At 45.4% G+C, this 55,009-nt stretch carries 66 protein-coding genes, 14 tRNA genes and 4 rRNA genes (2 of these 84 running past the window's edge); 76 read left to right on the top strand and 8 right to left on the bottom strand.

The window, feature by feature from the left end:
- The 25 genes from rplE to MKY19_RS27310 all read left to right on the top strand — a co-directional run.
- Positions 1-264, top strand: partial view of a 50S ribosomal protein L5 gene (gene rplE, locus MKY19_RS27430; RefSeq protein WP_042131222.1) — the 3' portion only. It extends 279 nt beyond the left edge of the window; 264 of the gene's 543 nt are visible here — the last part of the coding sequence; its start codon lies beyond the left edge, outside the window; the stop codon is at positions 262-264.
- A gap of 49 nt (positions 265-313) precedes the next feature.
- Positions 314-499, top strand: a complete 186-nt coding sequence (locus tag MKY19_RS27425) for a type Z 30S ribosomal protein S14 (RefSeq protein WP_013312154.1) — start codon at positions 314-316, stop codon at positions 497-499.
- A 32-nt stretch (positions 500-531) separates the two neighbouring features.
- Positions 532-930 (top strand): 30S ribosomal protein S8, encoded by a 399-nt coding sequence (rpsH, locus tag MKY19_RS27420; RefSeq protein ID WP_036680560.1) that lies wholly within the window; start codon positions 532-534, stop codon positions 928-930.
- A 30-nt stretch (positions 931-960) separates the two neighbouring features.
- Complete coding sequence (gene rplF / locus MKY19_RS27415; protein WP_042192166.1) at positions 961-1,503, top strand: 50S ribosomal protein L6; 543 nt, start codon at positions 961-963, stop codon at positions 1,501-1,503.
- A gap of 84 nt (positions 1,504-1,587) precedes the next feature.
- Positions 1,588-1,956 (top strand): 50S ribosomal protein L18, encoded by a 369-nt coding sequence (gene rplR / locus MKY19_RS27410; RefSeq protein WP_042131220.1) that lies wholly within the window; start codon positions 1,588-1,590, stop codon positions 1,954-1,956.
- 27 nt (positions 1,957-1,983) lie between these two features.
- The gene (gene rpsE / locus MKY19_RS27405) at positions 1,984-2,481 is read left to right on the top strand and encodes a 30S ribosomal protein S5 (protein WP_036652980.1); all 498 of its coding nucleotides are present in this window, start codon (positions 1,984-1,986) and stop codon (positions 2,479-2,481) included.
- Between the two features lie 14 nt (positions 2,482-2,495).
- Entirely contained in the window at positions 2,496-2,681 is a 186-nt protein-coding gene (gene rpmD, locus MKY19_RS27400; protein WP_036680567.1) for a 50S ribosomal protein L30, read from the top strand.
- 40 nt (positions 2,682-2,721) lie between these two features.
- Entirely contained in the window at positions 2,722-3,162 is a 441-nt protein-coding gene (rplO, locus tag MKY19_RS27395; RefSeq protein WP_036680569.1) for a 50S ribosomal protein L15, read from the top strand.
- A complete protein-coding gene (secY, locus tag MKY19_RS27390; RefSeq protein WP_042131218.1) occupies positions 3,162-4,460 on the top strand; it encodes a preprotein translocase subunit SecY in 1,299 nt (432 codons plus the stop codon). Before rplO ends, secY begins: the two co-directional genes overlap by 1 nt.
- Positions 4,461-4,556: 96 nt before the next feature.
- Entirely contained in the window at positions 4,557-5,201 is a 645-nt protein-coding gene (locus MKY19_RS27385; protein WP_042131217.1) for an adenylate kinase, read from the top strand.
- A 4-nt stretch (positions 5,202-5,205) separates the two neighbouring features.
- Positions 5,206-5,958: a type I methionyl aminopeptidase gene (gene map / locus MKY19_RS27380; RefSeq protein WP_042192159.1), complete on the top strand. Its 753-nt coding sequence runs from the start codon at positions 5,206-5,208 to the stop codon at positions 5,956-5,958.
- An 11-nt stretch (positions 5,959-5,969) separates the two neighbouring features.
- Positions 5,970-6,278: a KOW domain-containing RNA-binding protein gene (locus MKY19_RS27375; RefSeq protein WP_339243631.1), complete on the top strand. Its 309-nt coding sequence runs from the start codon at positions 5,970-5,972 to the stop codon at positions 6,276-6,278.
- A gap of 2 nt (positions 6,279-6,280) precedes the next feature.
- The gene (gene infA, locus MKY19_RS27370) at positions 6,281-6,496 is read left to right on the top strand and encodes a translation initiation factor IF-1 (RefSeq protein WP_036652996.1); all 216 of its coding nucleotides are present in this window, start codon (positions 6,281-6,283) and stop codon (positions 6,494-6,496) included.
- Between the two features lie 53 nt (positions 6,497-6,549).
- On the top strand, positions 6,550-6,663 hold the full coding sequence (gene rpmJ / locus MKY19_RS27365; RefSeq protein WP_003322638.1) for a 50S ribosomal protein L36: 114 nt from the start codon (positions 6,550-6,552) through the stop codon (positions 6,661-6,663).
- A gap of 19 nt (positions 6,664-6,682) precedes the next feature.
- Positions 6,683-7,051 carry a 30S ribosomal protein S13 gene (gene rpsM, locus MKY19_RS27360; RefSeq protein WP_036680583.1) on the top strand — a complete coding sequence of 123 codons (369 nt, stop codon included), beginning with the start codon at positions 6,683-6,685 and terminating at the stop codon, positions 7,049-7,051.
- Positions 7,052-7,070: 19 nt separating this feature from the next.
- Entirely contained in the window at positions 7,071-7,466 is a 396-nt protein-coding gene (gene rpsK, locus MKY19_RS27355) for a 30S ribosomal protein S11 (RefSeq protein ID WP_019908251.1), read from the top strand.
- A gap of 130 nt (positions 7,467-7,596) precedes the next feature.
- Entirely contained in the window at positions 7,597-8,541 is a 945-nt protein-coding gene (locus tag MKY19_RS27350) for a DNA-directed RNA polymerase subunit alpha (protein WP_036680585.1), read from the top strand.
- Between the two features lie 33 nt (positions 8,542-8,574).
- Positions 8,575-8,940: a 50S ribosomal protein L17 gene (rplQ, locus tag MKY19_RS27345; protein WP_019908254.1), complete on the top strand. Its 366-nt coding sequence runs from the start codon at positions 8,575-8,577 to the stop codon at positions 8,938-8,940.
- Between the two features lie 300 nt (positions 8,941-9,240).
- Positions 9,241-10,038: a tRNA pseudouridine(38-40) synthase TruA gene (truA, locus tag MKY19_RS27340; protein ID WP_339798887.1), complete on the top strand. Its 798-nt coding sequence runs from the start codon at positions 9,241-9,243 to the stop codon at positions 10,036-10,038.
- 313 nt (positions 10,039-10,351) lie between these two features.
- On the top strand, positions 10,352-10,789 hold the full coding sequence (gene rplM / locus MKY19_RS27335; RefSeq protein ID WP_036680589.1) for a 50S ribosomal protein L13: 438 nt from the start codon (positions 10,352-10,354) through the stop codon (positions 10,787-10,789).
- Between the two features lie 20 nt (positions 10,790-10,809).
- The gene (rpsI, locus tag MKY19_RS27330) at positions 10,810-11,202 is read left to right on the top strand and encodes a 30S ribosomal protein S9 (protein ID WP_025706574.1); all 393 of its coding nucleotides are present in this window, start codon (positions 10,810-10,812) and stop codon (positions 11,200-11,202) included.
- A 235-nt stretch (positions 11,203-11,437) separates the two neighbouring features.
- A complete protein-coding gene (locus MKY19_RS27325; RefSeq protein WP_339798883.1) occupies positions 11,438-12,130 on the top strand; it encodes a phosphoadenylyl-sulfate reductase in 693 nt (230 codons plus the stop codon).
- Positions 12,131-12,167: 37 nt separating this feature from the next.
- The gene (sat, locus tag MKY19_RS27320) at positions 12,168-13,337 is read left to right on the top strand and encodes a sulfate adenylyltransferase (RefSeq protein WP_339798880.1); all 1,170 of its coding nucleotides are present in this window, start codon (positions 12,168-12,170) and stop codon (positions 13,335-13,337) included.
- A gap of 78 nt (positions 13,338-13,415) precedes the next feature.
- Positions 13,416-14,156, top strand: coding sequence for an N-acetylmuramoyl-L-alanine amidase CwlD (gene cwlD, locus MKY19_RS27315; protein WP_076286844.1), 741 nt, complete (start codon positions 13,416-13,418; stop codon positions 14,154-14,156).
- Positions 14,157-14,245: 89 nt separating this feature from the next.
- Positions 14,246-15,346 (top strand): Mrp/NBP35 family ATP-binding protein, encoded by a 1,101-nt coding sequence (locus tag MKY19_RS27310; protein WP_339267410.1) that lies wholly within the window; start codon positions 14,246-14,248, stop codon positions 15,344-15,346.
- Positions 15,347-15,402: 56 nt separating this feature from the next.
- On the opposite strand, the gene gerD is transcribed toward MKY19_RS27310, so the two are convergent.
- Entirely contained in the window at positions 15,403-16,074 is a 672-nt protein-coding gene (gene gerD / locus MKY19_RS27305; RefSeq protein WP_042192146.1) for a spore germination lipoprotein GerD, read from the bottom strand.
- Between the two features lie 129 nt (positions 16,075-16,203).
- Between gerD and MKY19_RS27300 the strand changes: the two genes are divergently transcribed.
- A complete protein-coding gene (locus MKY19_RS27300; protein ID WP_042132517.1) occupies positions 16,204-16,794 on the top strand; it encodes a KinB-signaling pathway activation protein in 591 nt (196 codons plus the stop codon).
- 215 nt (positions 16,795-17,009) lie between these two features.
- A complete protein-coding gene (locus MKY19_RS27295) occupies positions 17,010-17,831 on the top strand; it encodes a PPK2 family polyphosphate kinase (RefSeq protein ID WP_339798877.1) in 822 nt (273 codons plus the stop codon).
- 50 nt (positions 17,832-17,881) lie between these two features.
- Here MKY19_RS27295 and pdaB read toward each other — a convergent pair whose 3' ends face one another.
- Positions 17,882-18,685 carry a polysaccharide deacetylase family sporulation protein PdaB gene (gene pdaB / locus MKY19_RS27290; protein ID WP_042192142.1) on the bottom strand — a complete coding sequence of 268 codons (804 nt, stop codon included), beginning with the start codon at positions 18,683-18,685 and terminating at the stop codon, positions 17,882-17,884.
- A gap of 108 nt (positions 18,686-18,793) precedes the next feature.
- Here pdaB and MKY19_RS27285 point away from each other — a divergent pair, with 108 nt between their 5' ends.
- The 20 genes from MKY19_RS27285 (at position 18,794) to MKY19_RS27190 (ending at position 26,614) form a co-directional block, all read left to right on the top strand.
- On the top strand, positions 18,794-19,405 hold the full coding sequence (locus MKY19_RS27285; RefSeq protein WP_339798872.1) for a stage II sporulation protein M: 612 nt from the start codon (positions 18,794-18,796) through the stop codon (positions 19,403-19,405).
- A gap of 252 nt (positions 19,406-19,657) precedes the next feature.
- A complete protein-coding gene (locus MKY19_RS27280; protein ID WP_036680631.1) occupies positions 19,658-19,888 on the top strand; it encodes a hypothetical protein in 231 nt (76 codons plus the stop codon).
- 357 nt (positions 19,889-20,245) lie between these two features.
- Positions 20,246-21,803, top strand: a 16S ribosomal RNA gene (locus MKY19_RS27275).
- Positions 21,804-21,927: 124 nt separating this feature from the next.
- Positions 21,928-22,044: ribosomal RNA gene (gene rrf / locus MKY19_RS27270) — 5S ribosomal RNA — on the top strand.
- Between the two features lie 36 nt (positions 22,045-22,080).
- Positions 22,081-22,157, top strand: a tRNA-Ile gene (locus tag MKY19_RS27265).
- Between the two features lie 20 nt (positions 22,158-22,177).
- Positions 22,178-22,253, top strand: a tRNA-Ala gene (locus MKY19_RS27260).
- A gap of 140 nt (positions 22,254-22,393) precedes the next feature.
- Positions 22,394-25,322 (top strand): 23S ribosomal RNA (locus MKY19_RS27255).
- A 75-nt stretch (positions 25,323-25,397) separates the two neighbouring features.
- A 5S ribosomal RNA gene (gene rrf / locus MKY19_RS27250) occupies positions 25,398-25,514 on the top strand.
- The 16S, 23S and 5S rRNA genes sit together here with 14 tRNA genes alongside, the layout of an rRNA operon.
- 6 nt (positions 25,515-25,520) lie before the next feature.
- A tRNA-Asn gene (locus tag MKY19_RS27245) sits at positions 25,521-25,596 on the top strand.
- Between the two features lies 1 nt (position 25,597).
- A tRNA-Thr gene (locus MKY19_RS27240) sits at positions 25,598-25,673 on the top strand.
- An 11-nt stretch (positions 25,674-25,684) separates the two neighbouring features.
- Positions 25,685-25,759: transfer RNA gene (locus tag MKY19_RS27235), tRNA-Glu, on the top strand.
- 40 nt (positions 25,760-25,799) lie between these two features.
- Positions 25,800-25,875 (top strand) — tRNA-Val (locus tag MKY19_RS27230).
- Between the two features lie 43 nt (positions 25,876-25,918).
- Positions 25,919-25,993 (top strand) — tRNA-Gln (locus tag MKY19_RS27225).
- A gap of 5 nt (positions 25,994-25,998) precedes the next feature.
- A tRNA-Lys gene (locus MKY19_RS27220) sits at positions 25,999-26,071 on the top strand.
- Between the two features lie 15 nt (positions 26,072-26,086).
- A tRNA-Leu gene (locus tag MKY19_RS27215) sits at positions 26,087-26,170 on the top strand.
- Between the two features lie 6 nt (positions 26,171-26,176).
- Positions 26,177-26,251, top strand: a tRNA-Gly gene (locus MKY19_RS27210).
- An 8-nt stretch (positions 26,252-26,259) separates the two neighbouring features.
- Positions 26,260-26,336 (top strand) — tRNA-Arg (locus MKY19_RS27205).
- Between the two features lie 31 nt (positions 26,337-26,367).
- Positions 26,368-26,441: transfer RNA gene (locus MKY19_RS27200), tRNA-Pro, on the top strand.
- Positions 26,442-26,452: 11 nt separating this feature from the next.
- Positions 26,453-26,526, top strand: a tRNA-Gly gene (locus MKY19_RS27195).
- Between the two features lie 14 nt (positions 26,527-26,540).
- A tRNA-Pro gene (locus MKY19_RS27190) sits at positions 26,541-26,614 on the top strand.
- A 101-nt stretch (positions 26,615-26,715) separates the two neighbouring features.
- Here MKY19_RS27190 and MKY19_RS27185 read toward each other — a convergent pair.
- Entirely contained in the window at positions 26,716-27,129 is a 414-nt protein-coding gene (locus tag MKY19_RS27185; protein WP_042194594.1) for an ImmA/IrrE family metallo-endopeptidase, read from the bottom strand.
- 31 nt (positions 27,130-27,160) lie between these two features.
- The gene (locus MKY19_RS27180) at positions 27,161-27,589 is read right to left on the bottom strand and encodes a transcriptional regulator (RefSeq protein WP_042192135.1); all 429 of its coding nucleotides are present in this window, start codon (positions 27,587-27,589) and stop codon (positions 27,161-27,163) included.
- Between the two features lie 284 nt (positions 27,590-27,873).
- On the opposite strand from MKY19_RS27180, the gene MKY19_RS27175 reads away from it, so the two are divergent.
- The 25 genes from MKY19_RS27175 to MKY19_RS27055 all read left to right on the top strand — a co-directional run bounded on the left by MKY19_RS27175 (position 27,874) and on the right by MKY19_RS27055 (position 43,953).
- Complete coding sequence (locus tag MKY19_RS27175) at positions 27,874-28,371, top strand: ArpU family phage packaging/lysis transcriptional regulator (RefSeq protein ID WP_143764102.1); 498 nt, start codon at positions 27,874-27,876, stop codon at positions 28,369-28,371.
- Between the two features lie 423 nt (positions 28,372-28,794).
- The gene (locus MKY19_RS27170) at positions 28,795-29,208 is read left to right on the top strand and encodes a DUF6838 family protein (protein ID WP_339798867.1); all 414 of its coding nucleotides are present in this window, start codon (positions 28,795-28,797) and stop codon (positions 29,206-29,208) included.
- A complete protein-coding gene (locus tag MKY19_RS27165) occupies positions 29,205-29,384 on the top strand; it encodes a hypothetical protein (protein ID WP_076285581.1) in 180 nt (59 codons plus the stop codon). The genes MKY19_RS27170 and MKY19_RS27165 overlap by 4 nt, the downstream gene beginning before the upstream one ends.
- Positions 29,384-30,706 carry a phage tail sheath family protein gene (locus tag MKY19_RS27160; RefSeq protein WP_339798863.1) on the top strand — a complete coding sequence of 441 codons (1,323 nt, stop codon included), beginning with the start codon at positions 29,384-29,386 and terminating at the stop codon, positions 30,704-30,706. Before MKY19_RS27165 ends, MKY19_RS27160 begins: the two co-directional genes overlap by 1 nt.
- A gap of 1 nt (position 30,707) precedes the next feature.
- On the top strand, positions 30,708-31,178 hold the full coding sequence (locus MKY19_RS27155; protein ID WP_076285579.1) for a phage tail tube protein: 471 nt from the start codon (positions 30,708-30,710) through the stop codon (positions 31,176-31,178).
- A 113-nt stretch (positions 31,179-31,291) separates the two neighbouring features.
- Complete coding sequence (locus MKY19_RS27150; protein ID WP_042131197.1) at positions 31,292-31,714, top strand: phage portal protein; 423 nt, start codon at positions 31,292-31,294, stop codon at positions 31,712-31,714.
- A 26-nt stretch (positions 31,715-31,740) separates the two neighbouring features.
- Entirely contained in the window at positions 31,741-31,893 is a 153-nt protein-coding gene (locus MKY19_RS27145; RefSeq protein WP_179085817.1) for a hypothetical protein, read from the top strand.
- Between the two features lie 11 nt (positions 31,894-31,904).
- Positions 31,905-33,929 carry a hypothetical protein gene (locus MKY19_RS27140; protein ID WP_339798859.1) on the top strand — a complete coding sequence of 675 codons (2,025 nt, stop codon included), beginning with the start codon at positions 31,905-31,907 and terminating at the stop codon, positions 33,927-33,929.
- 1 nt (position 33,930) lies between these two features.
- Positions 33,931-34,683, top strand: coding sequence for a LysM peptidoglycan-binding domain-containing protein (locus MKY19_RS27135; RefSeq protein WP_339798856.1), 753 nt, complete (start codon positions 33,931-33,933; stop codon positions 34,681-34,683).
- Between the two features lie 9 nt (positions 34,684-34,692).
- Complete coding sequence (locus MKY19_RS27130) at positions 34,693-35,655, top strand: hypothetical protein (protein ID WP_339798853.1); 963 nt, start codon at positions 34,693-34,695, stop codon at positions 35,653-35,655.
- 5 nt (positions 35,656-35,660) lie between these two features.
- On the top strand, positions 35,661-35,957 hold the full coding sequence (locus MKY19_RS27125; protein WP_076301021.1) for a DUF2577 domain-containing protein: 297 nt from the start codon (positions 35,661-35,663) through the stop codon (positions 35,955-35,957).
- Positions 35,954-36,385 carry a DUF2634 domain-containing protein gene (locus tag MKY19_RS27120; RefSeq protein WP_339798850.1) on the top strand — a complete coding sequence of 144 codons (432 nt, stop codon included), beginning with the start codon at positions 35,954-35,956 and terminating at the stop codon, positions 36,383-36,385. Before MKY19_RS27125 ends, MKY19_RS27120 begins: the two co-directional genes overlap by 4 nt.
- On the top strand, positions 36,378-37,436 hold the full coding sequence (locus MKY19_RS27115) for a baseplate J/gp47 family protein (RefSeq protein WP_339798847.1): 1,059 nt from the start codon (positions 36,378-36,380) through the stop codon (positions 37,434-37,436). Before MKY19_RS27120 ends, MKY19_RS27115 begins: the two co-directional genes overlap by 8 nt.
- 1 nt (position 37,437) lies before the next feature.
- Positions 37,438-37,851: a phosphoglucomutase gene (locus MKY19_RS27110; RefSeq protein ID WP_339798844.1), complete on the top strand. Its 414-nt coding sequence runs from the start codon at positions 37,438-37,440 to the stop codon at positions 37,849-37,851.
- A gap of 1 nt (position 37,852) precedes the next feature.
- Positions 37,853-38,875: a DUF2793 domain-containing protein gene (locus MKY19_RS27105; RefSeq protein WP_339798841.1), complete on the top strand. Its 1,023-nt coding sequence runs from the start codon at positions 37,853-37,855 to the stop codon at positions 38,873-38,875.
- 11 nt (positions 38,876-38,886) lie between these two features.
- Positions 38,887-39,222: a hypothetical protein gene (locus MKY19_RS27100; protein WP_076300996.1), complete on the top strand. Its 336-nt coding sequence runs from the start codon at positions 38,887-38,889 to the stop codon at positions 39,220-39,222.
- Positions 39,223-39,225: 3 nt separating this feature from the next.
- Positions 39,226-39,837: a putative phage tail protein gene (locus MKY19_RS27095; protein WP_339798837.1), complete on the top strand. Its 612-nt coding sequence runs from the start codon at positions 39,226-39,228 to the stop codon at positions 39,835-39,837.
- A gap of 11 nt (positions 39,838-39,848) precedes the next feature.
- On the top strand, positions 39,849-41,333 hold the full coding sequence (locus MKY19_RS27090; protein ID WP_339798834.1) for a hypothetical protein: 1,485 nt from the start codon (positions 39,849-39,851) through the stop codon (positions 41,331-41,333).
- A gap of 14 nt (positions 41,334-41,347) precedes the next feature.
- On the top strand, positions 41,348-41,791 hold the full coding sequence (locus tag MKY19_RS27085) for an XkdW family protein (protein WP_339267383.1): 444 nt from the start codon (positions 41,348-41,350) through the stop codon (positions 41,789-41,791).
- A gap of 23 nt (positions 41,792-41,814) precedes the next feature.
- Positions 41,815-42,033: a hypothetical protein gene (locus MKY19_RS27080; RefSeq protein WP_339798830.1), complete on the top strand. Its 219-nt coding sequence runs from the start codon at positions 41,815-41,817 to the stop codon at positions 42,031-42,033.
- 94 nt (positions 42,034-42,127) lie between these two features.
- A complete protein-coding gene (locus tag MKY19_RS27075; RefSeq protein ID WP_076301001.1) occupies positions 42,128-42,409 on the top strand; it encodes a hypothetical protein in 282 nt (93 codons plus the stop codon).
- Between the two features lie 2 nt (positions 42,410-42,411).
- Positions 42,412-42,612, top strand: coding sequence for a hypothetical protein (locus MKY19_RS27070; RefSeq protein ID WP_036681274.1), 201 nt, complete (start codon positions 42,412-42,414; stop codon positions 42,610-42,612).
- On the top strand, positions 42,581-42,994 hold the full coding sequence (locus MKY19_RS27065) for a hypothetical protein (protein ID WP_339798825.1): 414 nt from the start codon (positions 42,581-42,583) through the stop codon (positions 42,992-42,994). Before MKY19_RS27070 ends, MKY19_RS27065 begins: the two co-directional genes overlap by 32 nt.
- Entirely contained in the window at positions 42,966-43,658 is a 693-nt protein-coding gene (locus MKY19_RS27060) for a M15 family metallopeptidase (protein ID WP_339798822.1), read from the top strand. The genes MKY19_RS27065 and MKY19_RS27060 overlap by 29 nt, the downstream gene beginning before the upstream one ends.
- A gap of 13 nt (positions 43,659-43,671) precedes the next feature.
- A complete protein-coding gene (locus MKY19_RS27055) occupies positions 43,672-43,953 on the top strand; it encodes a holin (protein ID WP_339798820.1) in 282 nt (93 codons plus the stop codon).
- Between the two features lie 102 nt (positions 43,954-44,055).
- Here MKY19_RS27055 and MKY19_RS27050 read toward each other — a convergent pair whose 3' ends face one another.
- The 4 genes from MKY19_RS27050 to MKY19_RS27035 form a co-directional block, all read right to left on the bottom strand.
- The gene (locus MKY19_RS27050) at positions 44,056-45,366 is read right to left on the bottom strand and encodes an MBL fold metallo-hydrolase (RefSeq protein ID WP_339798817.1); all 1,311 of its coding nucleotides are present in this window, start codon (positions 45,364-45,366) and stop codon (positions 44,056-44,058) included.
- Positions 45,363-47,042 carry an iron ABC transporter permease gene (locus MKY19_RS27045; protein WP_339798814.1) on the bottom strand — a complete coding sequence of 560 codons (1,680 nt, stop codon included), beginning with the start codon at positions 47,040-47,042 and terminating at the stop codon, positions 45,363-45,365. The genes MKY19_RS27050 and MKY19_RS27045 overlap by 4 nt, the downstream gene beginning before the upstream one ends.
- Positions 47,043-47,047: 5 nt before the next feature.
- Positions 47,048-48,127: an ABC transporter substrate-binding protein gene (locus MKY19_RS27040; RefSeq protein ID WP_339804523.1), complete on the bottom strand. Its 1,080-nt coding sequence runs from the start codon at positions 48,125-48,127 to the stop codon at positions 47,048-47,050.
- Positions 48,128-48,213: 86 nt separating this feature from the next.
- Positions 48,214-49,182, bottom strand: coding sequence for an ABC transporter ATP-binding protein (locus tag MKY19_RS27035; RefSeq protein WP_339798811.1), 969 nt, complete (start codon positions 49,180-49,182; stop codon positions 48,214-48,216).
- A gap of 166 nt (positions 49,183-49,348) precedes the next feature.
- On the opposite strand from MKY19_RS27035, the gene MKY19_RS27030 reads away from it, so the two are divergent.
- The 4 genes from MKY19_RS27030 to MKY19_RS27015 all read left to right on the top strand — a co-directional run.
- The gene (locus tag MKY19_RS27030) at positions 49,349-50,242 is read left to right on the top strand and encodes a LysR family transcriptional regulator (RefSeq protein WP_339798809.1); all 894 of its coding nucleotides are present in this window, start codon (positions 49,349-49,351) and stop codon (positions 50,240-50,242) included.
- 236 nt (positions 50,243-50,478) lie between these two features.
- The gene (gene ppc, locus MKY19_RS27025; protein ID WP_339267365.1) at positions 50,479-53,271 is read left to right on the top strand and encodes a phosphoenolpyruvate carboxylase; all 2,793 of its coding nucleotides are present in this window, start codon (positions 50,479-50,481) and stop codon (positions 53,269-53,271) included.
- Positions 53,272-54,151: 880 nt separating this feature from the next.
- A complete protein-coding gene (sigW, locus tag MKY19_RS27020) occupies positions 54,152-54,718 on the top strand; it encodes an RNA polymerase sigma factor SigW (protein WP_042192081.1) in 567 nt (188 codons plus the stop codon).
- Between the two features lie 122 nt (positions 54,719-54,840).
- A protein-coding gene (locus MKY19_RS27015; protein ID WP_042192079.1) for a zf-HC2 domain-containing protein crosses the window boundary here: on the top strand, positions 54,841-55,009 show its 5' end (the start). Its footprint extends 446 nt past the window's final position; the window shows 169 of its 615 coding nt (coding positions 1-169); the start codon lies at positions 54,841-54,843; the stop codon falls past the right edge of the window.

The raw sequence follows: 55,009 nt of genomic DNA, 5'->3' as shown, positions 1-55,009 counted from the left end.
GGCGAGCGTATGTATTACTTCTTGGACAAATTGTTCAACGTAACGCTTCCACGCGTACGTGACTTCCGTGGTGTTTCCACTAAAGCCTTTGACGGCCGTGGTAACTACACACTTGGTCTTAAAGAACAATTGATCTTCCCCGAGATCGAATATGACAAAGTGGATAAAGTCCGCGGTATGGACATCGTTATTGTAACGACTGCTAAGACGGACGAGGAATCCCGCGAGCTGCTGGGTCAGCTGGGAATGCCTTTCGCAAAATAAAGTCGGTTAATCCATTTTCTCCGAAAATGTTTAGGAGGTGTCAGGCTAAGTGGCAAAAACTTCGATGAAAGTTAAACAACAACGTACGCCTAAGTTTAAAGTACGTGCATATACACGTTGCGAACGTTGTGGTCGTCCACATTCGGTACTGCAAAAGTTCAAAATTTGCAGAATTTGTTTCCGTGAATTAGCTTATAAAGGCCAGATCCCTGGCGTGAAAAAAGCAAGTTGGTAAGAAGTTTATAAACGGGAAGGAGGTTTACACACATGACTATGTCTGATCCTATTGCAGATATGCTTACTCGTATTCGTAACGCTAACATTGTGCGTCACGAAACGGTAGAAATGCCTGCTTCTACTATGAAGAAACAAATCGCTGACATTTTGAAGCGTGAAGGTTTCATCCGCGATGCGGAATTCGTTGAAGATAGCAAACAAGGGATTATCCGTATCTTCTTGAAATACGGCCCTAACCAAGAGCGTGTTATTTCTGGTTTGAAAAGAATCAGTAAACCAGGCCTTCGCGTATACACGAAGAGCAATGAAGTGCCTCGTGTACTCGGTGGTCTAGGAATCGCGATTATCTCCACATCTAAGGGAGTTATGACCGACAAAGAAGCTCGTCAATCAAAATCTGGCGGAGAAGTTGTCTGCTACATTTGGTAATAAACGTCACAAGATAAGGAGGTGCAACACATGTCTCGTATTGGTCGTAAACCAATCGCAGTACCTAGCGGTGTAGATGTCACTTTGGACAACGCCGTTATTACAGTAAAAGGTCCAAAAGGTTCTTTGACTCGTGAGCTTCATAAAGACATGAAGGTTACAGTTGAAAATAACGAAATTACCGTTGTTCGTCCGTCGGATAACAAATTGCATCGTTCACTTCACGGCACAACCCGCTCCGTTGTCAACAACATGGTAGCAGGCGTGACTGAAGGTTTCTCGAAATCTCTGGAATTGGTTGGGGTCGGATATCGTGCAAGCAAATCCGGAGATAAAGTCGTTCTGAACGTTGGTTACTCCCACCCGGTTGAAATTACACCGGAAGCAGGTATTGAGTTTGAAGTTCCTGCGAACACGAAGATCATCGTTAAAGGTATCGATAAAGAACGCGTTGGCGCATATGCTGCTAAAATTCGTTCCGTTCGTGAGCCAGAACCGTATAAAGGTAAAGGTATCAAATATGAAGGCGAGCGTATCATCCGCAAAGAAGGTAAAGCTGGTAAGAAGAAATAACCAGTTTGAACTTAATTGTAAGATACCCCGTGCATCTTAAAGTGAAGCTGTTTACGGCAAACTGAAGGGAGTGAAAGGGAAGTCATGATTACAAAAGAAGATAAAAACAAGGCTCGTCTCAAAAGACACCTGCGTGTTCGTAAGAAGATCCAGGGAACTACTGAGCGTCCACGTTTGAACGTATTCCGTTCTTCAAAACACATCTACGCTCAACTGATCGATGATGTTAAAGGGGTTACTATCGTATCCGCTTCTACACTTGATAAAGAACTGAGCGCTAACATCGGTAATGGCGGCAGCGTTGAAGCTGCAGCGAAAGTTGGCCAATTGGTCGCTGAGCGTGCTAAAGAAAAAGGCTATGCAGTGGTCGTATTCGACCGCGGAGGTTACTTGTACCATGGACGAATTCAAGCATTGGCTGACGCAGCTCGTGAAGCTGGTCTTGAATTCTAGAATAATTCTTAAAAGGAGGTTAACGACTTGCGTGTAGATCCGAACAGTTTAGAACTGACAGAAAGAGTTGTACACATTAACCGTGTAGCAAAAGTTGTAAAAGGCGGACGCCGTTTCAGCTTTAGTGCACTCGTTGTTGTGGGCGATGGCAATGGCTACGTCGGTGCTGGTATCGGTAAAGCCGGCGAAGTTCCGGATGCCATCCGTAAAGGCATTGAAGACGCCAAGAAAAACCTGATTCACATTCCAATCGTAGGAACTTCGATTCCCCATCTCGTTACTGGCCACTTCGGCGCAGGACGCGTGTTGCTGAAACCAGCATCAGAGGGTACTGGCGTTATCGCTGGCGGTCCAGTTCGTGCGGTATTGGAATTGGCAGGCGTTGGCGACATTTTGACAAAATCACTGGGTTCTTCGAATTCCATGAACATGGTCAATGCAACTTTGGAGGGACTTTCCCGTCTGAAACGCATTGAAGAGGTCGCGAAACTTCGCGGCAAATCTGTCGAAGAATTGCGCGGTTAAGGAGGGGAACGTCAATGGCAAAATTGCAAATTACCCTCGTACGTAGTGTAATCGGACGTCCAGAAACACAACGTGTTACTGTTAAGACGCTCGGCCTACGTAAACTCAACACGACAGTGGTTCACAATGACAGTCCTGCAATTCGCGGAATGATCAACAAAGTGAGTCACTTGCTATCTGTAACTGAAATTGAAGGCTAATCGCCTCGCATAAATTAACAAACATAAGGAGGTGCAAACGATGAAGTTACATGAACTTGCTCCAGCTCCTGGTTCCCGCAAAGAACGCAATCGCGTTGGTCGTGGACCAAGTAGCGGAAATGGTAAAACTTCCGGTCGCGGTCACAAAGGTCAAAACTCACGTTCTGGCGGTGGTGTTCGTCCGGGCTTCGAGGGTGGACAAAATCCGCTCTATCGTCGTCTGCCTAAACGTGGTTTCGTCAATCCTACCCGTAAAGAGTATGCGATTGTGAACCTTGAAGATCTGAATAGCTTTGCAGAAGGAACAGAAGTGACTCCGCAGTTGTTGCTTGAAACTGGTGTTGTCAAGAATTCCAAAAGCGGCATTAAGATTCTCGGCAATGGTGAGTTAACCGTTAAATTGACTGTACAAGCAAATAAGTTCTCTCAATCTGCGGTAGAGAAAATCGAGGCTGCCGGCGGTAAAACCGAGGTGATCTAATGTTCAAGACGCTTAAGAATATCTGGCATGTGGAAGATTTGCGCAAAAAGATCCTGTTTACCTTGTTCATTCTGATTATCTACCGTATCGGTTCGTTTGTACCGGTTCCTGGTGTGAACAAAGATGTACTGGAAACAGCAAATCAAAGCGGTGACGCTTTGATGGGACTTTTGAACACCTTCTCGGGCGGAGCGCTCAAAAACTTCTCGATATTTGCGATAAGTATTTATCCGTACATTACAGCATCCATCATCGTGCAATTGCTGTCGATGGATGTTGTTCCTAAGTTTGCTGAATGGGCTAAACAAGGGGAGCACGGTAAAAAACAACTAGCGCAAATCACTCGTTATGGTACTGTGATTTTGGCCCTGATCCAAGGTTTTGCTACGTCGATAGGGTTTAACCGGATTTATGGAACTCAAATGATGCCGAATGCGACATTTGCTGACTACTTACTGGTTGCCATTATCTTGACGGCTGGTACTTCTTTCCTGATGTGGCTTGGTGAACAGATTACCGAAAAGGGAATCGGGAACGGGATTTCGATCCTGATTTTTGCGGGAATCGTCGCCGCCATCCCGGGATATATCACGAGTACGGCTAACTCAAGCTTTATTCAGCCGGATCAAGTGTTCCTGAATATTCTTAAAGTCGTTATTGTGCTGATTGTGATTGTAGCGATTATTACAGCAGTTATCTTCGTACAGCAAGGTATTCGGAAGATTCCTGTTCAATACGCTAAACGCGTAGTCGGCAACAAAATGTACGGTGGACAGAATACGCACATTCCGCTGAAAATTAATGCGGCTGGTGTAATTCCGGTTATCTTCGCCGTATCACTGCTTCAGTTCCCAGTTGTTCTCTCCAGTTTCTGGTCAACACATGCCTGGGCTCAATGGATTGCCAAGTATTTGGCAACTGATGCACCACTTGGTATGCTTCTGTATGTAGTGATGATCATCGGGTTCACGTTCTTCTATACGTTCGTGCAGATGAATCCTCAGCAGATGGCTGATAACATGAAGAAGAATGGTGGTTACATTCCAGGTATCCGTCCTGGTAAAGCTACTGAGAAATATTTGACTAGAGTAATGTCTCGTCTGACTATGTCCGGCGCATTGTTCCTGGCTTTGATCTCTGTATTGCCGATGTTCTTCGGTGCTTTATCTGGATTGCCTAAAGAAGTTCGAATTGGTGGTACTTCACTGCTAATCGTAATCGGTGTGGCATTGGATACTATGAAGCAGATCGAGAGCCAATTGATCAAACGCCATTACAAAGGCTTCATCAATAAATAGGCGATAGGTTCCGGTGAAGCGTAATTTTTTATTCTTCCCGGCACCTATTGTGCTGTTTCTTGCTTGGTGGCGAACTTTTGGGGGGAGAGAGAAATCGTGAACATTTTATTCATGGGCCCTCCTGGGGCAGGCAAGGGAACACAAGCGGCTGAGATCATAAAAGAGTTTGGCATTCCGCATATTTCGACAGGAGATGCTTTCCGTTTGGCAATCAAACAAGAGACTCCAGTCGGATTGAAGGCTAAATCATTTATTGATCAAGGTTTGCTTGTACCAGATGATGTGACCATTGGGATAGTTGAAGAACGGCTGCAGCAGTCCGATTGCGAAAAAGGATTTCTATTGGATGGTTTTCCAAGAACTCTTTCGCAAGCGGAAGCGCTGGATGAAATTCTAAGCCGTTTGAATACTTCTTTGGATCATGTCATCAACTTGAATGTTGACCGTGGACTGTTGATGGCGCGTCTTACTGGACGTCGTATCTGCACAGTTTGCGGAGCATCCTACCATTTAATCTTCAACCCGCCGAAGCAAGATGGCATTTGCGACATTGATGGCGGTGAATTGTATCAACGTCCGGATGACAACGAAGAAAGTGTAGGCAAGCGTCTGGATGAGTATGATAATAAGACAGCGCCGCTGCTTGCGTTTTATGATAATAAAGGTCTTTTGCGTCAGGTAAATGGGGAAAACGAAATCAATGTCGTTTCTTCTGAAATCGTATCTTTATTGCGGGGTTAATGTAATGATCATTTGTAAATCCGAACAGGAACTTGCCTTTATGAGGGAAGCTGGTCGAATTGTTGCCGAGAGTCACCGTCTTATTGCTGAGGCCATTGAGCCTGGCATTACAACGGGCGATCTCGACAGAATCGCCGATCAATACATTCGCAGTCAAGGTGCTGTGCCGTCTTTCAAAGGCTACAACGGTTTTCCTGCCAGCATTTGCGCTTCAGTCAACGAACAATTAGTGCATGGATTTCCAGGTAAACGCAAACTGATCGAAGGCGATATTGTAACGCTGGATATCGGTGCAGAGTACCGCGGTTATCACGGTGATTCCGCCTGGACCTACGGTGTGGGCAGCATTTCCGAAGAGGCTCAGCGTTTGCTGGACGTTACGGAAGGCTCCTTGTACGCGGGACTGGCGTTAGTTAAGCCGGATGTGCGCTTGTTTACAATCTCCCATGCTATCCAGCAATATATCGAAGAGGCTGGTTTCTCAGTCGTACGTGAGTATGTTGGTCATGGTATTGGGGCAAAACTGCATGAAGAACCGCAAATTCCGAATTATGGCATAGCGGACCGCGGACCACGTCTGAAACCGGGTATGGTACTCGCGATTGAGCCGATGGTAAACGTAGGAAAGAGACATGTCAGAACGCTGGAAGATAACTGGACTGTCGTTACGGTGGATGGCTCCCTATGTGCTCACTTTGAGCATACAGTAGCAGTTACTCCGGACGGCATGGAAATTTTCACAAAACTGAATGCGTAGGTGATCTCCACTTGAATACTGTGAGCAGCCCGCAGGTTGGTCAATTAGTGAGAATTCTCAAAGGCAAAGATGCCGGAGAGGCAGCCGTTGTTATCGCAGTTGTTGATAGCAGATTTGTATACATTGCAGATGGAGACAAACGTAAGTTTGATGGGCCAAAGAAGAAGAATATTCTTCATCTTGAGCTCATACCCTTCATCAGCAGTGAGGTTGTGAACAGTTTGGAAGAAACTGGGCGGGTAACAAACGGAAAGCTGCGTTACGCAGTGACGAAGTATGCTGGCCCAACCGGAATAAGTGCTTATGAGAAAGGAGACTAACTGTGGCTAAGGAAGATGTCATTGAAGTAGAAGGTACTGTCCTTGAACCGTTGCCAAATGCAACGTTTAAGGTTGAGCTTGAGAACGGTCATCAAATACTTGCCCATGTATCCGGTAAATTGCGGATGCACTTTATCCGTATTTTGACCGGAGACAAAGTGGTCGTGCAGTTATCGCCTTATGATTTATCAAAAGGTCGTATAACTTACCGTAAATAGATGGGAACTACGAAAAAAGTTTTGCTTCGCAAAACTTTGAGGAGGTAATTAACATGAAGGTAAGACCTTCTGTAAAGCCCATTTGCGAGAAATGTAAAGTAATCCGCCGCAAAGGGACTGTTATGGTGATTTGCGAAAATCCGAAACACAAACAAAAACAAGGTTAAGAAGGGGGTGTAGCGTAAAATGGCTCGTATAGCTGGAGTGGATTTGCCACGTGACAAACGCGTTGAGATCGCCTTGACTTATATTTTCGGAATCGGTAAAACGACTTCTCAGAAAATTCTTAATGAAACAGGCATTAGCGCTAATACACGTGTCCGTGATTTGACGGAAGATGAAGTCAGCAAACTGCGTGAAACGATCGACAAAACGGTTAAGGTTGAAGGTGACCTGCGTCGTGAAATTTCCTTGAATATTAAACGTCTTACTGAGATCGGCTGTTACCGCGGTGTTCGTCACCGTCGTGGATTGCCTGTTCGCGGTCAACGTACTAAAACCAATGCCCGTACCCGGAAAGGCCCGCGTCGTACGGTAGCAAACAAGAAGAAATAATAAGGGGGGATAAGAGACAATGGCTAAACCGAAAAAAGTCGTACGTACCAAACGTCGCGACCGTAAAAATATCGAATCCGGCGTGGCACATATTCGTTCCACGTTCAATAACACCATCGTTACCATCACAGATCCTCACGGAAATGCAATTTCCTGGGCAAGCTCCGGCGGCCAAGGATTTAAAGGTTCCCGTAAGTCGACTCCATTCGCAGCGCAAATGGCAGCTGAATCAGCAGCTAAAGCAGCTATGGAGCACGGCATGAAGTCGGTTGAGGTTATGGTTAAAGGACCGGGCGCGGGCCGCGAAGCAGCCATCCGTTCCCTTCAAGCTGCAGGGCTTGAAGTTAACCTTATTAAAGACGTAACTCCGGTTCCTCACAATGGATGCCGTCCGCCGAAACGTCGTCGCGTATAGTGAAATCAGTATTGTAAATGTGGTATAATTCTGACACATCTGCTAATAATAGGTGTTTAGGCATACTACATGATGCACCTGATGGGGTGACAGTTTCATATAGGAGCGACGTTGAAGGAGGGGTAAACTCGTGATAGAAATCGAAAAGCCGAAGATTGAGACCGTAGAAGCTAATGATGAAGGTACCTATGGGAAATTCGTAGTTGAACCGTTGGAACGTGGGTATGGCACGACTCTGGGGAATTCACTTCGCCGGATATTGCTTTCTTCGCTTCCAGGAGCCGCAGTGACTTCGGTCCAAATTGACGGCGTTCTGCATGAGTTCTCGACCGTTCCAGGCGTAATGGAAGATGTGACGGAGATCATTCTGAACCTTAAAGCCTTGTCCCTGAAGATTCATTCAGACGAGGAAAAAGTGTTTGAGATTGATGCCGAAGGGGAAGGCATCGTTACCGCAGGTGATATCCGTGCGGACAGCGATGTTGAGATCCTCAACCCGGATCTTCACATTGCAACGCTGGGACCTGGTGCGAGACTTCACATGCGTATTTTTGCAGGCCGTGGTCGCGGCTACGTCCAAGCGGACCGGAACAAACGCGACGATCAGCCAATTGGCGTTATCCCGGTTGACTCCATCTACACTCCTATTTCACGCGTTAACTACGGCATAGACAATACACGTGTTGGTCAAGTGACCAACTACGACAAATTGACGCTTGAAATTTGGACAGATGGCAGTATTAGACCGGAAGAGGCTGTAAGCCTCGGAGCCAAAATTTTGAACGAGCACCTCGTATTGTTCGTAGGTCTTACGGACGAAGCGAAAGACGCCGAAATTATGGTTGAAAAAGAAGAAGACAAAAAAGAAAAAGTGCTAGAGATGACAATCGAAGAGCTTGATCTTTCTGTCCGCTCCTACAACTGCCTCAAACGTGCTGGTATTAATACCGTACAAGAGCTTACCACGAAGACTGAAGAAGATATGATGAAGGTGCGTAACCTTGGTCGTAAATCTTTGGAAGAAGTTCAGGAGAAGCTTGAGGAACTTGGTTTGGGACTCCGTACAGAAGAATAGCTACAGATTGCTACAGTAAAGGAGGGAAAACACATGGCATACCAAAAATTGGGCCGTGATTCCAGTGCGCGTAAAGCGTTATTTCGCGACATGGTAACGGATCTATTTTTATACGAGCGCATCCAAACAACGGAAGCTAAAGCGAAAGAAGTTCGTTCTATCGCTGAAAAGTTGATCACTAAAGCTAAAAAAGGCGATCTTCATGCTCGTCGTCAAGTAGCTGCATTTGTTCGCCGCGAGACTGTTGATGGTGAACAAGATGCAATTCAAAAATTGTTCTCTGACATTGCTCCTCGTTACACAGAGCGTCCAGGTGGATACACTCGTATCCTGAAACTCGGACCTCGTCGTGGGGACGCTGCGCCTATGGTTTATCTTGAATTGGTAGACCGCGCGTAGTATCACAAGTATTGATTTCCGATGCTTCCCTTTCATCCGGCCCTCTTTGGAGTAAAGATGGGGGAAATATCAGCGTTATTGTGCTGCAGAGGCGCAAGACTCTGCTGTACTAATAACCGTGGGAATCACCTTGGTTCAATTGAAGGAGCTCCCGCAGGGGCTCTTTTTTTTGAAGTAATGGAGTGAAGTGTTAATGGATGCCGTCCTTCTGGGGACGGCAAAGCCATTTCTTCCTCTTGAATAAGATCAGACAGTGCTTCGATCGACGTTTCTGCTGAACGGTTTAAAAAGGAGAACGGAATGCGTAATCTATTGATGAAGGTCAATTATGACGGAACAAATTATGATGGCTTTCAGACCCAGCCTCAGGGCAATACGATTCAAGATCGGCTGGAGCAAGCGATACTCCATCTGACAGGTGAGGAGCTTAAGATTACTGCTTCTGGTCGCACAGATGCCGGAGTACACGCCTACGGTCAGCCTTTTAACTTTACGACCTCCTCTCGAATCCCACTTGAACGTTGGTGTCTGGCGCTTAATGCCCGGCTGCCACAAGATATCGTGGTTACTGAGGCTAGGGAAGTACCGCTAACGTTTCACTCTCGTAGAGGAGCTAAGCGTAAAACTTACCGATACACGATTAACGGCAACAGGTTTCCAGACCCGTTTCAACGGCGCTGGCAGCTTCATCATCCGGTGAGGTTGGACATTCCTGCGATGCAGCAAGGCTTAACGCATATTTTAGGGACACATGACTTCACTTCGTTTGCTTCACGGAAGTCTACTAAGGCCTCTCATGTACGAACGATCTTTGAAGCTCATATGGAAGTAGACCGCAGCATGTGCCGACCCTCTTCATTAGATCAGGGAGTGATCCAAACTTATATAACGGGTAGTGGATTTCTTCAGCATATGGTTCGCATTATTATGGGGACTTTGATCCATGTGGGGGAAGGTAAAATAGATGCTGATCATGTTGCTGAGATATTGGCGGCATGTGATCGTTCTGCTGCTGGTCCAACAGCTATGGCCAAGGGGTTGGCTTTGTGGAGTGTAGAATATGACGAGACTGAAAGTGAATCTTTTTTTCAAATATAAGAATGTATAAGTTTCACGAAATACATTATCCTTATATTTCTCGCATAAACGCTAACCGTCCTTCTAGGGACGATAGAGGCCTTTATGCTTGTATAAATTTCTTCCTGAATAATAGGCTGAATGTTTAAAAATCACTTGCACTTGTTATGTTTATACTGTAATATAAAAGTTGTGTTTTCTTGATGGCTATCCCACAGCCCCGATCAAGGAAATGCCAAAAAAATGCTTTGCTTAACTCACATAATTGTAATTCAATGAGAAACAAGATATACGAAACAGAAGATTTTCGTACGAGAACAAGGAGGAAACATTCATGCGTACCACCTATATGGCGAAGCCGAACGAAGTTGAACGCAATTGGCACATTATTGATGCCGAAGGCAAGACACTCGGTCGTTTGGCCAGCGAAGCCGCTGCTTTGATCCGTGGCAAACACAAACCGCAATTCACTCCACACGTTGATACAGGAGATTTCGTTATCGTAATCAACGCTGAGAAGATTCACTTGACCGGTAAGAAATTGCAAAACAAGAAATACTACCGTCACTCGATGCACCCAGGTGGCTTGAAAGTTACTAATGCTGAAACTTTGCTGAATACTAAACCAGAACGCGTAATTGAATTCGCTGTTCATGGTATGATTCCTAAGACTCGTCAAGGGGACCACATGAAGCTGAGATTGAAAGTATATGCAGGCGCCGAGCATCCACATGCAGCACAAAAACCTGAAGTTTACGAACTTCGCGGATAAGAATAGAGGAGGACAGTTTCATGGCACAAGTACAATACTATGGGACAGGTCGTCGTAAACATTCGGTAGCACGTGTTCGCCTTGTACCGGGTGAAGGACGCATTGTCATTAACAAACGTGAGATGGACGAATATTTCGGTGTGGAAACACTGAAAATGATCGTAAAACAACCTTTGAACCTGACTGAAACACTAGGCAACTACGATGTAATCGTTCTTGCACATGGTGGCGGCATTTCCGGTCAAGCTGGAGCAATTCGTCACGGTATCTCCCGTGCATTGCTTAAAGTTGACCCTGAATATCGCGGTGCGCTTAAGAAAGCCGGCTTCCTGACTCGTGACCCACGTATGAAGGAACGTAAGAAATACGGCTTGAAGGCTGCACGTCGTGCGCCTCAGTTCTCGAAACGTTAATATTTATCAAGAATTCAACCCTTGGCCTTTACGGTCGAGGGTTTTATTTTTTTTAGCAGCCCCTTTCGAACAAGAAATGGGCCTTTTTTGCATTCATTTACTAATTCTGAGGGTTGAAACTCATTGACTTCCTCAGTAAAAGTTATATACTATTTCATATAGAAATAGTTGGTTTTATTACTTCTTTTACCTCATTTATTCATACGATTAATATTTTGGATGGAGGAATACCTTAATGAACCTGCTCGAGAAAGAAGATTTGATCAGAATAAAGGCCGAAGAATTAGAGAGTGCTTCACCCGAGGATATTATCCGCTGGGCTGTAGAAACATTTCCTAACATTACTTTTGCCTGCAGCTTTGGTGCCGAAGATGTAGTGCTTGTTGATATGCTCCACAAAGTTAGTCCATCTACTGATGTCTTTTATCTCGATACAGATTATCATTTTAAGGAAACCTACGAAACCAGAGATTTGATGGCAGACAAATACGGATTAGAGTTTGTACGAGTGTCTCCGCAACTCACCACGCAGGAGCAAGCACTTCAATACGGTGATGCGCTATGGACCGTTGACCCTAATCAATGCTGTGGTATTCGTAAAGTTGAACCATTGACTCGGATATTATCTCAATATGAGGCATGGATTACTGGCATTCGTCGTGATCAAGCGCCTACCCGTGCAAATGCTAAAAAGGTCGAGTATGATTATAAATTTGGTTTAGTGAAGTTTAATCCTATTGCGGATTGGACGACAGAAGATGTATGGAACTATATTCGTGAAAATGACGTAATCTATAACCCTCTACATGACCGTAACTATCCAAGTATCGGCTGTGAGCAATGTACACGTCAGGTTATGCCAGGTGAAGATCCGCGTGCTGGCCGTTGGTCTGGATCAGAGAAGACAGAGTGCGGATTGCACAAGTAAGACATATCCCTGTGGGAACATAGAAGGAGAGACTAAGATGACTTCAATACGTCCGCATGGCGGAGCTTTGGTTAACCGTGTAGTAGAGGGTACTGAAAGAGAAGAATTGCTAAATCTCGCACGTGACAGCAAGGCGATTGTCTTGAATACCTGGACTTTATCTGATTTGGATCTTATAGCTGTAGGTGCATTTTCGCCATTAACTGGCTTTTTAAATGAGCAAGACTATCATTCAGTAGTAAAAAGCATGCGTTTAGCAGATGGAACAGTGTGGAGCATTCCAATAACACTGGCTGTAGAAGATGATGTGGCTGCCGGATTATCAATTGGAGATAAAGTTTCTTTAATCGGTGAAGACGATGGCGAGATTTACGGTTTATTGGATATTGAGAGTATTTATACTGTAGATCAAACGATTGAAGCACAAAATGTCTTCAAGACAACAGATCCTGAACATCCTGGTGTGAGTAAGCTGTTGGCTCGTCCTGCAACTTATGTTGGAGGGCCGATTACAGTCTTGAACCGCCCACAGCCAGAGAAGTTCGGTGAATTTTATTTTGATCCTGCGGATACGCGGAAGATATTTGCTGAAAAGGGCTGGAGAACGGTTGTAGGCTTCCAAACACGCAATCCGGTCCACCGAGCTCACGAGTACATTCAAAAGTGCGCTATGGAGGTTGTAGACGCTCTATTCCTAAATCCACTTGTTGGTGAGACGAAGTCAGATGATGTACCGGCAAATGTACGGATGAAGAGCTATCTGGCGCTTTTGGAGAACTATTATCCTGAGGATCGTACCTTCCTTGGTGTTTTTCCGGCGGCAATGCGTTATGCAGGCCCTAGAGAAGCAATTTTCCATGCAATGGTTCGCAAAAATTACGGCTGTACCCATTTCATCGTCGGTCGTGACCATGCTGGGGTAGGTGATTATTATGGCACTTATGAAGCACAGGAAATTTTCTCGAATTTTAGTGCTGAAGAACTTGATATTACTCCATTATTTTTTGAACATAGCTTCTTCTGTAAAAAATGCGGGAATATGGCATCCAGTAAAACTTGCCCTCATCCTAGTGATGATCACATGACATTGTCGGGTACGAAGGTACGTGCTTTGCTCCGTGATGGCCAATGTCCTCCGCCAGAATTTACACGGCCTGAGGTTGCGCAGATTCTGATTGAAGGTATGACACAAGAAGTTACAGCTTAATCATTAACAGCTAGTACTATTTGACCTTCTTGTCCCATATAGATGAGTATTATCTATCGGGACGAGGGGGTCTTTGTTATGTCTGGCCGAAAGCAGAGTAAAGTCTCGGTCTGGATTTCATGGAGCAGTATCAAAAAAAGTATGCTTGGCGTGATACTGCTAGCTATAATGATCGGAATTATTGCGTATGACATGCCTACCGCTAAAACACTAAATTATTGGAGTCTGCCCTTGTCAGGAAAAGTTATTGCTCTCGATGCGGGGCATGGTGGAGCTGATGGAGGAGCGGTTAGCCGGGAAGGGTTAATTGAGAAAGATATTAATCTCGCGGTATCGCTTTATTTGCGTGATTATCTGCAGCAGGCAGGGGCTATTGTAGTAATGACTCGTGAAGGTGATTATGATTTGGCTCAGGAAGGTACTAAGGGCTATTCTAAGCGTAAGACAGAAGATCTTAAACAAAGAGTAAGAAGTATCGAAGAAAAAGGCGCAGACCTTTTTATAAGCGTTCACATGAACAGTGTCCCTTCCAATCGTTGGAGTGGAGCACAGACCTTTTACTACCCCAATCACAAGGATAATAAAGCTATAGCGGAGTTTGTGCAGAGTGAGCTGAAGACTACGCTGGAGAATACCGATCGTGTGGCAAAGACAGTGAATACTGTATATCTGTTAAAAGCATTGAAAATACCAGCCGTGCTTGTTGAAGTCGGCTTCTTGTCACACCCCCAGGAATCAGCTCTACTCGGAAATGATGTCTATCAGCGGAAGGTAGCGACTAGCATTTATCGGGGAATTCTTCGGTACGCCTCCGAGTAGTCAGGACTACTCATCGGGAGACTGGTAATGCTATAATAGACAAAAACTCCGGAGAAATCTCAACCGGAAAGGAAACAGAGGTGCTTTCCATGCTGACTAAGGAACAAATTCAGGAAATACTGCAGCCATTAACAGACTCTGAAACTGGAAAAAGCCTTGTGGAACTACAGCTGATTCGTGACATTATGATTAAAGAAGACCGTATTTCTTTATCTATCGTATGTTTGAATCCTGAAGAGCAAAGTCGCATGGATCTAGAACAACAGGTTCGTGAATTGCTTGAAGCGGGTGGGGTTTCTAATGTACATATCCGGCTTCGTGATGCAACCGATTATGAACGTGCTATACTTCGCGGAGAGAGCGTAGAGGATTTCGATGAACCTGGGAAACTTAAAGGACATGCAGCAGGCCTTGATGACCATGAATTAATTAGCGAGAGCTCTGGCGTGAACTTTATCGCCGTGGCCAGCGGCAAAGGTGGAGTTGGTAAGTCAACCGTAACGGTGAATTTGGCCGTAGCCCTTGCAAGAAAAGGGAAAAAAGTTGGTCTTATCGATGCTGATATTTATGGGTTCAGTATTCCCGATATGATGGGGATCGAAGAGGGACCAGTTGTAGAAGAGGGAACGATTATTCCTGTGGAACGTTTTGGAGTGAAGGTCATGTCTATGGGCTTCTTTATTCGTGAGAATAGTCCAGTTATTTGGCGGGGACCTATGCTGGGTAAAATGCTTCGCCAGTTCTTCAATGATGTTGGTTGGGGTGAACTTGATTATATGCTGCTTGATCTTCCCCCAGGTACTGGTGATGTGGCACTTGACGTGCATCAGATGCTGCCTCACAGCAAAGAGATTATAGTTACGACACCTCACGCTACCGCAGCATTTGTGGCGGCTAGAGCGGGCTCTATGGCTCTACAGACAGATCATGAGATTATTGGAGTCATTGAGAATATGGCTTATTATGAGTGCACTGACTGTGGTAAGAAAGATTATATCTTTGGCAGAGGCGGAGGAGCGAGGCTTGCCGAGACGCTTCATACGGAGCTGCTTGCACAAATACCGCTAGGTGCACCGGACAACCATATTTCCGAACCGGATTTCTCACCTTCTGTATACAAAGAAGAGACACCATCAGGACAATTATTTGCAGAAATTGCTGATAAACTTATTGCCAAATATGAGCACTAACTCTTGTGCATAAAAAAGAGGCCTTCCCACACGTTTAGTGGGATAAGGCCTTTTTTTTAAGAACTTGAATCATCGCCGCTGCCGCCGCCACTGCTTTCCTGTTTGTCGCCACCTTCGCTACCCTTTTCTTTTTTCTCTTTTGGTTCAAGTTCTTCTTGTACGACTTTTTTAAGTAAATTCAATACTTCCATGCGAAATAATGGAGTTTGCATGGATTCCTGCATGGTCTTCATGGATTGTTTACGGTAATCAGGTGTTTTAGTGAGATTTAAAAACATTGTCATCATTTCTGGAGACTTCATAATTTCTTCCACTGATTTCTGATAAGTGGGATCCTTAATTAGCTGTAGGTGTAGTTCCTTGCTTTGTGATTGAATGGCTTTAGCAAAATCGCCCGCGAATTTGGGATCAGTCATTATCTTCTCGATTTCCTTCTGATATTCCGGTGCAGTGAGAGTATTTTTAACAGCGAGCTTGATCTCCTCTGTTGTTTGAAGTGGCATCATCTTCATGCTCATTCCACTGGTACCACTAGAGCTGGAGCTTGATAATGATTCCTCAACCGCTTTTTTACCCTCATCGCTTTTCAATATATCTAAAACCATGGTCTTCGTTTCTTTATAACTGCCTTGTCCGGAAGAAGAACTGCTCTGCTCACTTCCGCAAGCCGTTAAGGCCATAACAAAGCTCAATGCCAAACCCACAGATCCGATAAATCTCCATTTCATTGGCGCTGCCCTCCTTTATAGGATTCTCTAGATGTATTATGCCGAATTAGATCACATTTATGTTGTGGGTGTAATGGTGTTTTGTCGGTATCCTTGGTAAAATAAATCTGACAAGAGGAGGTGAATTGGCTGAGTATAAAAAAATGGTTTCATTTATTTTGGACTACCCTCCTTATAGGAGCGGGTGGGGCTGTAATCGCTGGTCTGGCACTGCAATTCGTAAATGGTAAGATTGATTTCAAAAGTGTCGGGGATTTCTTTTTATACCCGCTGATTCTGCTTGGCTACGGTATGCTTGTAAGCGTTTATTCGCAACTTGGTTTTTTTGCCTATTTGATTTTGAATTATATGGGCAACGGCGTTTTTCCACAAAAGGTTTGGAAATACATACAACTAGTGCTTTCTGTGCTCGCATTGCTTGAACTGATTTTTTTGCGTACCGTCGTTGGTGGGGAAAGAAATGTTATGTCTGATCTAATATTAGGAATCGTTATTTTGCTAGCAGCTATTATTGTGTCTTATTTCAAAGTAAAAAGTACAAACATCTCAGCTTTGATTCCAACCCTCTTTTTTATGACAGCTATTTCAATTGTGGAAGTTATTGGCGTGCTCCGTATAGGTGTTGATAGTGCAACGGTATTTATTGTTGTTCCGCTTATCGCTTGTAATGCATTCCAAATTTTGATGCTACACCGTATTCTGAAGCCGGCAGCCGGATAATGAATGGGGAAGGCACTAAACAAAGAACCCCGTGCTCTGATCTCAGAAGACGGGGTTCTTTGCTCTAACTGTATCTTAACGATTAAAATCTGATTGTAGAGGTTAATCTTAAAGAACGATACGCTCACAAAACTAAGCGTATGCTTTCGAAGTAAGTTTTGTACGAAGCTCCTCAATGATGCATATGCTTTACAAAACTTTTAGGAGGGGAATATATGGACATCAAGCGCTATATGATAAAAGACACAAAAGAAATCCGGCTTAACAAGCTGGATCCGGACGACACAGGTGTTTTTAAATCCAAAAAAGAAGTAGAAGCCAAAACAGAAGAGCTTAAAGCACGTTTGGCAGAGCTCCAAGATATTTTGTTTGCTCAGAAAAAGCATTCGCTGCTTGTTATTCTGCAAGGAATGGATTCCAGCGGTAAGGATGGCACGGTTAAGCATATTTTTTCAGGCATTAATCCACAAGGATTTATAGTGACCAGCTTCAAGAAACCATCTCTAGAGGAAGAGGCTCATGATTTTCTATGGAGGATTCATCAGAAGACACCCCCTAAGGGATATATCTCTGCATTTAACCGCTCGCATTATGAAGATGTATTGGTACCACGGGTACACGGAGGGTTAAAAAAGGATGACTTGAAGCGTCGCTTTCGTTACATACGGCAGTTCGAGGAAATGCTGGTGGAAGAGGGGACGACAATTATCAAGCTTTTTCTGCATATTTCTAAAGAGAAGCAGCTGAAGAAGATTAAGGAACGGCTTGAAGATCCCAAAAAACATTGGAAATTCGATGCAAGTGATCTCCAGGAGCGGGAGTATTGGGATGATTACCAAGAAGCATATGAAGATGTTTTCAAGGAATCTAGCATAGATAAAGCACCCTGGTACTGGATACCCGCCAATCATCAATGGTACCGCAACTATTTGACCTTATCCATCGTTGTAAAGACACTGGAGAGTCTGGATCTGAGCTATCCGAAGCTGAATACCCCCACACCTGACATATCGGAACTCATTTCTCCACGTCATTAATCCTTTGGACAGATCAACATCCATTACGGCACCAGAGATTGAATGTGTTTTTACAGCCCAGCTGCGTCCTCAATGGCATTACTCAGTGAAGCTGAGTCGCGGACTTCTTTACCTTCGGTGTTGCTTTGACTAATCAGCTCAGAGACGGTAACGAATTCATAACCTTGTCTGCGGAGCTCGTCGATAATGAGTGGAAGTGCTTCATGTGTTTGTTTACAGGAATCACTGGCATGTAGAAGGACGATATCACCTGGATGCGCTTTTGTCGTTACACGCTTCACGATATTGTCTACGCCGATGTTCTTCCAGTCCAGGGAGTCTGTATCCCATTGAATGACCTTGTAGCCGAGATCGCTGGCAACCTGAAGGACTCTTTTGTCAAAATCACCATTAGGCATACGAATCAAATTAGGTTCAGTGCCGGTTAATTCGGTAAGTACGGTGTGAGCCGTTGAGATCTGTGTACGAATTTCTTCGTTGCTAAGTGTGCTGTAATTGACGTGTTTATGACCATGACTTCCAATTTCAAAACCTGCATTCTTGATGTTAGTTACAATGTCTGGGTGAGTCTTACTCCATGGAGACGATAGGAAGAAGGTGGCTTTGTCCACTTTCTTGTCTTCAAGTACCTTCAAAATTGGTTCGGGTCTTTTCTCCCCCCAGCTAATATCGAAGGTCAGGGCAATCAGCTTCTTCTCTGTTGGTACACTGTAGATCGCGGAAGGTCCGGATTCAGAAAAAACGGTTATGTTTCCCCTCTCGACATAGACAACTCCAGCAGCAAGAAGCACAGCGGCGAAGATATAGATGAATCGTTTAATCTTTTTGCCGCTGAATACATAAAAAGAATTCATAATGACAGCGCTCCTCTCCCATGCGAAATGCTTGTTTGTTCTAAATGTATGCTCGTACCGCAAGGTTATGACCTAAGAAACAGAGATCACAATTTCAGGAGGGTATTTATGTTGTCGTTCTTCACGTTTATTAAAGATCTAAAAACGATCCGGAAGGCTTTATTGCTATCCTGTCTGCTGTTCGCAGTAGGAGCGGTTATAGGGTGGGTAGCTACTAGCAGTCTGGAAAAGCTATTGGTTCAGCAATTAGAGGGGCTCAGTGAAATCAGTGGCAACCTTAGAGATTCTTCTAATCCGCAATGGAGCTTCTTTGTATTTATATTTTTGAATAACAGCATCAAGGGTGTTCTTATCATATTTTTAGGAGCGTTGTTCGGTATACTGCCAACCATATTCTTATTTATTAACGGAGCGGTTATCGGCTATCTGATTCATTTATCAGCACTGCAAGGACAGGATTTATTCGAACTAATAGTAAAAGGACTGCTGCCACATGGGATTATAGAGATTCCAGCAATCATTATTGCTTGTGCATTTGGACTTCAGTTCGGCGGGAAAGTAGTTGCAAGCCTGTTTAGCTCATCCACTAAAAAAGTGAACAGAGGTGTTGAGTGGTCTTCGTTCATGCGTCAAACACTTACGGCATCTATTTGGACAATAATCCTGTTATTTGTTGCAGCCATCATTGAAAGCACAATAACTTTTTCTCTTTTATCATAAAACTTCCGAGAATGGAGCATAACAGTAAAGCTATTCATCCAAGGATTGCCTAAAGGTCAGAAGTATATAATCGTGACGAAACCATAAAGGGAATTTTTAATAATTATGGTTATAAAAAGAGTACTCCGGTTAATCTAGTGTAAGAGGATCTTAAGGCAGCTTTCTCCATGAGATGGACTAACTAATTATGTACAAGGGGTTTTTGGTTTTAGTGAATGTGTTACTTGCAACTTCATGAAGGAGGCCAAGCATATGTTGGGAATGTTGTTCAACGAAAAAGAATGCAAGGAACTGGATTATGTTTTGCGGAAAGAACTTGATGAGATGCTGTTAGATTTGAGCGATCAGCGCTTGGACCAAAATATCAGGCATGCCATCGCCAATAGATATAAGACTGTATTTCGTATGTATGCTCGTTTTGCTCCTCAGAAAGAGCTTTCCAAGTATGCATGGGGTGGACGTTCTTCTCAGTATAAACACTAAGGATAAGCAGTAAATGCAAGAGTCTTATATGAATTTAAGATTTTTTAATAAAATAGCTTGACTAAAAAGGAGTGCTCGTGATAAATTATATCTCGCGCTCCTTTTGCTTGTGTAAAAGGGAAGCGGAAGGCAAGAAAAGTTGAAAAAAACTTTTTCAAAAAAAGACTTGCCAAACAACGAAACACTATGATATATTATAAAGGTCGCCGCTGACAAACAACGACGACGAAATGAGAGACATTGATCTTTGAAAACTGAACAACGAGTGAGTGGGAAATCACGAAAGTGAAATCCAAAATTAGAGAATTAATTTTCTCGTCAGATGTTTCAAAATGAGCATATCGCTCTTTTCAATACTAATTGGAGAGTTTGATCCTGGCTCAGGACGAACGCTGGCGGCGTGCCTAATACATGCAAGTCGAGCGGAGTTATTTTGAAAGCTTGCTTTCAAAATAACTTAGCGGCGGACGGGTGAGTAACACGTAGGCAACCTGCCCCTTAGACTGGGATAACTACCGGAAACGGTAGCTAATACCGGATAATTTCTTTTTTTTCCTGAAGAAAGAATGAAAGACGGAGCAATCTGTCACTGAGGGATGGGCCTGCGCCGCATTAGCTAGTTGGTGGGGTAATGGCCCACCAAGGCGACGATGCGTAGCCGACCTGAGAGGGTGAACGGCCACACTGGGACTGAGACACGGCCCAGACTCCTACGGGAGGCAGCAGTAGGGAATCTTCCGCAATGGACGAAAGTCTGACGGAGCAACGCCGCGTGAGTGATGAAGGTTTTCGGATCGTAAAGCTCTGTTGCCAGGGAAGAACGTCCGGTAGAGTAACTGCTATCGGAGTGACGGTACCTGAGAAGAAAGCCCCGGCTAACTACGTGCCAGCAGCCGCGGTAATACGTAGGGGGCAAGCGTTGTCCGGAATTATTGGGCGTAAAGCGCGCGCAGGCGGTCATTTAAGTCTGGTGTTTAAACCTTGGGCTCAACCTGAGGTCGCACTGGAAACTGGGTGACTTGAGTACAGAAGAGGAAAGTGGAATTCCACGTGTAGCGGTGAAATGCGTAGATATGTGGAGGAACACCAGTGGCGAAGGCGACTTTCTGGGCTGTAACTGACGCTGAGGCGCGAAAGCGTGGGGAGCAAACAGGATTAGATACCCTGGTAGTCCACGCCGTAAACGATGAGTGCTAGGTGTTAGGGGTTTCGATACCCTTGGTGCCGAAGTTAACACAGTAAGCACTCCGCCTGGGGAGTACGGTCGCAAGACTGAAACTCAAAGGAATTGACGGGGACCCGCACAAGCAGTGGAGTATGTGGTTTAATTCGAAGCAACGCGAAGAACCTTACCAGGTCTTGACATCCCTCTGAATCCACTAGAGATAGTGGCGGCCTTCGGGACAGAGGAGACAGGTGGTGCATGGTTGTCGTCAGCTCGTGTCGTGAGATGTTGGGTTAAGTCCCGCAACGAGCGCAACCCTTAACTTTAGTTGCCAGCAAGTAATGTTGGGCACTCTAGAGTGACTGCCGGTGACAAACCGGAGGAAGGTGGGGATGACGTCAAATCATCATGCCCCTTATGACCTGGGCTACACACGTACTACAATGGCCGGTACAACGGGAAGCGAAACCGCGAGGTGAAGCCAATCCCATCAAAGCCGGTCTCAGTTCGGATTGCAGGCTGCAACTCGCCTGCATGAAGTCGGAATTGCTAGTAATCGCGGATCAGCATGCCGCGGTGAATACGTTCCCGGGTCTTGTACACACCGCCCGTCACACCACGAGAGTTTACAACACCCGAAGTCGGTGGGGTAACCCGCAAGGGAGCCAGCCGCCGAAGGTGGGGTAGATGATTGGGGTGAAGTCGTAACAAGGTAGCCGTATCGGAAGGTGCGGCTGGATCACCTCCTTTCTATGGAGAATCGTCTTCTGCAATGAAGACATTCAAATCGGAAGTTAAACTTCCATTATAGAACCTTCGGGTTCGAACACTCACTCGTGTTCAGTTTTGAAAGAGTAAGTCTCTTTCATATACGTTTGGTGGCGATAGCGGAGGGGTTCCACACGTACCCATCCCGAACACGACCGTTAAGCCCTCCAGCGCCGATGGTACTTGGACCGAAGGGTCCTGGGAGAGTAGGACGCCGCCAAGCGGACAACCATTCTTTGGTTGATTCACAATGTTATATGGGCTTTTAGCTCAGTTGGTTAGAGCGCACCTCTGATAAGGGTGAGGTCGGTGGTTCGAGTCCACCAAGGCCCACCATATAACTTTATATCTTTTATGGGGCCATAGCTCAGCTGGGAGAGCGCCTGCCTTGCAAGCAGGAGGTCAGCGGTTCGATCCCGCTTGGCTCCACCATAATTTTTAATTCAATACCTTCTTTAAACATTGATCCTTGAAAACTGGATACCGAAACGAATTTGCGTTTTAGAACATCTTTTAGCAACTTGTGTAAACAAGTAAATGTTATTAGTGAGATTTTTCTTAGGAAAAATCAAGGTTAAGCTAATAAGAGCACACGGAGGATGCCTAGGCGCCAGGAGCCGACGAAGGACGTGGCGAACAACGAAACTGCCTCGGGGAGCTGTAAGCAAGCTTTGATCCGGGGGTGTCCGAATGGGGAAACCCAGCTGTGGTAATTCGCAGTTACTCATCTCTGAACACATAGGAGATGTAGAGGCAGACCAGGGGAACTGAAACATCTAAGTACCCTGAGGAAGAGAAAACAATAGTGATTCCGTCAGTAGCGGCGAGCGAACGCGGAACAGCCTAAACCTAAGAGCTTGCTCTTAGGGGTTGTGGGACGTCTCACATGGAGTTACAAAGGAATATGGTAGGCGAAGAGGTCTGGAAAGGCCCGCGATAGAGGTAAAAGCCCTGTAGCCTAAACTGTGTTCTCTCCGAGACGGATCCCGAGTAGTGCGGGGCACGTGAAACCCCGTATGAATCCAGCAGGACCATCTGCTAAGGCTAAATACTACCTGGCGACCGATAGTGAAACAGTACCGTGAGGGAAAGGTGAAAAGCACCCCGGAAGGGGAGTGAAATAGAACCTGAAACCGTGTGCTTACAAAAAGTCAGAGCCCGATCTATGGGTGATGGCGTGCCTTTTGTAGAATGAACCGGCGAGTTACGTTTAACATGCAAGGTTAAGTCGAGAAGACGGAGCCGCAGCGAAAGCGAGTCTGAATAGGGCGACTTAGTATGTGGACGTAGACCCGAAACCGTGTGATCTACCCCTGTCCAGGGTGAAGGTGCGGTAACACGCACTGGAGGCCCGAACCCACGCATGTTGAAAAATGCGGGGATGAGGTGGGGGTAGCGGAGAAATTCCAATCGAACTCGGAGATAGCTGGTTCTCCCCGAAATAGCTTTAGGGCTAGCCTCGGTATAAGAGTAGTGGAGGTAGAGCACTGATTGGGTGCGGGGTCCGCAAGGATTACCAAGCTCAGTCAAACTCCGAATGCCATATACTTATTGCCGGGAGTCAGACAGTGAGTGCTAAGATCCATTGTCAAAAGGGAAACAGCCCAGACCATCAGCTAAGGTCCCCAAGTGTGTGTTAAGTGGGAAAGGATGTGGAGTTGCACAGACAACCAGGATGTTGGCTTAGAAGCAGCCACCATTGAAAGAGTGCGTAATAGCTCACTGGTCGAGTGACTCTGCGCCGAAAATGTAACGGGGCTAAACACACCACCGAAGCTATGGCTAGATACGTATGTATCTGGGGTAGGGGAGCGTTGTATGTGGGTTGAAGGTGTACCGTAAGGAGCGCTGGACAGCATACAAGTGAGAATGCCGGTATGAGTAACGAAAAGATCAGTGAGAATCTGATCCGCCGAAAGCCCAAGGTTTCCTGAGGAAGGCTCGTCCGCTCAGGGTAAGTCGGGACCTAAGGCGAGGCCGAAAGGCGTAGTCGAAGGACAACAGTTTGAAATTACTGTACCACCGTAATCCGCTATGAGCGATGGGGTGACGCAGGAGGGTAGTGACGCGGACTGATGGATATGTCCGTCTAAGCAGTGAGGCTGATGTGTAGGCAAATCCGCACATCATTAAGGCTGGGCTGTGATGGGGAGCGAAAATTACAGTAGCGAAGGTCATGATCTCACACTGCCAAGAAAAGCCTCTAGCCAGGAGAAGGTGCCCGTACCGCAAACCGACACAGGTAGGCGAGAAGAGAATTCTAAGGCGCGCGGAAGAACTCTCGTTAAGGAACTCGGCAAAATGACCCCGTAACTTCGGGAGAAGGGGTGCCCCGGTAGTGTGAATAGCACGAGGGGGCCGCAGTGAAAAGGCCCAAGCGACTGTTTAGCAAAAACACAGGTCTGTGCGAAGCCGCAAGGCGAAGTATACGGGCTGACGCCTGCCCGGTGCTGGAAGGTTAAGGGGAGTGGTTAGGGGTAACCCGAAGCTATGAACCGAAGCCCCAGTAAACGGCGGCCGTAACTATAACGGTCCTAAGGTAGCGAAATTCCTTGTCAGGTAAATTCTGACCCGCACGAATGGCGTAACGACTTGGGCGCTGTCTCAACGAGAGATCCGGTGAAATTTTAATACCTGTGAAGATGCAGGTTACCCGCGACAAGACGGAAAGACCCCATGGAGCTTTACTGCAGCTTGATATTGAATTTGGGTACGATCTGTACAGGATAGGTGGGAGCCGTAGAAATCGGAGCGCAAGCTTCGGTGGAGGCGCCGTTGGGATACCACCCTGATCGTATCTAGGTTCTAACCTAGTACCCTTACCGGGTACGGGGACCGTGTCAGGCGGGCAGTTTGACTGGGGCGGTCGCCTCCTAAAGAGTAACGGAGGCGTTCCAAGGTTCCCTCAGAATGGTTGGAAATCATTCGAAGAGTGCAAAGGCATAAGGGAGCTTGACTGCGAGACCTACAAGTCGAGCAGGGACGAAAGTCGGACTTAGTGATCCGGTGGTACCGCATGGAAGGGCCATCGCTCAACGGATAAAAGCTACCCTGGGGATAACAGGCTTATCTCCCCCAAGAGTCCACATCGACGGGGAGGTTTGGCACCTCGATGTCGGCTCATCGCATCCTGGGGCTGAAGTAGGTCCCAAGGGTTGGGCTGTTCGCCCATTAAAGCGGTACGCGAGCTGGGTTCAGAACGTCGTGAGACAGTTCGGTCCCTATCTGTCGTGGGCGCAGGAAATTTGAGAGGAGCTGTCCTTAGTACGAGAGGACCGGGATGGACGTACCGCTGGTGCACCAGTTGTTTCGCCAGAAGCATGGCTGGGTAGCTACGTACGGACGGGATAAGCGCTGAAAGCATCTAAGCGTGAAGCCCCCCTCAAGATGAGATTTCCCAATTAGTAAGACCCCTTGAAGACGACGAGGTAGATAGGTTGGAGGTGGAAGTGCAGTAATGCATGGAGCTGACCAATACTAATCGGTCGAGGGCTTATCCTATACTTAGAACGCAAATTCGATTCGGATTCAGTTTTCAGGCGACTCAAGCCTGAGCATTTACGATGTAAATGCCCGTTTGGTGGCGATAGCGGAGGGGTTCCACGCGTACCCATCCCGAACACGACCGTTAAGCCCTCCAGCGCCGATGGTACTTGGACCGAAGGGTCCTGGGAGAGTAGGACGTTGCCAAGCGGATATTCCCTGATAGCTCAGTTGGTAGAGCACTCGACTGTTAATCGAGTTGTCACAGGTTCGAGTCCTGTTCGGGGAGCCATGCTCTCATAGCTCAGCAGGTAGAGTGCTTCCATGGTAAGGAAGAGGTCACCGGTTCGAATCCGGTTGAGAGCTCCACAGATTTGCAAGGCCCGTTGGTCAAGGGGTTAAGACACCTCCCTTTCACGGAGGTAACATGGGTTCGAATCCCATACGGGTCACCAACTTTTACTTGTACTTACCCTTAGAGGGTCCCATAGATATGGAGGCTTAGCTCAGCTGGGAGAGCATCTGCCTTACAAGCAGAGGGTCGGGGGTTCGATCCCCTCAGCCTCCACCATAATCTTCCTGAGAGATTATGGGCAACATAGAGGTACCATCAATGGGGATTAGCCAAGTGGTAAGGCAACGGACTTTGACTCCGTCACTCATAGGTTCGAATCCTATATCCCCAGCCAAGTGCGAGCCATTAGCTCAGTTGGTAGAGCACCTGACTTTTAATCAGGGTGTCGAAGGTTCGAGTCCTTCATGGCTCACTTTTATTATTACATGCGCGTGTGGCGGAATGGCAGACGCACCAGACTTAGGATCTGGCGTTTCACGACGTGGGGGTTCAAGTCCCTTCACGCGCACCACTTATTGCGGACGTGGCTCAGCGGTAGAGCATCGCCTTGCCAAGGCGAGGGTCGCGGGTTCGATTCCCGTCGTCCGCTCCATAATTTTTGCGCCCTTAGCTCAGCTGGATAGAGCGTTTGACTACGAATCAAAAGGCCGGGAGTTCGAATCTCTCAGGGCGCGCCATTTTTTTTATTAAGCAATTATAGTATTTTAACGGGATGTAGCTCAGCTTGGTAGAGCACCTGGTTTGGGACCAGGGGGTCGCATGTTCAAATCGTGTCATCCCGATTTTCACCTTTGCGGGTGTAGTTCAATGGTAGAACTTCAGCCTTCCAAGCTGATAGCGTGGGTTCGATTCCCATCACCCGCTCCATAATTTTATAGTAACGGGATGTAGCTCAGCTTGGTAGAGCACCTGGTTTGGGACCAGGGGGTCGCATGTTCAAATCGTGTCATCCCGATACTCAGCTTAATTGCTCTTAGAAAGCTCTTACTTCGGTAAGAGCTTTTTTTGTTATGTATAGAATTAAAACACGCATAAATTCATATATCATATGTTCTATCATTCTTCCAAAAGAAACTGTACTTCTGGCGGAATGCCAATCCGTAGATAATAGCTTTTACAGGATTCTTCTTGCTCAGGATTACTGCCTGTGGATAGTAGCTTTACAGCAAAGACATTAGCTTGACGTTCAAGCTTCCCAGGAGAGAAGTAGGAGCTTTCCTCTAGAAAAAAGCGGTTAATCCCCTTATGAAGACGATCATGTCCTAATTCATGCGCACAAACGAAGCGCTGCCACTCAACTGGCAACTCATTATGAATGACGATAAATCTTCTTCTTAGTTTTCGGTAATATAATCCCTTTGTGCCTGTCCCAAGGTTCATGAAGCGAATATGAATACCTAGCGCTGAGGCCAGCTCGAACGGACAGTTGGTTTTATATTTTTTAATCAGATTATTGATCAGTTCATCCATATTCTTCACCTGCAGCATGTTAGTGTTGTTATTAAGTGTTGTTGGATTTCTTTCTCTTGTTCATCTGTTTGGCTTCCCAGAATAAGCCGGTCAGTACATCTTTTATCCTCTGTTTGTCATCCTTGTCTAGTGGAATCCCATCAAACATCAGCTCTCCATCATCCTCCAGCATTTTACGGAAGTCACGTTTGTCCTTGCTTGTAGCCCACTCTGGGACAATCTCTTCGCTTGGAAGAGCCTGTTCCTGCAAATACCCCGCTTGATCCATTAGCTCCTCGTACGGGACTCCTGTAGCCTCTGCTATTTTGCGTAATGTAGTCGGCTTAGGAACTCCTCTTAGACCATTTTCAATCCGTGAAATCTGTGATCCGCTAATGCCTGCTGCTGCTGCCAATTGATTAATAGTAAGTCCCTTAGTTTCGCGAAGTTGCTTCATATAATCCCCAAAATCCTGTTTCATCTCAACCACTCCTTATAGACTGAAGCTTATGTTATTAATATAAGCCATTTTTGCCAATTGGTAAACAACAAAGCGTATATTATTGCCAAAAGGCAAGATAATGGAGGGAAAGCTATCCTTTTTCGCCCAAAACAGACTCAAACGGGATTTTACGAGATTGGTAGAGAAGTGGTATATTATAGAAAAATACGAACATAATACGAACACTTTTATATTTTAGCACATTGCTTAGGAAACTTCCGCAATTTAATCTCATTCTGTTAAAACCTAAAGGAGTGCATAAAATGATGAACTTATCTGCTTTACCGGAGCTAGACCGTCGCCGAACCCAGGTCGCTATAGAGAGCATGTTGGAGAAATACCGTATTTTTAAGACCGTTACATTTGAGGCTAAGGAAGCCAGTACTACTTATTCGTATACAGAAAGATTTCATGGTCCTACGAATACTGTTACTGATCAGACTGCTGCGATAGCTTCATATAATGTGGATATACCGGCTGCCAGGAGGGCTTTTTGCTCGGCGATAGACTCTGTGGTAGAAAGACTCGATACGAGGGAACAGCAATTAGTAAGAGAGCGTTATATGAAAAGAGACGAAACGTACGATTATACGATTTACAATCAGGTGTTTGATCCACCGGTAAGTAAGGATACTTACGTGAAGATACGTTCGAAGGCTTTTTATAAGATGGCTTTGGCTTTAACGGATCTCGGTCTACTGTCCCTTAACACTTTAATAACAGCGCCCAGAGTGAAGAAAGAGAAGGTTAGTATTACTTAAGAGATATAGACGGTTACTAAAGACTGTGTCGTCCGAGCGGATGATGCGGTCTTTTTTTATTGATTTTATGTTCCTCCGAAAAACCGCTCTATACCATCCCAAAGCTAGCTTAAACCTCGTCGGTATACCGTCTCTGCAAGGCAAATAGGGGTGTATATTTATAACATGGCAAATGAAGCAAAAAGAACACCGCAAGAGCATGAATGCTCTGCTAATAGTTCAACCCTAGTGGTGATGAGAACAAATCTAGCGGTGAAAGATTCTTTTGGCATTGGCCTAGTGTAGAAGGGTATTATCCAACATCGGATAGTATCCTTTTTGTTCTTAATTTTAGTAGAGGGGGGTCTTCTTAATGTTAATGCAATTGAAGGTTAACACCATCAAGGATCGGCGAACCGCCGCAGTTCAGAAAGGAATGGAGTGATGTCGGTACAACAATTACGAGAACACATTACCAGTGCGCTGGAGAGGTACTTTCCAGATGTGCCTGTATATGTGGAGGGGGAGAAACCTCAGACGGCTTATTTTTATCCCGGACTGATCTCAACGACTCTGGATCGGCAGCGGGAAGGCCGATATTTAGCGGTCTATCGCTTCGGTATCCGTTATGAACAAGGCAGTCTGCTAGAAGCCGAAAGAATGGCTGATAAGCTAAGCGAGGCAATGGCAGGGATGGAGCAAGAAGGTGGTTCTTTTCGTGTAGTTAGGCAGGCCTGGGAAGCTGGGGCTGTGGGACATGGACCGCTTTTTACGACGGACTATATGGTGTATTTGCAAAGTGAGAAGCCTGACCCCATTAAGATGGGACATATGATAGGAGGAGAAAGACTGAAATGAGCACAAAGGTGAGTAATGGAGATCGTTTTGGTAAAGAGCAGATTGTGAATTCATCGCTTTTTACGGCTAAGGAAAAGGATGTGCTGAACGTTATTTTGCACGATGACAAAAGTTATACGATCGAAGAAGCGAAGCAATCTATGGGATTGTTTATTAATAAGGAGGTTTTGAACTAATGGCAGGCGGAACATGGACAACTCAAAACAAAGTGCGCCCAGGGGTGTACGTAAATGTAGCATCGAATCAAGGTGCCATCGGCAAAATGGGAGAACGCGGGATTACTGCTTTGGCACTTGCCTTATCATGGGGAGAACCTGGAGTGATCATGGAGATTACCCCGCAGGACGACGTGAATAAGCTGCTAGGTTATGATTTGGAACATCTAACATTACTGCCAGTACGCGAAGCGCTGAAACGTGCGGGAACGTTACTGCTCTATCGATTGAATGAAGGGGTTAAAGCGGCAGTTACGAATAGTGGTCTGCAAGTAACGGCTAAATACGGCGGTGTACGCGGAAACGATCTTTCTGTTGTTATTGAAAAGAATATTGAGAATAATGCTCTTTTTGATGTAAAGACACTGCTGAATGGAACTGAACTGAATAAACAAACGGTTGGAACGGCTGAAGAGTTGGTCGCTAACGATTATGTACAATTCCAGAAAAATGGTGCAGAAGGCTTGAAGCTAACCGCAGGGATGCCGCTTATTGGCGGAGCTAATGGTACGGTGACAAATGGTGCGCATAGCGATTTCTTGTCTGCTCTTGAGGTGCTTGAGTTCCAAACGGTTGGACTAGTATCACAGGATAGTACGCTTAAGGCGCTGTATAGCTCTTGGGTGAGAAGACTGCGGGATACGGAAGGTAAGAAAGTGCAGGCTGTACTATCGGATTATGCTACTGCGGGTCATGAGGGTGTGATCAGCGTGAAGAATGGGGTAGTACTGAGTGACGGAACTAGGATTGATAACAACAATGCTGTTGCTTGGGTGGCCGGTGCTACGGCTGCTGCTGAGGTGAATCAATCACTGACTTATCAGGGATATGACGACTCCGTTGACGCTGATGTGCGGCTTAGCCATTCTGAGACGACTGCAGCTTTGCTGCGAGGTGAATTGCTCTTTACTTACAGTGGAGGGCGAGCTGTGGTGGAGCAAGATATTAACACGTTTACGGCATTTTCTCCGGATAAAGGCAAAGCGTTCTCCAAAAATCGTGTGCTACGCGTGCTGGATGGGATTGCGAATGATCTGAAGCGTATTTTTGAGAACTACTACATTGGTAAGGTAGCGAATAATGAAGATGGACGGGCTCTGTTCTGGTCACAATGTGCGACTTATATGAATGATCTGCAGGATATGGGTGCGATTGAGGGCTTTAACGCGCAGACAGATGTTGTCGTTGTGGCTGGTGCGGATAGTGATAGTATCGTGCTGGATGTGGCTGTGAAACCGGTAGATTCCGTAGAAAAAGTATATATGAAAGTGAAGGTGGTTTAAGATGGCATTTTTAAAAGCTAGTGATACGATTTCCGGCCAGGAGGGCCGTGCGTATGCCGTGATTGGTACGCAAGCTGAAGAGATGTTCTATGTGAAGACGCTTGAAGCTACGGTAGAAAAAACAAAGGCAGAGGTGAAGACTCTAGGCCGCCGTGGTGTTCAGCATAAAGCGACTGGATGGTCGGGCAGCGGTTCGATGACGATTTTTTATATGACTAGCCGTTTCCGCCAGATGATGCTCGATTATATGAATACAGGTGTCGATCAATATTTCGATATTGAGGTTACGAATGAAGACCCATCGTCCAGTGTGGGAGCACAACGCATTATTTTAAAAGGCGTGAACCTTGATAGTGTCATCATGGCTTCTCTTGATACAGAATCAGATGCGCTGGAAGAAGAAGTGAGCTTTACCTTTGAAGACGTGCAGATTGTGCAAGCATTTGGCGCTCCCGCCGGCTCCGGAAAATAATAAAGACAACTAGATAGGAGCAAGTAAGGCCCGGGCGTGCAGGTGAGCGGCGGGTCTCTTCTCTGTCTAGTTAGTAGTACTAGAAGAAACTAAATCATTTTAGGAGGAAGACAATGAGTGAATTAAGTTTGTTTTTTGCGCAAAATGTAGCATGTGACACGACCGAGGAGTTTGTAGTATCGCAGCGGTTTAAGGATAAGGAAGGAAACGCAGTTGCCTGGAAGCTACGCAGTATGAACGAGGATGAGAATCAGGAATGCCGTAAAGCAGCTACTCGTAAGGTCAAAGGTAAGAACGGAGTGTATACCTCCGAGATTGAACCGAATGATTATATGGCTAAGCTTATGACCTCAAGTGTGGTGCATCCAGATCTGAAAAATGCTGAGCTACAACGTTCTTATGGTGTTCTTGGTGCCGAAACGCTGCTGCGTAAAATGCTGCTTCCAGGTGAATTTGCGGCACTGGGTGAACGGGTACAGGCCTTGAATGGCTTCGGTACAGATATGAACGAGCTGGTGGATGAAGTAAAAAACTAATCAACGAGGGCGACAGCGAAGCCAACTTGGCTTACTACGCCCTCCACGAGCTGCATATTTTACCGCATGAGCTGATGAAGCTGTCTTCGCGCGAACGTGCCGCAATCTATGCGATGATTTCTGTTCGGGTGGAGAAGGAGAAGCGGGATCAGGCACGGAGTAAGGCGAGGAAGAGATAGGGGGTGAATGAATGGCAGGTATGCAAAACAATATAGCTGGAATCCAGCAAGTCTCCAATCAATGGATTAATGATATAACCAATCAAATTACAACTCAGGTTTCTGCAAATATTTCAAATTCCTTTTCCGCAACCTTAAACCGAATCAGTATGAAAATAGTCAATAAGCCCGTGTACAACATCACTAACAATTACAGTGCAGCTTATACCAGGATTCAAGCTTCTATTGGAGGCGCAGTACAGGCTCAGGAGAGACTGAACGATGCGGCAGAACAAGGAGCAGCAGGTGCTGAGCAGCAGGCGGGTACATGGGAAAAGATCACCGGTGCTTTTGGGAAAGCCAAAGGTGTACTGGAAAAAGTTAAAGGAGTTATGGAAAAGGTGCTTGCGCCTGCAGCTGAACAGCAAAAATGGGAGGATCTTTTTAAAGCGAAAACCGGAAATGCTGATGTTGGTGTGGCAATGTTTGATAAGTTCAAGAAGAGGGCACTAGATACCGGACAGGATGTAAACAAGTCCATGGAAAGTGTCTTGTCGTTTTATCCTAAAACTCAAAATACGGATCAGTTAGATAAGCTTATGGATTATTCCACAAGGCTAAGCATGATGTCTCCGGAGGGTAAAGATATTGGTGATACTTCATCGGCGATTACTTCTGCTTTTGAGGGGGATTCTAGTGATTTAGCATCCATGCTTCAGGTGGATAAAGAGGATCTGGGTGGACTTGATCTAGTGGCCGGAACGGGCAATATGGAAGCCTTTTTGAGTACTTTGGGAGATATTATGACAACGTCAGGGATGACGAGTGATTCGCTACAAACCATGATGGATTCACCTGTTAATCAATGGCAAGCTCTTCTTGGAAACTATAACAACTCTCTGGCTGGTATGGGAGAAGGTGCTCTTGCGGCATTGTCACCACTATTAGGCATTCTTAACCAGGCATTTTCAGATGGAAGCTTTCAGCCAATTATCGATGGGATAGCGATTGGACTGGCGATACTTGCACAAGTATTCTCGCAGGTCGTACAAGGTGCATTGTATCTCTGGAGTGTTCTTAGCAACCCTGTTGTTTTGCCGATTGTTTTGGGTGTTGTTGCTGGAGTTATTGCCTTAGCAATCGCGATGAATGCCTCAACAATTGCAACTAGAATTTCATCTATTGCTACCGGAATTGCTACCGCAGCCCAAGGCATTTTCAACGCTGTGATGAGTGCTAATCCAATTGCACTTGTAATAGGGCTTATAGTTGCACTTATAGTAGCATTTTTAGGGATTGTGGCAGCCCTTCAGCCTGTGAGGGACTTTTTGGCGAATATGTTCAGGGGACTGGGACAGCTCGTTGCAGAATTTGTGGGCTTTGTTATCGATCTTTGGACCGGATTTGTTAATGGTATTATTGGCGCTGTGAACTTTTTGCTAGATAGTATAAATAAAGTAGTTGGAGCTGTTGGCAAATTTATTGGTATAGAGTCGGAGATCAATCTTCATATTGAAGAGGTTGATAGCAGTCAATTCAAAAAGGATTTGCAAATGGACATTGGATCTTCTTTTAATTCAGGGGCAGAAAAAATCCAGAATTTTGATATCAATAAGTTTAAAGAAAAATTAAATGTAGGTGGAAATAAGAGTAATAACACCACATTAAATCAGTGGAATACTACCCATTCAGGGGATTTGTCAAAACCTTTGCAAACGCCTACCGTGCCTGAAATTCCAGTAGTTCCTACGATGAATACACCTTCAGCTACGGGTTCTTTTCAAAATGCAGGAACTCCAGGTAATCTAAACACCGTAAACCGCGTGAAGCAACTCGACTCCATCAACGACACTGTAGACATCTCTAGCGATGATCTGAAAATGCTGCGTGAGCTAGCGGAGATTCAGGCGATCCAGAATTTTGTGGAGCTTACGCCGACGGTGCAGGTGACGACCGGGAATATTAATAATGCCGGAGACATTGATACGATTATCAACAAGATCGGGCAAAAGCTGAACGAGGAGTTTGTCTCTACAGCACAGGGGGTGTATACGTAACGTGGAAGAGTACGGGATTTTTCTTGGTTTTAATAATCAGGCGGAAGCATTCCGGCTGCCAGTCAACCCGGAGACCTTAGAGATCAAAGAGAGCGGGGATGGAAAAAGCTATACCATTATAGATTTGGGTGAAATCAATACGATTGCTTATCCGAAGCTTACGGAGATTACAATTGAAAGTATTTTTCCGGCACAAAAGTATCCGTTCGTATTGGTGCAAGAAGACGGGTTGAAGAGACCTTTTGAATATGTGGAGCTGATTAAGAAGTGGATGACTAGTCGCAGACCTATTCGTTTTGTATTCTCTGGGGTGAGTTATGCTGATGACTTGAAAAAAGCTGATGGGATGCTAAACAACCCTCAGAAATGGTTAAAGGAATCATCGACTAGTGAGGATAAATCCATAGAAATTGATTTCGGTGTGAACATGGCTATGAGTATTGAAGGTTTCTCTTGGAAGCTCAGTGCGGGTACATCAGGGGATATTGAATATTCTTTATCTCTCAAAAAGTATGTATTCTATCAAGCGGTAGCAGTTAAGGTTGTCAAAGATGAAGTGAAGGTAGAACAGAAGCGGGCTAATGAAAAGCCCAAACCTAAAACGTATATCATGAAATCTAAAGACAATCTATGGAAAATAGCTAAAGAAATTCTTGGAGATGGCAAAAGGTGTGGAGAAATCCAGAAACTTAATGGCATTAAAGATAGTGAGCTGAGGAAGCTTCCAATCGGTAAGGTCATTAAGCTACCGTAGGAGGCTGTTATGGAGCTACTTGTAAAGAATAAGGAAGGACATTTATGGGATATTTCAGGTATCGTCTCCGATATTACATGGAAAACTGCTCGTTCAGGCAAACCATCAACGCTAGAGTTAGCACTTGTGGACAGTGGTATCTATCAGCATCCCAAGTTTAGCATCAGCAACGGTGATATTATTCAGTTCAGTAAAGATAATGTGGATGTATTCTACGGGTTTGTGTTCAGCATTGATACAGGCTCGGATCAGGAGATTAAGCTGACTGCTTATGATCAGATTCGTTATTTACTAGGCAATGGTAGTTATGTTTTGCAGGATGTCACGGCTAGCGATGTTATTACTAAAATAACCAAGGACTACGGCCTGAAGACAGGTGTGCTGGAGAATACAGAGTACCGAATTCCCTCATTAATTGAAGATGACAAAAAGCTGCTGGACATCATTATGGGAGCGATCGGCAGTGAGCTTCAGTATAAGGGGCGGTTGATGGCTTTTTACGATGATTTTGGCAAGCTTACACTGCGTAAACCGGAGTCTATGCTGCTTAACCTAGTGCTGGGAGCGGGGCATTATCTGTACGATTATTCGCTCAAAAAAAGTATTGATGATGATACGTACAACACCATTTTTCTATACAAGGATAACGAGAAGTCTGGTAAGCGTGATTTCTTTCCGGTTAGCGATAAGGATAATGTGAAACGCTGGGGTATCCTGCACTTGTATCAGAAGGCCGATGACAAAGCGAATGCTGCACAAATTCAGGAGAAGGCAAATAATCTGCTAAAAATGCACAACCGTGAAAAGCTTAGTCTCTCCGTACAGGCGATTGGTGATATGCGCGTAAGGGCTGGTAATTTCATTTATGTCCTGCTTGATGAATTCAAGACTCAGGTGTTTCTGGTGGATCAATGTAGTCATAAGATTTCCGGTGGGGAGCATACGATGTCCCTCGATATAAAGGTGGTGTAGAAATGATGTTGGATATTATAAAAAAAGCAAGCTTAGGAGCCGTGGGAAATACAAATCCCGTGGCTTTTTCTTATGGGACAGTAACGGAGGCAGCTCCTTTGCAGATCCAGGTGGATCAACGTTTTATTTTATCGGGGAATGCGCTAGTGCTGCCTGAATCGGTAATGGAATGTAAAGTCGAGCTAGAGGGTAGAGAAGTGGTAGTGCGTCGAGGACTTGCCTCTGGTGATCGGGTTCTGATGGTTCGGATGCAGGGTGGACAAAGCTATATTGTTCTGGATCGGCTGGTGAGTCCGATATGATTCCTGCGATTGGAAAAGCTGGACCGATAACTGCCCTTCTTGAAGGCGAGGTCAACCTTGAACGTGGGGAAAGCCCCAGTCTAACTTACCGAATGGATTGGGACAGAAAAAGGATCACTGGCCAAGTGGATGGACTTGAGGCAGTGCAGCAGGCAGCGGCCAAAATTCTGCGAACCGATAGATTTGAACATCTGATTTACAGTTCGGATTACGGAACAGAGTGGCAGCTGGTTCTGGGTAAGGATCGGCTGTTAGTCAGAGCTGAAATCAGACGTGTCATTAATGAGGCCTTACTTCAGGATGAACGAATCCTTAGCTTAGAAAATATTGAGGTTTCTTTTACCGGAGAAAACTTAACTTTTGACTGCAAGGTGGTTACACGTTACGGAAATTTTCATCTGAGAAAGGAGTGGAATGAGGATGTATGAGGATCAGACGTATGAGGCTCTTTTAGAGCGGATGCTGGACCGGGTTCCGTCAGGTCTGGATAAACGCGAGGGCAGCATTATTTATGACGCGCTCGCTCCGGCAGCAGCAGAGCTCGCGCAAATGTACATTGAGCTGGATGTGAATAATAATCTGTATTTTGCAGATACGGCGACCGGAGAGTACTTGGAGCGAAGTATATCCTGGTCAGGAATTGTTAGGCGAGAAGCGAGCAAAGCGCAACTGAAGGGGATTTTTTATAAAGCGGATGGAGGATTTGTAGATGTCCCTCTCGGAAGCCGCTTTTCACTCGATATGCTGAATTATATGGCTGTGGAGAAGCTATCTCCTGGAGTGTACCGGTTGGAGAGTGAAACCGCTGGAGAAGAAGGAAACCGATATTTTGGCTCTTTGCTGCCGGTGGATTATATTTCAGACCTCGCGCGTGGGGAAATAGCTTCCCTTCTGATCCCTGGGGAGAACTCCGAATCGGATGAATCGCTACGGCAGCGTTATTTGGATTCAGCCAGACGCCCAGCTACTAGCGGCAATAAATATCACTATATGGAGTGGGCTATGCAGGTTGTAGGGGTGGGAGGTGCACGTGTTTTTCCGTTATGGAACGGTCCTAAGACGGTGAAAGTGATTGTTGTGGATGCCGAGAAACTTCCTGCTTCTGAGCTGCTGGTGACAAAGGTTCAGCATTACATTGATCCGGTCTCTGGAGCGGGTGAGGGGCAAGCCCCCGTAGGTGCTGTTGTAACTGTGGCGTCAGCGAAGGGCAAAAGTATTAGTGTAAGCGCAAAAGTAACCCTTGCTTCAGGTTATGCGCTGCAAGCTGTAAATGAAGAATTTAAGGCGATTCTTGAGAGCTATCGCAAAGAGAAGGCTTTTTCAGCAACCTATATTAGCCAGTCTGTAATCGGTGCCCTATTGCTAGCTACTGAGGGAGTCGCAGATTACAGTGAGCTGAAGCTGAACGGTGGAGCGGGCAACGTAATGTTGAACGAAGAAGAAATACCTTTGTTCGGCAATGTTTTACTGGAGGTGTAGTATGGGGTATCCAGAGCAAATTGATATTTTTCAAGAAAAGCTTAATAAAAAAGCAAACGGTGGCAGTTATGTTATTGAAGAGAGGTTACCGCTTGTAAATGGCAAGTATAGTGGTGTGCTTGCGCATGACAACATCAATAATCAGACCATCGCGGTGTACACAGGGTCACAGTATTCCGGGATCGAGCTACGTAATTTTACGGTGTCTTTTCCGGATGAAGCGCCATGGCGGCGGTTGATTAAGATTTTTGCCGATGTGCCCGAGGTTTATGTGACTTACGAAACCCCCGGGGATACCGTTGAAGCGGATGATATTAACGGTTTGCAGGAAAGTCTTACTGCTGTTCAAACTGAAATAGAACGGTATAAGAACAAGGGTCAGATTGACGGAGGATCATTCAGAAGAGAGGTGTAAAATGGCACAGACCATACAAATAAAGCGGGGAACAAAGGCTGAGCTAACGAGTTATGGCGTGTTGAAGGCGGGTGAGCTTGGTTTTTGCAGTGATACTAAGGAAGTTTATATTGGTGACGGCACGTCTAATTCCATGGTCGGAAGGGCGCTATCGGGTCCAGAAGCTTCGCGTCCGGTTGCAGGAGCCGTTGGCCGTTTGTATTACGTGACTACGGGTACGAATAGCGGATATTTGTATTTTGATGATGGAGCAGCTTGGCGGCGGGTGAATGCGCAGAAGCTTAGCGACGTGACAGGTACCCTCGACGATATCGCTGAGGGTGCAACCTATGCGAAGGTGCTTAAAGCGGATATTAGCGCGGGGCATATCAATAAAGTATCTGATGGCACGAACGTAAAGACCGCGGCTGAGATTAAGACTCATATTGATGATGTGACCAAGCACCGGACGATCAATGATGCCGGGACTACGATTACAGATTTGTGGTCAGCGCAGAAGATTAAAAATGAAATTGAGCTGGCCAAGCATAACATCGAACCGCAAGCATCGGTAAAAGATCAGAACCTGCTGGCTCCACCTGCCAGTCCGGTTGAGGGTGATCGATATATTATTCCAGCTGGAGCAACCGGGGCATGGGTGGGGAAAACGAATCAAATCGTGGAGTACCAATCTGCTGCTTGGGTATTTTATGTTCCTGCCGTAGGCTGGACCGCTTACGTCGATGATGAGCAAAAGATCTATAGCTGGAATGGCAGCGCATGGGTACGCACGGGTGGTGCGCTACAGACCATTACAGCTGGGAACGGGCTGATTGGTGGTGGTCAGGCCGATGCTGTGACGCTGAATATTGGTGCAGGCAATGGGATCACGGTTACTGCAGACGCCATTGCGGTGACGGCTGGAAAAGGGATCTCCGTGGACGCGGTTGGTGTAGCAGTAAGTGTGGATGGAAACAGCATTGTTTACGACGCAGCGAACGGCAATAGACTTACCGTAGCCAGTATTGATGGCGGAACATTCTAGGGGGCGGGACAATGGCTCTAAAAACATTGATTCAAATACGCCGCGGCTTGGAAAGTGCGATTGGAGCACTGGCTATTGGTGAGCTTGGCTATTGTACAGACAGTGGGAAGCTATATATCGGTTCTGCTGCTGGGAATGTCTTGCTAGTTGCGGCACAAAGTACCGGGGACATGCTGAAAAGTATTTACGATACGAATAACAATGGCAAGGTGGATTTCGCGCAACAAGCGGATAGTGTAGCTTGGGCGGGGGTAGCGGGTAAACCAGCAGTGTTTCCTCCGGCGGCGCATACACATGATTATTTGCCCAAAGGCCCCCTAACCTGGAATCAACTGAAGGGGGTGTAGAGGATGAGTTACGGCAGCTCTTTATACAGCGAATTGCAATATTCGGCAGATAAAGATTCGAGCCATCCGGGTGAAGTCGAAGCGCCTGATCTAATGCAGTATTTGCCGGATTATTATAAGGATGTTCGTGAAATGGAGAAGCTTCAGGAGACCATCGGGCTAGAAATTGGTGGACTGAAGGCAGGCACTATAGATGTACTGGATCAGGCGTTTGTTGAAACGGCAACGGTAAGTCTTGGACGTTGGGAGGCTGAGCTTGGACTAAATATCGATTCATCCAAGTCATATGCCACACGCCGTGAGATGATTAAAGCGAAGTTGCGTGGAAACGGGACGACAACGCCGGAGATGATCCAGCGGACAGCGTCCGCTTTTTCAGGTGGAGTGGTTGAAGTTAAGGAAGTGCCCAATGAGTATCGTTTTGAGATTCATTTTGTAAGTACGTTGGGCATCCCTCCCAATATGGCAGGGTTGATTCAAATCATCGAAGAGATTAAACCTGCGCATTTGGCTTATGAATTTGTGTTCAGCTATACCTGGTGGGACTCTGTTAAGGCTTTGACCTGGGAGAGTGCCCACAGTAAAACATGGAACGAATTAAGAACTTATAGATAGGAGAGTGACACATGCAAACCACAGGAAATTTGGGATTAAAGAAGCCCGAGGGAACAGACATTGTTGATATCGCCGATCTGAACGGGAATATGGATATCTTGGATAATGCCGTTAATGGAAAGGTTGATAAAGTTACTGGGAAACAGCTGTCGACTAACGATTACACCGCAGCTGAGAAAACTAAGCTGGCGGGTGTTGCTACGGGAGCGAATAATTATGTGCATCCTAATCACACGGGGGATGTTACTAGTAATGGTGATGGAGTTACGGCTATTGCAGCTGGAGTGATTGTAAATGCAGACGTTAATTCTGCGGCTGGGATTGATGCTTCGAAGATTGGGACTGGCGTGGTCTCGAACGCAGAGTTTGGGTATTTGGATGGGGTGACTAGTGGGATTCAGGGGCAGTTGAATGGTAAGGCGCCGTTGGTTACTACGCCGCAGCAAACGACCGCTGATATTACTTACTATGTGCGGACCGATGGGAATGACAATAATACTGGATTGGTGAATACGGCGGGTGGGGCGTTTAGGACTATAGGGAAGGCTGTTAGCGTGATACCTCAGATTGTTAATCACGTAGTTAGCATAAAAGTTGCTATTGGTACATATCCAGAAATGGTGTACCTCGCAGGAAAAGCTGGACAAGGCACTATCTATTTAACAGCTACAGGCGCTGTTAATATTAATAACTGTTATGTAGAATTTTGCCAACGAGTTGAAGTTATTGGATTCACGGCTACTTCAACATCAGATCACGCATTTGTAGCTCAATTTGGAATCTCTGCGGTTTTCAAGAATTGTAGTGTATCAACGTCAACAACAGTTTCTGGAGGATTTATAGTAAATGCCCAGAAAGCTATTATTGAATCATGTACTACCTCAAACCGAGGAACAGCTATTGCTGCTGGCTTTGGAGCAACAGTAATTTCGAATAATAACACAGGAGCAGGCAGTGTTTACGGACTTGTGTCAGCTGGTGGAGCTTGTCTGACTTATACAGGGGCTATTCCAATTGGAAACTCGCCATTCGGTTCATACGATGGGGGAACGATAGTGAGAGGGTTTGTTATTAATACATGGGGTGACAATACACATGGACAAAGACCACACGCACGTGTAGTTCTTTCAAGCAATCAAAATCTGACAGCTGGTATTTGGACAAAAATGGCTTTCTCACATGAGATTGTTGATCAGATGGGAAATTATGATACTGTTAATAACAGATTTACAGCGTCGACCGCGGGTTTGTATGAAATTAACGTAGCTACATTGTTTACTACTGGTGGTCTTATCTGTGAGTTATATATTTTTGCAAATGGTAATGGACTAAGGCCATTAGACTATAAATACCAAAATGCATATCCGACTGGATGTGGAGGAGATTCTACAATTTATTTAAATGCCGGCGATTATGTAGAAATATTTGCTAGATCGTCTGGAGTAGATACTCTTTCTAAGGATTATAGTTTTTTTGAAATTACAAGAGTGGCATAAAGGGAGGAATAGCTATGAACAAATATCAAGCGATTATGTATTTATATCCTGAAGCTGATCCACTTCGGGATTTTACCGTTCGAGATGACGGGGGAACGCCTCGATATCTTAAAGATCTACCCATGAAGCAGTATCTGCGGGATTCAGCAGCTGAGAAAAAGCCCTCCGAATGGGTAGAGGGCATTGATTATGTATTACTCCCACAGCCGTTGGATGAATTGGTTGAAGGTACTGACTATGTGGTAGAGGAAAAAGGCCCATACATCGCCGCCTGGAACCTAGACGCACCACAACCAACAGAAGCAGAACTCGAAGCTGCATGGGAAGCCTACCTAGTAGCCGAAGCCAACAAGCCGCCAGAGTTAAGCGAGGTTGAGCAACTACGCACAGAGAATACAGCTTTGCAGAATCGGCTACAAGACGTCGAAGTCATTATGGCTGAATTACTCAGCATATAACCGAAAGGAGTTGAGTTGTAATCATGACTATGGATTCACTAACAGCCGCTAAAATCCGCTTGATGACCAATGCCTGCATCACTCGTTATGATCGTAAGGAAGGTCCGATAGAGGATATCATTTCTTCCTATAACATGCAGCCGGATAATGAGATTTTGGTTAAGGATCAGATTATCCAGAAACGATCAGATATTCATTTTGCTGAAAATGATTTGACTGAGCAAGCTTCATCAGCTAAATAATTAGCACGCATCCACACAGGAGCGTGTTTTTTTGTGCCCTCGGTGGTGCCGGGGGCTATTTTGCATCAACATCATTACAGAAAGGAGCGGACGAATGAAAGAGGGGGATATTGCGCAATTGGAGAAGCTGCTGCCGCTGGCGGATAAGTATGGGCTAGCTTATATTGTTGCGTTTATTTTGATGATTGTGCTCATGGTATTATTGCGTGCGATTGTCAAAGGGAACCTTGTACCGCGAGAACTGCTGGATCGTGCAGAGGAGGATCGGGATCGTCTGCAAGCGATTCTGGACAAGGAGCGCTCGGAGTTTATGCAGCCGACACTGGACGTCTTAAAGAAACTGAAGATTGACCATACGGAAGACAGGGGGAGTTAGGAATGCTGTCACAATGGATTCGGCGGCTGCTTCTCCCCCGGCATGTTGATAAAGAGATGGAGCTCCGCAGAGCCTCTACCAGCGTTACGCTGACCATAAGTCATTATAAAAATGTCTCGCAGGAAATTCAGGAGGAGATTGATCGCAACCGATTCGCCAAATATTTAGTTTATGATCGAGGGGATCATGATGCACATGATTGATTTTTTATTATTGTTGCTATATAGCACTACTGCAGCCTGTGGATTATTCATCATTTATCGCCACAGGCAATATTTTTACGAACGACTCCAAAAAGGTGTGGTCAGCGTGTTTATGCTGGCTATGCTTTTTTTCTTAATGGCCTATACATTCAATATGTTAATCATTCTACTATTCCGTTTGGTAGCTCTACTAGGAGTGGACTCGGCAGCATGGCTAATTTGGCTTAACTATAGCTGGGCTATCGCCCAATTCGGTACAACTGGTGGGATCATCATACTCGCAATATTGACGTGTTCCGGGAAATATGACCAATTTATTTATCTGAAAAAGAAAGACAGAAAAGAGGATCATCATGCTGACACTAATGCAGGTGAAAAATAAATCAGCCTCACGCCTAACAGGTCTACATCCCGTAGTCCGTTCCGCTGCTACTGCTCTAATCGAGCGTTGCTACAAGCTCAACATCCCCATTCTCATTACGCAGGGTCTTCGCACAATTGCCGAGCAGGATGCTCTTTATGCACAAGGACGCACTAAGCCTGGAGCGATTGTCACCAATGCGCGTGGCGGGTATAGCTACCACAATTTTGGACTAGCCGTAGATTTTGCTCTTTTGCTGCCGAATGGATCCAGTGTGTCTTGGGACATGCGCCGGGACGACAATAACAACCAAGTCGCAGATTGGCTGGAGGTTGTAAAAGAGGCCAAGGCACTTGGATTCGAATGGGGGGGCGATTGGACGAGCTTTAAGGACTATCCACATTTTCAGATGGTGTTTGGGTTAACACTCACACAGTTACGAGCAGGGGCAAAGCCCTCAATATCCGCAGTGGAGTCAGCGTATAAGGTCATCAATCGGAAGGAGGAAGAAGAATTGAAGGGTGATATTTTTGCCGTCGTAAAAGTTAACGGGGTTAAGGTTGCAGATGGAGTGCTTGAAAAAGGCATCACCTACGTTCCCGTTCGTATTATTGCGGAAGCGCTAGGCGCACAGGTGGGGTATGATTCCGCGACTCGAACGGTTGAGATTACAAGTACTCACTAAGGAGGTATCTAACATGGAAACTAGAGAGATTTTAGATGATGTTATAGCGTTTGCTTCTATATTAGCTGTATTCGTACTTGCTTTGGTTCAATTGGTCAAAAATAGTATCAACATCCCGCGTAATGCAGTCCCTGTCATCGGACTATTGATAGGCTTGCTCATCGGAGCGGCAGCGTATCCTTTTACCGATCTGGATATCGTCCTTCGCCTTTGGGCTGGGGGGCTGGCTGGTTTATCTGCGACGGGGTTGTTTGAGCTAGCTTTTAAGGATCGCCCGGGGACGACGAAAGAGTAAATGGATAATAGGTTTAAATCATAAAAAAAGGGCTGTTCCAAAACGTCTGAATAGACCTAAGGAAGAGCCCCATTGTTTTTTATGAGATTACATAGTTAAGCTTCAGAACGAAAGCGTACTTCCAGGCAGCAAAGAGTACAGCCCTGCAAAACCTTCTCCTTCTAATATAGAAGTGACATGATCAATATGCGATTTGGGAGCATGAACGAGCACCGACCGGCGGCTGGGAACCGTTCGTAGCATTTCCCGAATATCCGGTAAGCCTTGGTGGACTTTATAGCGAATGAGTGAGATTGTACATCTCGTGTCGCTAGATTCTTCTACCATAGAATGTTTAACGAGACGGTGCCCGAAACTGCCTGCCGCCAAATGTCCCGTGAAAATCACATGGTTCTTAGGAGAAGCAGAGAGCTGATGAAAATACTCTTGTGCTTTTGCCGACTGCATCATTCCGTCATTGGTAAACACGATTGAGCTCTTGAGATTCAACAATGCCTTTGCACGTTCCTCTGAATTAGATACAATGCACAAGTTCTTTCTATTAAAAAGCATATCAACGCGCTGAATAGCGCCCTCTTTCAGCCATTCGGTCTTATCGCTCAAACCTCTTAAAGGAGCTATGAGCTCTTCTTCGACGATCAGCTGATCATCGGGGAAGCACTCGCTTGCCCATACGATTAATTCCTGGCTTCTGCCATGGATAGGCACCGGAAGGAGGATTGAACCCCCTTTTTGCAGAGTGTTACAGATCGCTGACTCTAATTGCTGTAACTTTACAAGCTGCTCATCAGGATCCGCGCCGTAGGCGGCATCGATAATGGATAGATCGACGACATCTTTAGCTCCGGCTTCCATAATCGTTGGTGAATCTGCCATGAGCAGCAGCGACTCCTTCGTATAATCCCCTGAGAAAAATACGATTGTTCCGTCCCATTCGAGGATCAGCCAAACCGAACCTGCTAAATGTCCGCTTCGCCCCCATTGTACACGAAGATTAGGTGCAATCCTCAGCCAAGTCTGAGGGGGGATATGCTCCTCCAAATACATGAACTGGATAGATTGCTTATCTATTTCTTCATAAGGTAATGATGCGGACTGAGCAGCCACGTATTTATCCCATGCTTCGAAATAATCGGGAAGCTGTTTAACGGTAGCTTTCGTTGTCCATACCTTACCTGAATATCCGTACTTATATAGTAGAGGAAGTGCTATGGAATGATCCTCATGCGCATGGGACAGAAACACTGCCTGCAAATGTGGGATGATGTCTGTATCAAGCAGGGGGTATTCACCTGGACCTTCTTTTTTGACACCACAATCGAGTAGAATACCAGATTGCCCATCTTTGTCCTGCAAAAGATAGGAGGAACGGCCATGCTCTCCGGCCCCTCCCCAAATCGTTAGTGTGCTCATCGTTGTCTCCGCTTTCTATCTGGGCTTAAATATTCTAATACTAGTAGTAATATAGTGGTAACGCCGACAGAGATTACTGCCATGGCCATCCCCATCGCTACAGCACCTTGTTCAAACTGGGCAAAAATATAGGTCGCCGATGTCTGCATTGAAGGTGGAAGAATGAGTAAGGAGGCTACCAGTTCCCGATTGGAAATGGTGAAGGTCATCATCCATCCAGCCACCATCCCCGGTAGAATGAGTGGGAGCAGGATACGGCGGAACACATAAAGCTTGCTTCCTCCGAATACTTGTCCCGCTTGCATAAGGGAAGAATCGATCTGCCCGTAGCTCGCTTTTACATACTGAACAGTGTAGGGGATGAATAGTACAACGTAGGTAAGCACAACCATCCAGTAGGTATTATAGAGCGGAATAGGCATCCAGCGAGCATTCCATAGCAGGATTAGCCCTACTACAATTACAATTCCAGGAACTGTGTTGGGAAGTAGGCTGAATAGATCTGTAATTTTCTGCTTGAATGTAGCTCCTTTTCCTACAGTTAAGGCAAACCAAGTCCCAAGAATAACTGCGATACTGGAAGCGACGATGGCTAATGTGAAGCTATTTAATAAGGCCTCAAGTCCTTGAGAACCCGGTGATAGCAGCTCTGCATAATGCTTTAAGGTTAAATTGCTCCAAGATACGCCTTCTCCTCGCAGCTTTAATAATGAGGCTGTTATGATTGAGAAATATGGAATACCGATGGATGATAGAAGTAATAGAACAACATACCCCCAACTAAGAACCCCTATGATTCCCGTGCTTTTATAACGTTTGGTGCGAGTCCCTTTTCCGCCAATTAGGCGATAAGAGAAGCGACTGCTAATTAGAGTCTGGATGTACCACATGACGAGACAAACCCCGAGCAGCAAGGAAGCTAGTGAAGTAGCCTTTCCAAAATCTATTGGCCAACTAGAGATATACTTATGGATCTCAGAGGTCAGAACGTAAAAGCCGATCCTACGACCAAAGGTCGCAGGGGTACCAAATTCGGCAATCGTTTTGACGAAGATGAGAAGAGCTCCAAGCCCATAGCTGGATAATAGCAAGGGAATGATTACTCTTTTAAATCTGTAAAAGAACGGAGCACCATGAACAGAGGCTGCTTCCTCCAGATTGCCTCCGATCTGCAAAAGCGCATTACGCAGCAGTAAATACAGGAAGGGGAATAAATGCAGGCTCATGATCAGCACCATCCCTCCATAACTAAAGAAATACGGAGTCAGCACGGAGGAAGCGGGCAGAAACTGTTCCATATACCCACCCGTTTGCATAAATAACATCCAACCCATTGAACCAATGTATGGCGGAGTCATAAAAGGGATTAGTAGCACAACATCAAGCCAATTATGATGCCCTAAGTCCGTTTTAGCCATAATCCAGGCCAGAGGTAGTGCAAATAGCGTAGTTAGTAGAATAACGCTTACCCCGAGCCCGATAGAATTCAGCAGTACCTCAACCAGATCATGACTACCCATAATGGTTCGTAGTGGCGCGGCTATATCCAGCTGCTCATTGGGATAGATACTGGTCCAAAAAATGAGCAGGAGTGGCAGCAGTACGAGCACTGTCAGTATAAATAAAGCAAGTCCGCCGCTCACCCATTTAAATGAGCGTAAAGAGTTAATATTCATTACGCTTATTTAAAAATTTGTGTGAAGGTCGAGGAAACTTCATCACTATGTTCGTTCATCCATTCCCATTTCACATCAAATGTCTTAATTTTATCGAGATTTGCACGATTCTCTGCTTTCACATCGGTTCTGCCTGGCAATAAGTAGGCTTTAGCAACTAGCGCTTGAGCTTCATCAGATAGAAGATAGTCGATAAAAGCCTTGGCATTATCTACATTCGGACTTGTCTTAATAATCGCAGCCGGGCGAGGGCTGATTACTGTTCCTTCAGCAGGGTAGACGATATCTACAGGCTCTCCATCAGCTTTTGCCTTATAAGCCATGTAATCTACACCTGAGGCAACGACAGATTTAGCACCGGTAATAACCGGATCAAGTGCCTCCTGGTTGGCGCCCGCCATCGCTACACCATTGCTTTTGTATTGTTTGAAAAGCTCCCAACCGCTGTCCCCTTTAGCGCTTAAATATCCAGTTACGAAATCTAGAGCCGAGCCAGATAGCGAAGGATCTGGAATATTGACGGTTCCTTTCCACTCCGCTTTAGTAAGATCATCCCATGAAGTCGGAGGTGTGCTTACTTTTTTAGTATTGTAGACAATCCCTAGTGCGGATGCGCTATAGCTAAAATAATTGCCATCTGCTGTGTCTGACCAATCACTAACGAGCTTATCTGCATTAACCGCCTCTTTATATGGAAGCAATAAACCATCATTCTTCATCCCTTGCATGGACGGAAGGGAGGCGAGAACAACAACATCGACTACTGGATTGGACTTTTCTGCTTCCATACGGGCTAATATTTTTCCAGTAGTGCCTTGGAACATTTCCACCTTCACACCGGTTTTGGCTTCAAAGCCGTCTTTAATTTTATTGGCTAGACCTTCAGGACCTGCGCTGTAGACGACAAGACTGCCACTCAGAGCTTTCTCTGTGGGTTGTGGTGCTTCAGTTTGAGCTGTAGTGTTAGCGGTTGAAGTCGGATTGCTTGCGTTAGCAGCAGGAGTGTTAGTAGAGCTACAGCCGGCTAGACTCGCTCCGATTATAGTTGTTAGAAGAAGTGTACTAAGTCCTTTAGTGTTATTCATTGATTTCAATGTGAATGCCTCCCTAATATTTTTTGCATCTTGCTGCATGGAACAGCATCATACGAGCTATTCCATGCAGTGGACGCTTAATTCAGATGATGGATCTGGTGCTTAGAAGCGTAGACCTGAATCGTTTCTCCAACAGGTAGACGTTGATCATGATAAGCGGTCCAAGTAGTTCGGTTCTCCATGTCCAGAATGACCTCATAGCGATCACCCATATAGCTCACATGTTGAATCGTCCCCGTAAATGGAAGAGAGGAAGCATCCTCCTGAGACCAACGTAAATGTTCCGGACGAAGCATTTGCTTATCGGGAACGATCCAGTTGGATTTTCCAATGAAATGAGCTACAAAAGGATGATTGGGTTTCTGATAAATCTCCTCAGGAGAACCTGTTTGTAAAATAGTTCCACCTTGCATCACGACCACTTCATCTGACATAGACATCGCCTCGGTTTGATCATGAGTGACATATAGAGCGGTAATACCCATGTTCCTCACCAAGGAGGTTAACTCCAGCCTCATTTCATCTCGCAAGACTGCATCCAGTGCACTTAACGGCTCGTCGAACAATACGAGTTGGGGTCTAGTAACTACAGCTCTGGCAAAAGCAACCCGTTGCTGTTGTCCACCGGACAGCTGATGGGGAAAGCGTAGCTCGAGTCCTTCCAGCTTTACGGATCGAAGGGCTTGCTGAACCCTAATCCGTAAATCCTTTTTCTGCTTAGAGGCACGAAGTCCGAAGGCGACATTCTCGAAGACAGTTAAATGCGGCCAGAGCGCGAAATCTTGAAAGACCATGCCAAAGTTGCGGCTATGGATGGGGCGACTAATTTTTTTGCTGCCTGAGAAAATAAACTCGTCATCCATTAGGATTTCTCCAGCATCCGGTGTTTCTAGCCCAGCAATCAGACGGAGTAGTGTCGTCTTTCCACAACCTGAAGGACCGAGTAATGTCGTAAAGCTTCCAGCGGGAATCTTCAGATCTGCAGCCTTCAAGGCATGCACATCTCCGAATTTCTTTTCCAATCTGTGGATTGTAATTTCCTTCATCTCTATCTACCTGCCTGTTCTTAAGCTTGTTCTTAGTGTAAAGGTAAAGAATTCCCGCTATATTTGCTGAATGTAACTGTGATATTAACTTTTTTGCCGATTTATTTTAACATTCATAGAATTCTTCTATGTTACCGTTTAGTGAATAGGCGAGGAGTGGATGATAATGAACCTTAATTTAATCAAGCTGGAAATCGTAGAATTGCTAAATAAACATAAGAAAATAACTACAGTAGCCGATAAACTCGGACTGAAGCAGCCCACCGTTACGTACCATTTGAAGAATTTAGAGCAGCAATTGGGGGAGAAGTTATTTGAATCCAGATTGGATAAAATGATTCTTACGGAGAGTGGAAAAGCGTTTCTTCATTATGCGACTAAAATCAATGCACTAGCTGCAGAAGCGGAGCGGGTTGTAAAAGAGTTCAGTCAGGCGGGGCGAGGAACGCTTAAGATTGGTGCCAGTTACGTTCCAGCTACTTATATTCTTCCGAAAATATTGGGGCTGTTTGGAGAACAACATCCGGGGATTACGATCTCTTTATCGGTTAAGCCTTCCCCTGTAATCAAAGAAATGCTGGCTAGCCATGAGATTGACCTTGGTATTTTGTCTACAGAATCTTTTTATCTACCAGATCTGCATACTCAAGCCTTGTGTGAGGACGAGCTCGTGCTTGTTTTTTCGCCATCTCATGAATTTGCCTCATTTTCTAATCTAAACCCGGCTATGATTGCTTCAGCAAGTTTTATATTACATGACAAGGAATCGAGTACACGCCAACTGACGGATAAATGGTTTGAGCGTGAAGGGAATGAACCGAGGACCTATATTCTACTGGATTCACTGGAGGCCATAAAGCAATCGCTTATGAGTGGAAAGTACGTTTCGTTTATATCGCGTCTTGCTGTGGAGGATGAGGTAGCCAGAGGAAGATTGCTAATGCGCACCATTCCAGATTATAATTTTCAAAGACATATTTATTATTCGTATAACCGCGATCGTCATTATTCTCCTCTTATCGGCCTGTTCATCGATCAGATTCGAACGCTCCGTATTTAAATACACATAATGAAGGTATGCTAGAGCCATTATATATAAGAAAGAATACATAAAATATAAGGACTGTATAAATTGAGAAATTGGTGTATAATCTTAGATACTGTGTCGCTTTACAGCGCAAAATAGTTGGAGATTTTCACGCAGTTTTATTGTATGATATGAGGAAAGCTTTAATAGGCGATTTTTAGACAGACAATAATTAACACATTGATCCGGAAGAGAATGGGGGGAGCAGCATGACCGAACTTACGACTACCGTCAGCAAAAGCAACTCTAACAATCTGCTGCGACGGGACGTACGGTTCTTGGGGAACATTTTAGGAGAGGTCTTGGTTCACCAAGGCGGTAACGAACTACTAGAGATCGTGGAGAAAATTCGCGAAACCAGTAAATCGCTGCGCTCACTATTTTTACCTGAACTGCACAGTGAATTTAAGGAGTTAATCAATTCTTTGGATCCAGAGAACCGTCATCAGGTAATAAGAGCGTTCGCTATTTATTTTCAGCTCGTGAATATTGCCGAACAGAACCATCGGATTCGCCGCAAACGTGACTATGAACGTTCAGCTGGGGAGACAGTCCAACCCGGTTCTATAGAAAGCGCGATTAAAGAGCTTCGTGAACGTGATTTCTCTCATGAGGAAGTTAACGAGATTATTGCAGGATTATCTCTGGAACTTGTAATGACGGCACATCCAACGGAAGCTATGCGCCGTGCTATTCTCGATATTCATAAGCGGATATCTGATGATGTTATGGGTCTGGATAACCCTACCTTAACCTTCCGGGAGCGTGAACAGCTCCGTGAGAAGCTATTAAATGAAGTGATTACGCTATGGCAAACGGATGAACTGCGTGACCGTAAGCCTACCGTACTCGATGAAGTACGTAATGGGATGTACTATTTCCATGAGACGATCTTCCATGTATTGCCCGATGTTTATCAAGAACTTGAACGTTGTCTCAGTAAATACTACCCAGGGCAGAATTGGCATGTACCAACCTACTTGCGTTTTGGCTCATGGATTGGTGGAGACCGTGACGGTAACCCTTCGGTAACTTCTACAGTTACTTCACAGACCTTGCGCATGCAGCGTAAGCTGGCGATTCGGGAATATCAACGGATTATGCGTGAACTCATGAAATATCTAAGCTTTAGCACAAGTATTGTTAAGGTGACGCCTGAGCTAGTAGAATCCATTGAAGCTGATCGTGAGATCATTAATCTTGGCAAGATGGAAGAATGGCGCAATGATAATGAACCTTACCGTATTAAGCTTAGCTATATGATCTCCAAGACACAAAATGTTCTGGATGATGAGAAAAAAGATACTCTTGAGCGTTATTCTACACCTGAAGAGTTTATCGATGATTTGAACGTGATTGACCGCAGCTTACGGCATCACTATGCCGATTATGTGGCCGACACTTATATTAAGAAATTGATCCGTCAAGTGGAGCTGTTCGGTTTCCATACGGCGACACTTGATGTGCGTCAGCACAGTCAAGAACATGAGAATGCTATGACTGAAATTCTGGCGAAAATGAACATTACGCCGGATTACTCCAAACTGTCTGAAGATGAGAAGATTGAGCTACTGGAGAAGCTGTTGAATGATCCACGTCCAATCACTTCTTCTTATCAGACGTATAGCGAGGGTACAGAGGAATGTCTTGCAGTGTACCGGACGATCTTCGCTTCGCAAGAAGAGTACGGCAAACAATGTATCACTAGTTATCTGATCAGTATGGCAGAAGCGGCAAGCGATATTCTGGAGGTTATGGTCTTCTCCAAAGAGGTAGGACTATTCCGCAAAGATAATGACGGTACAGTCGTATGTACGCTGCAAGCTGTGCCACTTTTTGAAACGATTGATGATTTACATGAAGCACCACAAATTATGAATAGATTGCTCAGCATGCCTATCTACCGCGATGCAGTAAGAGCAATGAATGATTTGCAGGAAATCATGCTTGGATATTCAGATAGTAACAAAGATGGCGGCGTGGTTACTGCTAACTATGAACTGCGTGTTGCTCTGAAAGAGATTACAGCTACAGCTGATAAGTTCGGAATCAAGCTGAAGTTCTTCCACGGTCGTGGTGGAGCGCTCGGCCGTGGCGGCATGCCGCTTAACCGCAGCATTCTGGCTCAGCCAGCCTCGACGATTGGCGGCGGCATTAAGATCACCGAGCAGGGAGAAGTGATCTCCTCCCGTTATTCGATGCAAGGGATTGCTTACCGCAGTCTAGAGCAAGCGACATCTGCGCTTGTGACAGCAGCGATCAATGCGAGAATTCCACAAGCGGATTTATATGAAGAGAAGTGGGAAGAAATTGTTGCCCGTATCTCTGAAGTTTCGCTTCACAAATATCAGGATTTGATATTCCGTGATCCGGACTTCCTGACTTACTTCAAAGAATCTACACCTCTGCCTGAGGTTGGAGAGCTTAATATTGGTTCACGCCCTTCCAAACGGAAGAACAGTGACCGCTTTGAAGACTTGCGTGCAATTCCGTGGGTATTTGCGTGGACACAAAGCCGTTATTTGCTTCCAGCGTGGTATGCTGCTGGAACCGGACTGCAGAGTTTCTATGAGGGTAAGGAAGAGAATCTGAAGATTATGCAGCATATGTATGAGAACTTCTCATTCTTTACTACACTGATAGATACGCTGCAAATGGCTATCTCAAAAGCGGACTTGAACATTGCTAAGGAATACGCCAGCATGGGTAAGAACGAGGAAGCGCGTCAACGGATCTTCGGCCAGATTGAAGATGAATTCAAACTGACCTCAGAGTTGATCCTGAAGATTACTGGTCAGCAGGATATCTTGGATAACGTCCCTGTGATTCAGGAGTCGATTAGACTCCGCAATCCTTACGTTGACCCACTTAGCTACCTGCAGGTTCAGTTGCTATCCGAGCTTAGAGCGCTCCGTGAAATTGACGGAGACGATAGCGAATTGCTTCGCGAAGTATTGCTTACCATCAACGGCATTGCCGCTGGTCTTCGGAATACCGGCTGATATAGTCTTAACACAAAAAGTCCGCCCTTTATCGGGGCGGACTTTTTGTGCTGCTTCAGGGTCAAAATGCTGAATTAAAGGGGATTATTACCTGTAAATCGGTATTTCAAGCTCATTTCGATAAAATATAGGGAGTTGTTCCCTTTATATCAGCTGAACTTGGTGTAATTAATTGAATTTGGCCAATATACAGGGAGAAATTCCTTATAACTTGGTCATAAAACAGCTGGGACCTAATTTATAGGGAGGTTTTCCCTATAACTCGTTCCATCAAAATGAAACCCTCAACCTACACTGGAGTTCTTACTCGCCAAATCACCGAAAACCCTGCGTAAAGTATAACAATGTCTGCTCCATATGCAACAAATTTAAACTAACAGAAGCCTATTCAACCGACGGGATGATCTTGTTGCCTAATACGAGCTACTTTGCTCATAAACTAAATATTGTGCTGCGAAGTGATTCTTTTGTCCTGAAAAATATTGTGGTGCTTTGCCCAATATTGATCTTTCTTGCACCACCCATGTAACCGAGATGTAAGCGAAGGTAAATAGTGTGGCACTTATTATTCAGGTGATGGAGCAGCGTAGAGAATGTTTGGAACTGTAGGAGCGTTAGCGATCGCCTTTATTGTCAGATTTCTACCGCGAGTAGCGGTTTAAATCAGGAAATCTGACAATAACAGCGACCGGAAGTCCAAATATTTCTCGAAGCTGCACTTAATCACCTATACCAAGTTGTCCAGTTTTTAACTCAGTTTACAGAGAAGGTTACAATACAATCCTTGATTTTTACACAAACTTGAATTACGATTTAATTGCTTGTACCGTGGATATTTGAAAATAAATACCAAGGGCGGCAAGTCTGGGGGAGTTAACAGGTGGAGAATTTGGAAGGCAGATTGACAAAGCTCGCCTTAAAAGGCGACCAAAGGGCATTTGCCGAGCTTGTGGAACTATATAAAGACAAAATATATCATTTGGCGTACCGGATGCTGAACAATCGCCATGAGGCGGAGGATATAGTTCAGGAGACCTTTTTGCGTGTGTATAGAAACTTGGATCGGTATGATGATAAACAGAAGTTCTCTACCTGGATTTATCGGATTGGAACGAACCTCTGTATTGATAGATTACGCAAACGGAAACCAACCTATTCGCTCGATGCAGATATGAACGATCAGGAGGGCCTTGACGGCTATTCGTTGATTCCAAGTGATAATGTAACACCTGAGACCGAATTACTGCTCTCTGAGACGCAGGGGCTAATCTATGAGGCTATTGACAGTCTGCCTGTGAAATACAGGTCTGTGATGATTCTTAGATACCTGCAGGATTTGTCACTTCAGGAAATAAGTGATGTGCTCGACATGCCTGTAACCACGATTAAGACGCGTGTACACCGAGGTCGCGAATTTTTACGTAAAAAATTAGGCCCGAAAATGTAAAAATAGATTTTTTTTTATGAAACATCTTTGGGAGAGCGACGTATGTAAGTTAAGCAAGTCTTATGTGTCCTGACCCTATGTCTTAGGATAATTAAATAGCACTCATGAAAGGATTGGCTCCTATGGAATGCAAACTGGCCGTCTCTATGATGCACGACTACTTGGATGACGACTTGCCCGATCAGCAGCAGAGGGAGTTGAAGGAGCATCTTCTATCCTGTCCAGATTGCCGTGCAAAGTTTAAAGAATTAGAACAGACAGATATGTTGATGTTCTCCCTAATGCATCAGA

Origin of the sequence: Paenibacillus sp. FSL R5-0744 (genome assembly GCF_037972555.1) — a bacterium.
In the GTDB taxonomy this organism is placed as follows: Bacteria; Bacillota; Bacilli; order Paenibacillales; family Paenibacillaceae; genus Paenibacillus_AQ.
The sequence above is the reverse complement of the archived record's forward strand: the minus strand, read 5'-3'. Positions and strand labels throughout refer to the sequence as shown.

Bases quoted from the DNA above. Each gene is read 5' to 3' on its own strand.
- rpsH (WP_036680560.1), top strand. From the start codon at position 532: ATGACTATGTCTGATCCTATTGCAGATATGCTTACTCGTATTCGTAAC.
- rplF (WP_042192166.1), top strand. From the start codon at position 961: ATGTCTCGTATTGGTCGTAAACCAATCGCAGTACCTAGCGGTGTAGAT.
- rplR (WP_042131220.1), top strand. From the start codon at position 1,588: ATGATTACAAAAGAAGATAAAAACAAGGCTCGTCTCAAAAGACACCTG.
- rpmD (WP_036680567.1), top strand. From the start codon at position 2,496: ATGGCAAAATTGCAAATTACCCTCGTACGTAGTGTAATCGGACGTCCA.
- rplO (WP_036680569.1), top strand. From the start codon at position 2,722: ATGAAGTTACATGAACTTGCTCCAGCTCCTGGTTCCCGCAAAGAACGC.
- secY (WP_042131218.1), top strand. From the start codon at position 3,162: ATGTTCAAGACGCTTAAGAATATCTGGCATGTGGAAGATTTGCGCAAA.
- map (WP_042192159.1), top strand. From the start codon at position 5,206: ATGATCATTTGTAAATCCGAACAGGAACTTGCCTTTATGAGGGAAGCT.
- rpmJ (WP_003322638.1), top strand. From the start codon at position 6,550: ATGAAGGTAAGACCTTCTGTAAAGCCCATTTGCGAGAAATGTAAAGTA.
- rpsM (WP_036680583.1), top strand. From the start codon at position 6,683: ATGGCTCGTATAGCTGGAGTGGATTTGCCACGTGACAAACGCGTTGAG.
- rpsK (WP_019908251.1), top strand. From the start codon at position 7,071: ATGGCTAAACCGAAAAAAGTCGTACGTACCAAACGTCGCGACCGTAAA.
- rplQ (WP_019908254.1), top strand. From the start codon at position 8,575: ATGGCATACCAAAAATTGGGCCGTGATTCCAGTGCGCGTAAAGCGTTA.
- truA (WP_339798887.1), top strand. From the start codon at position 9,241: ATGCGTAATCTATTGATGAAGGTCAATTATGACGGAACAAATTATGAT.
- rplM (WP_036680589.1), top strand. From the start codon at position 10,352: ATGCGTACCACCTATATGGCGAAGCCGAACGAAGTTGAACGCAATTGG.
- rpsI (WP_025706574.1), top strand. From the start codon at position 10,810: ATGGCACAAGTACAATACTATGGGACAGGTCGTCGTAAACATTCGGTA.
- MKY19_RS27325 (WP_339798883.1), top strand. From the start codon at position 11,438: ATGAACCTGCTCGAGAAAGAAGATTTGATCAGAATAAAGGCCGAAGAA.
- sat (WP_339798880.1), top strand. From the start codon at position 12,168: ATGACTTCAATACGTCCGCATGGCGGAGCTTTGGTTAACCGTGTAGTA.
- cwlD (WP_076286844.1), top strand. From the start codon at position 13,416: ATGTCTGGCCGAAAGCAGAGTAAAGTCTCGGTCTGGATTTCATGGAGC.
- MKY19_RS27310 (WP_339267410.1), top strand. From the start codon at position 14,246: ATGCTGACTAAGGAACAAATTCAGGAAATACTGCAGCCATTAACAGAC.
- gerD (WP_042192146.1), bottom strand. From the start codon at position 16,074: ATGAAATGGAGATTTATCGGATCTGTGGGTTTGGCATTGAGCTTTGTT.
- MKY19_RS27295 (WP_339798877.1), top strand. From the start codon at position 17,010: ATGGACATCAAGCGCTATATGATAAAAGACACAAAAGAAATCCGGCTT.
- pdaB (WP_042192142.1), bottom strand. From the start codon at position 18,685: ATGAATTCTTTTTATGTATTCAGCGGCAAAAAGATTAAACGATTCATC.
- MKY19_RS27285 (WP_339798872.1), top strand. From the start codon at position 18,794: ATGTTGTCGTTCTTCACGTTTATTAAAGATCTAAAAACGATCCGGAAG.
- MKY19_RS27280 (WP_036680631.1), top strand. From the start codon at position 19,658: ATGTTGGGAATGTTGTTCAACGAAAAAGAATGCAAGGAACTGGATTAT.
- MKY19_RS27185 (WP_042194594.1), bottom strand. From the start codon at position 27,129: ATGGATGAACTGATCAATAATCTGATTAAAAAATATAAAACCAACTGT.
- MKY19_RS27180 (WP_042192135.1), bottom strand. From the start codon at position 27,589: ATGAAACAGGATTTTGGGGATTATATGAAGCAACTTCGCGAAACTAAG.
- MKY19_RS27175 (WP_143764102.1), top strand. From the start codon at position 27,874: ATGATGAACTTATCTGCTTTACCGGAGCTAGACCGTCGCCGAACCCAG.
- MKY19_RS27170 (WP_339798867.1), top strand. From the start codon at position 28,795: ATGTCGGTACAACAATTACGAGAACACATTACCAGTGCGCTGGAGAGG.
- MKY19_RS27165 (WP_076285581.1), top strand. From the start codon at position 29,205: ATGAGCACAAAGGTGAGTAATGGAGATCGTTTTGGTAAAGAGCAGATT.
- MKY19_RS27160 (WP_339798863.1), top strand. From the start codon at position 29,384: ATGGCAGGCGGAACATGGACAACTCAAAACAAAGTGCGCCCAGGGGTG.
- MKY19_RS27155 (WP_076285579.1), top strand. From the start codon at position 30,708: ATGGCATTTTTAAAAGCTAGTGATACGATTTCCGGCCAGGAGGGCCGT.
- MKY19_RS27150 (WP_042131197.1), top strand. From the start codon at position 31,292: ATGAGTGAATTAAGTTTGTTTTTTGCGCAAAATGTAGCATGTGACACG.
- MKY19_RS27140 (WP_339798859.1), top strand. From the start codon at position 31,905: ATGGCAGGTATGCAAAACAATATAGCTGGAATCCAGCAAGTCTCCAAT.
- MKY19_RS27130 (WP_339798853.1), top strand. From the start codon at position 34,693: ATGGAGCTACTTGTAAAGAATAAGGAAGGACATTTATGGGATATTTCA.
- MKY19_RS27125 (WP_076301021.1), top strand. From the start codon at position 35,661: ATGTTGGATATTATAAAAAAAGCAAGCTTAGGAGCCGTGGGAAATACA.
- MKY19_RS27120 (WP_339798850.1), top strand. From the start codon at position 35,954: ATGATTCCTGCGATTGGAAAAGCTGGACCGATAACTGCCCTTCTTGAA.
- MKY19_RS27115 (WP_339798847.1), top strand. From the start codon at position 36,378: ATGTATGAGGATCAGACGTATGAGGCTCTTTTAGAGCGGATGCTGGAC.
- MKY19_RS27110 (WP_339798844.1), top strand. From the start codon at position 37,438: ATGGGGTATCCAGAGCAAATTGATATTTTTCAAGAAAAGCTTAATAAA.
- MKY19_RS27105 (WP_339798841.1), top strand. From the start codon at position 37,853: ATGGCACAGACCATACAAATAAAGCGGGGAACAAAGGCTGAGCTAACG.
- MKY19_RS27100 (WP_076300996.1), top strand. From the start codon at position 38,887: ATGGCTCTAAAAACATTGATTCAAATACGCCGCGGCTTGGAAAGTGCG.
- MKY19_RS27095 (WP_339798837.1), top strand. From the start codon at position 39,226: ATGAGTTACGGCAGCTCTTTATACAGCGAATTGCAATATTCGGCAGAT.
- MKY19_RS27090 (WP_339798834.1), top strand. From the start codon at position 39,849: ATGCAAACCACAGGAAATTTGGGATTAAAGAAGCCCGAGGGAACAGAC.
- MKY19_RS27085 (WP_339267383.1), top strand. From the start codon at position 41,348: ATGAACAAATATCAAGCGATTATGTATTTATATCCTGAAGCTGATCCA.
- MKY19_RS27080 (WP_339798830.1), top strand. From the start codon at position 41,815: ATGACTATGGATTCACTAACAGCCGCTAAAATCCGCTTGATGACCAAT.
- MKY19_RS27075 (WP_076301001.1), top strand. From the start codon at position 42,128: ATGAAAGAGGGGGATATTGCGCAATTGGAGAAGCTGCTGCCGCTGGCG.
- MKY19_RS27070 (WP_036681274.1), top strand. From the start codon at position 42,412: ATGCTGTCACAATGGATTCGGCGGCTGCTTCTCCCCCGGCATGTTGAT.
- MKY19_RS27065 (WP_339798825.1), top strand. From the start codon at position 42,581: ATGATCGAGGGGATCATGATGCACATGATTGATTTTTTATTATTGTTG.
- MKY19_RS27060 (WP_339798822.1), top strand. From the start codon at position 42,966: ATGCTGACACTAATGCAGGTGAAAAATAAATCAGCCTCACGCCTAACA.
- MKY19_RS27055 (WP_339798820.1), top strand. From the start codon at position 43,672: ATGGAAACTAGAGAGATTTTAGATGATGTTATAGCGTTTGCTTCTATA.
- MKY19_RS27050 (WP_339798817.1), bottom strand. From the start codon at position 45,366: ATGAGCACACTAACGATTTGGGGAGGGGCCGGAGAGCATGGCCGTTCC.
- MKY19_RS27045 (WP_339798814.1), bottom strand. From the start codon at position 47,042: ATGAATATTAACTCTTTACGCTCATTTAAATGGGTGAGCGGCGGACTT.
- MKY19_RS27040 (WP_339804523.1), bottom strand. From the start codon at position 48,127: ATGAATAACACTAAAGGACTTAGTACACTTCTTCTAACAACTATAATC.
- MKY19_RS27035 (WP_339798811.1), bottom strand. From the start codon at position 49,182: ATGAAGGAAATTACAATCCACAGATTGGAAAAGAAATTCGGAGATGTG.
- MKY19_RS27030 (WP_339798809.1), top strand. From the start codon at position 49,349: ATGAACCTTAATTTAATCAAGCTGGAAATCGTAGAATTGCTAAATAAA.
- ppc (WP_339267365.1), top strand. From the start codon at position 50,479: ATGACCGAACTTACGACTACCGTCAGCAAAAGCAACTCTAACAATCTG.